The sequence below is a fragment of the Shewanella sp. SR1 genome, assembly GCF_020447145.1.
Classification (GTDB): domain Bacteria; phylum Pseudomonadota; class Gammaproteobacteria; order Enterobacterales; family Shewanellaceae; genus Shewanella; species Shewanella baltica.
Genome location: NZ_JAJAEF010000023.1, coordinates 1 through 57,671 on the forward strand (window position 1 = coordinate 1; position 57,671 = coordinate 57,671).

General features: G+C 47.9%; 43 protein-coding genes and 3 pseudogenes (1 of these 46 running past the window's edge). 21 read left to right on the top strand and 25 right to left on the bottom strand.

Annotation, left to right across the window (positions count from 1 at the left end):
• Window positions 1-188: 188 nt before the first annotated feature.
• From ilvA to ilvC, 5 genes are all read right to left on the bottom strand, one after another.
• Window positions 189-1,784, bottom strand: coding sequence for a threonine ammonia-lyase, biosynthetic (ilvA, locus tag KV201_RS17740; RefSeq protein ID WP_226060079.1), 1,596 nt, complete (start codon window positions 1,782-1,784; stop codon window positions 189-191).
• Window position 1,785: 1 nt separating this feature from the next.
• Entirely contained in the window at window positions 1,786-3,660 is a 1,875-nt protein-coding gene (ilvD, locus tag KV201_RS17745) for a dihydroxy-acid dehydratase (protein ID WP_012090432.1), read from the bottom strand.
• Between the two features lie 194 nt (window positions 3,661-3,854).
• Complete coding sequence (ilvM, locus tag KV201_RS17750) at window positions 3,855-4,112, bottom strand: acetolactate synthase 2 small subunit (RefSeq protein ID WP_006083459.1); 258 nt, start codon at window positions 4,110-4,112, stop codon at window positions 3,855-3,857.
• The gene (gene ilvG / locus KV201_RS17755; RefSeq protein ID WP_011848075.1) at window positions 4,109-5,782 is read right to left on the bottom strand and encodes an acetolactate synthase 2 catalytic subunit; all 1,674 of its coding nucleotides are present in this window, start codon (window positions 5,780-5,782) and stop codon (window positions 4,109-4,111) included. The genes ilvM and ilvG overlap by 4 nt, the downstream gene beginning before the upstream one ends.
• Before the next feature lie 749 nt (window positions 5,783-6,531).
• Window positions 6,532-8,010 carry a ketol-acid reductoisomerase gene (ilvC, locus tag KV201_RS17760; RefSeq protein WP_011848076.1) on the bottom strand — a complete coding sequence of 493 codons (1,479 nt, stop codon included), beginning with the start codon at window positions 8,008-8,010 and terminating at the stop codon, window positions 6,532-6,534.
• Window positions 8,011-8,270: 260 nt separating this feature from the next.
• Between ilvC and ilvY the strand changes: the two genes are divergently transcribed.
• Complete coding sequence (gene ilvY / locus KV201_RS17765) at window positions 8,271-9,143, top strand: HTH-type transcriptional activator IlvY (RefSeq protein WP_006083462.1); 873 nt, start codon at window positions 8,271-8,273, stop codon at window positions 9,141-9,143.
• A gap of 142 nt (window positions 9,144-9,285) precedes the next feature.
• Here the strand turns inward: ilvY and KV201_RS17770 are convergent, their stop codons facing one another.
• The 4 genes from KV201_RS17770 to KV201_RS17785 all read right to left on the bottom strand — a co-directional run bounded on the left by KV201_RS17770 (window position 9,286) and on the right by KV201_RS17785 (window position 16,106).
• Window positions 9,286-10,602 (bottom strand): hemolysin family protein, encoded by a 1,317-nt coding sequence (locus KV201_RS17770; RefSeq protein ID WP_006084442.1) that lies wholly within the window; start codon window positions 10,600-10,602, stop codon window positions 9,286-9,288.
• 904 nt (window positions 10,603-11,506) lie between these two features.
• Window positions 11,507-13,291 carry a GGDEF domain-containing protein gene (locus tag KV201_RS17775; protein ID WP_226060109.1) on the bottom strand — a complete coding sequence of 595 codons (1,785 nt, stop codon included), beginning with the start codon at window positions 13,289-13,291 and terminating at the stop codon, window positions 11,507-11,509.
• Between the two features lie 45 nt (window positions 13,292-13,336).
• Window positions 13,337-14,365 carry an ABC transporter substrate-binding protein gene (locus KV201_RS17780; RefSeq protein WP_226060080.1) on the bottom strand — a complete coding sequence of 343 codons (1,029 nt, stop codon included), beginning with the start codon at window positions 14,363-14,365 and terminating at the stop codon, window positions 13,337-13,339.
• Window positions 14,366-14,987: 622 nt separating this feature from the next.
• Window positions 14,988-16,106 carry a DUF1963 domain-containing protein gene (locus KV201_RS17785; protein WP_071940613.1) on the bottom strand — a complete coding sequence of 373 codons (1,119 nt, stop codon included), beginning with the start codon at window positions 16,104-16,106 and terminating at the stop codon, window positions 14,988-14,990.
• A 213-nt stretch (window positions 16,107-16,319) separates the two neighbouring features.
• Here KV201_RS17785 and KV201_RS17790 point away from each other — a divergent pair, with 213 nt between their 5' ends.
• From KV201_RS17790 to KV201_RS17800, 3 genes are all read left to right on the top strand, one after another.
• Window positions 16,320-17,846, top strand: a complete 1,527-nt coding sequence (locus KV201_RS17790) for a YifB family Mg chelatase-like AAA ATPase (protein ID WP_226060081.1) — start codon at window positions 16,320-16,322, stop codon at window positions 17,844-17,846.
• Window positions 17,847-17,955: 109 nt separating this feature from the next.
• A complete protein-coding gene (locus KV201_RS17795) occupies window positions 17,956-18,858 on the top strand; it encodes an acyltransferase (protein WP_226060082.1) in 903 nt (300 codons plus the stop codon).
• 7 nt (window positions 18,859-18,865) lie between these two features.
• Window positions 18,866-19,810 carry an acyltransferase gene (locus KV201_RS17800; RefSeq protein WP_226060083.1) on the top strand — a complete coding sequence of 315 codons (945 nt, stop codon included), beginning with the start codon at window positions 18,866-18,868 and terminating at the stop codon, window positions 19,808-19,810.
• 18 nt (window positions 19,811-19,828) lie between these two features.
• Here the strand turns inward: KV201_RS17800 and KV201_RS17805 are convergent, their stop codons facing one another.
• Window positions 19,829-20,323, bottom strand: coding sequence for a DUF523 domain-containing protein (locus KV201_RS17805; RefSeq protein ID WP_226060084.1), 495 nt, complete (start codon window positions 20,321-20,323; stop codon window positions 19,829-19,831).
• Window positions 20,324-20,623: 300 nt separating this feature from the next.
• Between KV201_RS17805 and KV201_RS17810 the strand changes: the two genes are divergently transcribed.
• The 7 genes from KV201_RS17810 (at window position 20,624) to KV201_RS17840 (ending at window position 33,635) form a co-directional block, all read left to right on the top strand.
• Window positions 20,624-21,391, top strand: a complete 768-nt coding sequence (locus tag KV201_RS17810) for a GntR family transcriptional regulator (protein WP_012090443.1) — start codon at window positions 20,624-20,626, stop codon at window positions 21,389-21,391.
• 57 nt (window positions 21,392-21,448) lie between these two features.
• Window positions 21,449-22,327, top strand: coding sequence for a methylisocitrate lyase (gene prpB / locus KV201_RS17815; protein WP_071940617.1), 879 nt, complete (start codon window positions 21,449-21,451; stop codon window positions 22,325-22,327).
• Between the two features lie 275 nt (window positions 22,328-22,602).
• A complete protein-coding gene (gene prpC / locus KV201_RS17820; protein WP_011848086.1) occupies window positions 22,603-23,730 on the top strand; it encodes a 2-methylcitrate synthase in 1,128 nt (375 codons plus the stop codon).
• 81 nt (window positions 23,731-23,811) lie between these two features.
• Window positions 23,812-26,415, top strand: a complete 2,604-nt coding sequence (gene acnD / locus KV201_RS17825; protein WP_226060085.1) for a Fe/S-dependent 2-methylisocitrate dehydratase AcnD — start codon at window positions 23,812-23,814, stop codon at window positions 26,413-26,415.
• Window positions 26,416-26,559: 144 nt separating this feature from the next.
• Window positions 26,560-27,783 carry a 2-methylaconitate cis-trans isomerase PrpF gene (gene prpF, locus KV201_RS17830; protein WP_226060086.1) on the top strand — a complete coding sequence of 408 codons (1,224 nt, stop codon included), beginning with the start codon at window positions 26,560-26,562 and terminating at the stop codon, window positions 27,781-27,783.
• Between the two features lie 55 nt (window positions 27,784-27,838).
• The gene (locus tag KV201_RS17835; RefSeq protein ID WP_226060087.1) at window positions 27,839-28,693 is read left to right on the top strand and encodes an oxaloacetate decarboxylase; all 855 of its coding nucleotides are present in this window, start codon (window positions 27,839-27,841) and stop codon (window positions 28,691-28,693) included.
• Between the two features lie 415 nt (window positions 28,694-29,108).
• Complete coding sequence (locus KV201_RS17840; protein WP_226060088.1) at window positions 29,109-33,635, top strand: EAL domain-containing protein; 4,527 nt, start codon at window positions 29,109-29,111, stop codon at window positions 33,633-33,635.
• An 85-nt stretch (window positions 33,636-33,720) separates the two neighbouring features.
• Here KV201_RS17840 and KV201_RS17845 read toward each other — a convergent pair whose 3' ends face one another.
• The gene (locus KV201_RS17845) at window positions 33,721-34,812 is read right to left on the bottom strand and encodes a branched-chain amino acid aminotransferase (protein ID WP_106649153.1); all 1,092 of its coding nucleotides are present in this window, start codon (window positions 34,810-34,812) and stop codon (window positions 33,721-33,723) included.
• Between the two features lie 553 nt (window positions 34,813-35,365).
• Here KV201_RS17845 and KV201_RS17850 point away from each other — a divergent pair.
• Together KV201_RS17850 and KV201_RS17855 are read left to right on the top strand one after the other, a co-directional pair.
• Window positions 35,366-35,638: a Rho-binding antiterminator gene (locus KV201_RS17850; protein WP_226060089.1), complete on the top strand. Its 273-nt coding sequence runs from the start codon at window positions 35,366-35,368 to the stop codon at window positions 35,636-35,638.
• A 12-nt stretch (window positions 35,639-35,650) separates the two neighbouring features.
• Entirely contained in the window at window positions 35,651-35,992 is a 342-nt protein-coding gene (locus KV201_RS17855; protein ID WP_226060090.1) for a hypothetical protein, read from the top strand.
• A 138-nt stretch (window positions 35,993-36,130) separates the two neighbouring features.
• On the opposite strand, the gene KV201_RS17860 is transcribed toward KV201_RS17855, so the two are convergent.
• Both KV201_RS17860 and KV201_RS17865 read right to left on the bottom strand, forming a co-directional pair.
• Window positions 36,131-36,484 (bottom strand): RidA family protein, encoded by a 354-nt coding sequence (locus KV201_RS17860; protein WP_063884647.1) that lies wholly within the window; start codon window positions 36,482-36,484, stop codon window positions 36,131-36,133.
• Between the two features lie 80 nt (window positions 36,485-36,564).
• Complete coding sequence (locus tag KV201_RS17865; protein WP_226060091.1) at window positions 36,565-38,058, bottom strand: Na+/H+ antiporter NhaC family protein; 1,494 nt, start codon at window positions 38,056-38,058, stop codon at window positions 36,565-36,567.
• A gap of 179 nt (window positions 38,059-38,237) precedes the next feature.
• Between KV201_RS17865 and KV201_RS17870 the strand changes: the two genes are divergently transcribed.
• Complete coding sequence (locus tag KV201_RS17870; RefSeq protein WP_006083484.1) at window positions 38,238-38,459, top strand: cell division protein ZapB; 222 nt, start codon at window positions 38,238-38,240, stop codon at window positions 38,457-38,459.
• Here KV201_RS17870 and KV201_RS17875 read toward each other — a convergent pair.
• The 7 genes from KV201_RS17875 to KV201_RS17905 all read right to left on the bottom strand — a co-directional run bounded on the left by KV201_RS17875 (window position 38,456) and on the right by KV201_RS17905 (window position 44,054).
• A complete protein-coding gene (locus KV201_RS17875) occupies window positions 38,456-38,668 on the bottom strand; it encodes a DUF1107 domain-containing protein (protein ID WP_106649149.1) in 213 nt (70 codons plus the stop codon). The genes KV201_RS17870 and KV201_RS17875 overlap by 4 nt on opposite strands.
• Window positions 38,669-39,175: 507 nt before the next feature.
• The gene (locus KV201_RS17880) at window positions 39,176-39,784 is read right to left on the bottom strand and encodes a thiol:disulfide interchange protein DsbA/DsbL (RefSeq protein ID WP_106649147.1); all 609 of its coding nucleotides are present in this window, start codon (window positions 39,782-39,784) and stop codon (window positions 39,176-39,178) included.
• 130 nt (window positions 39,785-39,914) lie between these two features.
• The gene (locus KV201_RS17885) at window positions 39,915-40,937 is read right to left on the bottom strand and encodes a serine/threonine protein kinase (protein ID WP_006083490.1); all 1,023 of its coding nucleotides are present in this window, start codon (window positions 40,935-40,937) and stop codon (window positions 39,915-39,917) included.
• A 2-nt stretch (window positions 40,938-40,939) separates the two neighbouring features.
• A complete protein-coding gene (locus KV201_RS17890) occupies window positions 40,940-41,272 on the bottom strand; it encodes a DUF3630 family protein (protein ID WP_006083491.1) in 333 nt (110 codons plus the stop codon).
• A 13-nt stretch (window positions 41,273-41,285) separates the two neighbouring features.
• Window positions 41,286-42,740, bottom strand: coding sequence for a YdiU family protein (locus KV201_RS17895; RefSeq protein WP_226060092.1), 1,455 nt, complete (start codon window positions 42,738-42,740; stop codon window positions 41,286-41,288).
• A gap of 9 nt (window positions 42,741-42,749) precedes the next feature.
• Complete coding sequence (locus KV201_RS17900; RefSeq protein ID WP_226060093.1) at window positions 42,750-43,061, bottom strand: hypothetical protein; 312 nt, start codon at window positions 43,059-43,061, stop codon at window positions 42,750-42,752.
• A gap of 144 nt (window positions 43,062-43,205) precedes the next feature.
• Complete coding sequence (locus KV201_RS17905; RefSeq protein WP_226060094.1) at window positions 43,206-44,054, bottom strand: hypothetical protein; 849 nt, start codon at window positions 44,052-44,054, stop codon at window positions 43,206-43,208.
• A 274-nt stretch (window positions 44,055-44,328) separates the two neighbouring features.
• Here KV201_RS17905 and KV201_RS17910 point away from each other — a divergent pair, with 274 nt between their 5' ends.
• From KV201_RS17910 to KV201_RS17925, 4 genes are all read left to right on the top strand, one after another.
• Entirely contained in the window at window positions 44,329-44,688 is a 360-nt protein-coding gene (locus KV201_RS17910) for a DsrE/DsrF/TusD sulfur relay family protein (protein ID WP_006084469.1), read from the top strand.
• A gap of 146 nt (window positions 44,689-44,834) precedes the next feature.
• Window positions 44,835-45,233, top strand: coding sequence for a nitrous oxide-stimulated promoter family protein (locus KV201_RS17915; protein WP_226060095.1), 399 nt, complete (start codon window positions 44,835-44,837; stop codon window positions 45,231-45,233).
• 57 nt (window positions 45,234-45,290) lie between these two features.
• On the top strand, window positions 45,291-46,205 hold the full coding sequence (locus tag KV201_RS17920; RefSeq protein ID WP_226060096.1) for a hypothetical protein: 915 nt from the start codon (window positions 45,291-45,293) through the stop codon (window positions 46,203-46,205).
• A gap of 152 nt (window positions 46,206-46,357) precedes the next feature.
• Window positions 46,358-46,942 carry a YSC84-related protein gene (locus KV201_RS17925; RefSeq protein ID WP_226060097.1) on the top strand — a complete coding sequence of 195 codons (585 nt, stop codon included), beginning with the start codon at window positions 46,358-46,360 and terminating at the stop codon, window positions 46,940-46,942.
• Between the two features lie 549 nt (window positions 46,943-47,491).
• Here the strand turns inward: KV201_RS17925 and KV201_RS17930 are convergent.
• The 3 genes and pseudogenes from KV201_RS17930 to KV201_RS17940 all read right to left on the bottom strand — a co-directional run bounded on the left by KV201_RS17930 (window position 47,492) and on the right by KV201_RS17940 (window position 50,745).
• A pseudogene (locus KV201_RS17930) lies at window positions 47,492-48,025 on the bottom strand (nucleotidyl transferase AbiEii/AbiGii toxin family protein).
• A gap of 124 nt (window positions 48,026-48,149) precedes the next feature.
• Window positions 48,150-48,791 carry a DUF6088 family protein gene (locus tag KV201_RS17935; protein WP_226060098.1) on the bottom strand — a complete coding sequence of 214 codons (642 nt, stop codon included), beginning with the start codon at window positions 48,789-48,791 and terminating at the stop codon, window positions 48,150-48,152.
• An 862-nt stretch (window positions 48,792-49,653) separates the two neighbouring features.
• Window positions 49,654-50,745 carry a methyl-accepting chemotaxis protein gene (locus tag KV201_RS17940; protein ID WP_031858080.1) on the bottom strand — a complete coding sequence of 364 codons (1,092 nt, stop codon included), beginning with the start codon at window positions 50,743-50,745 and terminating at the stop codon, window positions 49,654-49,656.
• Window positions 50,746-51,300: 555 nt separating this feature from the next.
• Between KV201_RS17940 and KV201_RS17945 the strand changes: the two are divergent.
• Window positions 51,301-53,286 (top strand): annotated as a pseudogene (locus KV201_RS17945) (Tn3-like element Tn3 family transposase); the annotation flags it as partial.
• A 30-nt stretch (window positions 53,287-53,316) separates the two neighbouring features.
• Window positions 53,317-53,721: pseudogene (gene katB / locus KV201_RS17950) on the top strand (catalase KatB); the annotation flags it as partial.
• 149 nt (window positions 53,722-53,870) lie between these two features.
• Here the strand turns inward: katB and norW are convergent.
• Together norW and norV are read right to left on the bottom strand one after the other, a co-directional pair.
• A complete protein-coding gene (norW, locus tag KV201_RS17955) occupies window positions 53,871-55,037 on the bottom strand; it encodes an NADH:flavorubredoxin reductase NorW (RefSeq protein ID WP_226060099.1) in 1,167 nt (388 codons plus the stop codon).
• Window positions 55,030-56,538, bottom strand: a complete 1,509-nt coding sequence (norV, locus tag KV201_RS17960; RefSeq protein ID WP_115406196.1) for an anaerobic nitric oxide reductase flavorubredoxin — start codon at window positions 56,536-56,538, stop codon at window positions 55,030-55,032. Before norV ends, norW begins: the two co-directional genes overlap by 8 nt.
• Before the next feature lie 181 nt (window positions 56,539-56,719).
• On the opposite strand from norV, the gene norR reads away from it, so the two are divergent.
• Window positions 56,720-57,671 carry the 5' portion of a nitric oxide reductase transcriptional regulator NorR gene (norR, locus tag KV201_RS17965; protein ID WP_226060100.1) on the top strand. It continues 698 nt past the right edge of the window, so only the first 952 of its 1,650 coding nucleotides appear in the window; the start codon lies at window positions 56,720-56,722; its stop codon lies beyond the right edge, outside the window.

Below are 57,671 nucleotides of genomic sequence, written 5' to 3' on the forward strand. Positions count from 1 at the left end.
GGCGAGTGCTTCTGAGAGTTGCATAAAAAAATCCGATGACATGAGGTCATCGGATTTTGATCTTTTCAGCGAGATCGTCAAGCGATCTGTCTTAACTGATCGGCATTACGCATGTGCGCCCCTCCTTTAGCCTAACTTTGCCTAACATGTCATCGCGTCGATCTAAGCTACGTGCATCACCGCAAACCCTATAAGACTTTGCTGCCGTTACCCGCATTTAAAAACAGCTGATAGGCAGGACTTTGGGTTTCCTCTTGATAGACGAAACCCAACTCAGTTAAAAAATGTTGGAACGGCAAAGCATCACTCGCGGGTACTTCAAATCCCGCCAGCACTCGGCCAAAGGCCGCGCCGTGGTTGCGATAATGGAACAGACTAATGTTCCATTTGCTCTGCAAGGTGGTTAAAAACTTCAGCAGCGCACCGGGATGCTCAGGAAACTCGAAGCTAAACAAACGCTCCTCTAAAGGCTCAGGTGGATGACCGCCGACCATGTAGCGCACATGCAATTTCGCGGTTTCATCACCGGATAAATCCTGCACTTCAAAATCGTTAGCCTCTAAGGTAGCGATGATTTGTTCAAGTTCGCCTTGGCCTCGGCTTAAGCGAATGCCGGCAAACACCACGGCCAGATCGCGACTACTGAAACGATAGTTAAACTCTGTCATTACCCGCTTATCGAGTAACTCACAGAACTTTAAGAAACTTCCCGGACGTTCAGGGACTTTCACTGCCAGTACTGCTTCTTTTTGCTCACCGAGTTCGCAGCGTTCCGACACATAACGCAGACTGTGGAAATTTACATTCGCGCCACTCAAAATCGCGGCGACTTTCTCGCCTTTACCGCTGTCGCCACTGGCATTGGCGCTGACATATTTTTTAAGCCCAGCCAAGGACAAAGCCCCAGCGGGTTCAGCAATCGCACGGGTATCTTCGAAGATATCTTTCACCGCAGCGCAGATTTCATCCGAGGTCACAGTGACCACTTCATCGACATACAGTTTGGCGACTCGAAATGGCTCAGTGCCAATACGCTTCACCGCCACACCGTCGGCAAATAAACCGACTTGTGCCAGTGTCACCGGCTCGCCCGCTTCCATCGCCGCCTTTAAACAGGCGGCATCTTCAGGCTCGACGCCGATAATTTTCACCTGCGGCATCACCGCCTTGTAATAGGCTGCGATACCCGCAATTAAACCGCCGCCGCCCACGGGCACAAATACCACTTCGAGATCGCGCTGCTGCTGCAACATCTCTTGGGCGATAGTGCCTTGGCCTGCGATCACCGCTTCATCATCAAAGGGCGCGATATAGACTCGGCCCTCTTCTTTGGCCATCGCCATCGCAAACCCATTAGCTTGATCGAAGGCTTGGCCGTGCAATACCACGTTGCCACCTAAACGGCGCACCGCATCGACTTTAATATCGGGCGTCGTCTCAGGCATCACAATCACAGCATCCACACCGCGACTCGCCGCCGACATCGCCACCCCCTGAGCATGATTGCCTGCCGAAGCACACACCACACCGCGCTGACATTCTTCTTTCGTCAGCTGGGCGATACGGTTATAGGCACCGCGTAACTTGAAGGAATGCACTGGCTGCATATCTTCGCGCTTCAAAAATACCTGACAACCTAAACGCGCCGATAACTTGTTCATGCTTGAAAGCGGCGTCACTTTCGCTATGTCATACACAGATGACAACAGGATTTTTTGCAGATAGCTTTGTGCCAACTGAAAATGTGCTAAATCCGTCCGAGCTTGCGATGCAAGTGGCAACATATTAGTCCTCCAGTTTACTGCGATCGCGCACCGCGCCCTTGTCGGCACTGGTGGCAAGCATGGCGTAGGCCTTAAGCGCGAGTGATACATAACGCTGGCGACCAATAGGTTTCCACGCCATTGGGCCAAGACTGTGCATTTTTTCGCGGCGAGCATTGAGTTCAACATCACTTACTGCCAGCTTGATGCTGCGCTTTGGAATATCAATTTCGATGCGATCGCCATTTTCAATCAAGGCGATTGTGCCGCCCGCTGCCGCTTCGGGTGAAACGTGGCCAATCGATAAGCCTGAAGTGCCACCGGAGAAACGACCGTCGGTGATCAGCGCACAGGCTTTACCTAAGCCGCGTGATTTTAAGTAACTGGTTGGGTACAACATTTCTTGCATACCCGGGCCGCCTTTCGGGCCTTCATAACGGATAACAACCACATCACCCGCCACCACTTCGCCGCCTAAGATACCCGCCACGGCGTCATCTTGGCTTTCATAGACGCGCGCCGAGCCAATAAAGGTCAGATTCGATTCATCCACGCCCGCCGTTTTAACGATACAACCGTTCTCGGCCACGTTGCCCGACAATACGGCAAGCCCGCCCTCTTGGCTGAAAGCAAACTCGCGGCTACGGATACAACCTTCTTGTCTATCGTTATCCAGTGACGGCCAGCGACAATCTTGGCTAAAGGCTTTAGTGGTCGGAATGCCCGCAGGTCCCGCCATAAAGAAGTGTTTTACTTTTTCATCTTGCGTCTGCATCACATCGTACTGGGCCAATACCGATTTCAAGGTACCGCTGCCCGGCGTGCCGTCATTATCGGCCGCCACATGGAACACATCGGTATGCAGTAATCCAGCTCTGTCGAGCTCGCCCAAAATCCCCATCACGCCGCCGGCGCGGTGCACATCTTCCATATGGTATTTAGGCGTCGATGGCGCAACCTTACAAAGGTGCGGCACAAGGCGCGACATACGGTCGATATCCGCCATGGTAAAATCAACATCGGCTTCCTGCGCGGCGGCCAATAAATGCAATACAGTGTTAGATGAACCGCCCATTGCGATATCTAAAGTCATGGCATTTTCGAAGGCTTTGAAGTTCGCGATATTACGTGGCAATGCTGATTCATCATCTTGATGATAATAACGTTTTGCTAGCGCCATCACGCGGCGACCCGCTTCTAAAAATAGCTCGCGGCGATCGGCGTGGGTTGCCAACATAGAACCGTTACCCGGCAGCGATAATCCTAGAGCTTCGGTTAAACAGTTCATTGAGTTGGCGGTAAACATGCCCGAGCAAGAGCCGCAGGTTGGGCACGCGCTACGCTCAATTTTGGCACTGTCTTCATCGCTCACGTTCGAGTCGGCGCCCGCCACCATAGCATCGACTAAATCGAGTTTGATGAGCTTATCCGACAGCTTAGTTTTACCCGCTTCCATCGGTCCGCCAGAGACAAATACGACGGGAATATTGAGGCGCAGCGCCGCCATCAACATGCCGGGAGTGATCTTGTCGCAATTGGAGATACACACTAAGGCATCGGCGCAGTGGGCGTTAACCATGTATTCCACACTGTCGGCGATAAGCTCACGCGATGGCAGACTGTAAAGCATGCCGCCGTGGCCCATGGCGATACCGTCATCGACGGCAATGGTATTGAATTCTTTTGCGATACCGCCCGCTTCTTCAATGGCGCTCGCGACGAGTGAGCCCATATCTTTTAAGTGCACGTGGCCCGGTACAAACTGAGTAAAGGAGTTAGCAATGGCGATAATTGGCTTACCAAAATCATTGTCTTTCACCCCTGTGGCGCGCCATAACGCACGTGCACCCGCCATATTGCGGCCTTCGGTACTGGTAGCTGATCGTAACTTTGGCATTGACTGTATCCTTTATCTCAAATCGAAAATCGTATTCTTAATTCACATGGCGAATGCTGCACTTACCGCATTCCCCTCAATATCTGGCACTAAATAGTATTTGGCACTAACTCAACTATTTGGCACTCTTACTCTCGGGCACTATACAAATAGTCGCCCCAACATCAGGGACTAAAATGAACCCAAGCAAGGCCTTAAGCATTCGCCGTTTGTTGTAAGCTCAGCGGTAACAATACCTTACATTGGGTCACATCAATCAGTTTATTCAGCTGATTACTTAGCAGTTCGATGGCACGTTCGCTATCGACCTCCATATCCAGTGACAGGCTCGCATCGTCATTCATGCGCATCTGCATTTGGGTAATCGTAAAGCCACGATGGCGAGTCACGCGTAAAACACGCTCAAGCACTTCGGGGCGTTGTTGAACCGTTAATTCCAGAGAGTGGATCATGTTTGTTTCTCCATTTCGTCCATCATATCGCTGTTTGATGCGCCGGGGGGCACCAGTGGCCAAACGTTAAAAGCATCGTCGATTGCAACGTGTAACAAATACGGGCCCTTAGCCGCTAACATTTCGGTTAAGGCTTCTTCCACTTCGTCGGAAGAGAAAATCGTGCGGCCGGGGATATCAAAGGCGGAGGCCAATAAAACAAAATCTGGGTTATCGGATAAATCCGTTTCGCTGTAGCGCTCTTCAAAGAATAGCTGTTGCCACTGTTTCACCATGCCAAGCTTTTGGTTATCAACCAGCACGATTTTCACTGGCAGCTTGCGGCGTTTGATGGTGGTCAGTTCCTGCACATTCATCATGAAAGAACCATCGCCAGACACAGTAACTACAGTGGCATCGGGACGGGCCACTTGCGCACCAATCGCGGCGGGTAAGCCAAAGCCCATAGTGCCTAAGCCCGCGCTGGACAGATGATCTTCTGGACGGCGGAACCACATATGCTGGGCCACCCACATTTGGTGCTGACCCACATCGCAGCACACTACGCTGTCTTCGGGTAATTTATTGGCTAAGCGGCGCAGCAGCGCAGGCGCATAGATCAAACTGCCGGGGTGTTGATAATCCCATTGATGCTTACGGGATAAATGCTCCACCTCGGCCTGCCAAGGCGTGATGTTCATCGACATGGCTAAGGCAGGTAAGATTTGGCGTAAGTCACCAGCGATTGCCACCTCAGGCATACGCAATTTACCCAGTTCGGCGGCGTCGATGTCTAAATGGATCACTTTGGCCTTGTCGGCAAAGCTCGCTAAACGGCCGGTGACTCGGTCGTCGAAACGGGCACCCACCACGATCAGCAAATCGCAATCCTGTACCGCTAAGTTAGCTGCCTTGCCGCCATGCATGCCTAACATGCCTAAGTAGCCGGATGTGCCGTGGGCGATACTACCCAGCCCTTTCAAGGTTGCGACCGAAGGTATGCCCGTCACTTTGATAAACTCACGCAGTTGATCGACCGCGCCCGCCATGCCCACACCACCGCCGACATACAACATAGGCTGTTTAGCCTCAGCCAACAGTGCACGGGCAGCGTCGATATCACTCATCTCGGCTTGGGGTTCGTTCATCACGGCCAGCAAAGGTGTGCGATATTCCAATTGGGCGATTTGGATATCCTTCGGGATATCGACCAGCACAGGGCCAGGGCGACCAGATGCAGCGATTTCGAAGGCTTGATACAAGGTTGGGATCAGGTCGTTGACGTCTGTCACCATGAAACTGTGCTTAGTGCAGCTCAGTGACATGCCCAGCACGTCGATTTCTTGAAAAGCGTCGGTGCCGATTACGGCGGTAGAGACTTGGCCTGTGATGGCCACCATAGGCACAGAATCTAACAGCGCGTCGGCTAAGGAAGTGATCAGGTTAGTCGCACCAGGGCCTGAAGTCGCAAAGCACACGCCAGTTTTACCGCTGGCTCTTGCGTATCCTACGGCGGCAAAGGCGGCGCCTTGTTCGTGACGGCTGAGCAGATGTTCGACAGGGCTTCCATAGAGGGCATCGTATATTGGCATAATGGCACCACCTGGGTAACCAAACACTGTGGTGACTCCATGTGCTGCTAACACTTTAATTACCGCGTCTGCGCCTCTGATCATCTGCCCTGGTTCCATATTCTCTCTCGCTACGTTAGTCCTGAATTGCCGAAAATCGACGCTAATTTTTTACTCTTTCGAAGCTTAGGACCTTGCTCTAGGCCCTGAAACGAAGAACCCCCCGGTCCTTTCGGAGCGGGGGGTTCTTTCGAAACTTCTAACCTTTTAGGTCTATCAGTTCGCCATGCGCCGCCCCCGCTGTGATTTAATAATCACGACGGTAATAATCACGAGAATGAGCTTGGCAGCTTGGTTAAACATCAATATGGATTCCTAATCGGTGTTTCTAAAATTGGGATATTGCATGAAAGTTAGTTTCGCTTTGGACTTTGCCCTACCGCGAGCTATTAGCTTTACCATAAAGCGACAGCCAAACACAATAAAAAATATCTTTTGTCAAAAAAATTCAGCTTCCCTGCCGAGACAATGCAAAACAACAAAGTAAAACGTTAACTGTTGATCCTCAGTCGGCGCGATTCACCTACCGCAGGATTCATTCACTGAACGCGCATTTACCATCGAACGCTCACTGAAGATTCACTCACTAACTCTTCACTCACTAACTATGTCGTTTTTGCCCGCTCGACAACCCACTGAACAGGAAAAAATTTGTTTCTCACTACACTGATTTATCACAAAGCTGATTCATCACTAAGCAAACTCAAGATGCACGTTTCAGTCTCTGAGGCTGCTTGGGAACTGAGCTGAGACCCAAGTCCTTTGAGTCTCAACCCTCTCCCCCAATGTTGGGCTTAATTAACGATCAATTAAGCCTCAACAATGCTCTTCATATCAGTCATGTAACCGCGAAGTTCAGCACCAACATATTCCACCGCCGTTTCACGAATCGCTTCGTTAACTGCGATGAGCGTTAGGTTGTCGACACCGGTTGCGCTGTCTTTCAGGCCTGCACCTAAATACTCAGATGACATGGCATTAACGTAATCGCGCAGCATAGGTACGGCGGCGTGATTGAACAGGTAGCAACCGTATTCGGCGGTATCTGAAATCACTACGTTCATTTCGTACAAACGCTTACGGGCAATCGTGTTAGCGATCAGTGGAGTTTCATGCAGTGACTCGTAATAAGCCGACTCTTCCACGATACCCGCAGACACCATAGTGTCGAACGCCAGTTCCACACCTGCTTTGATCATAGCGACAAGGAAAATACCTTTGTCGAAATAGGTTTGTTCGTCGATATGCTCGCTCGATACGGGTGCATTTTCGAAACCTGTTTCGCCAGTTTCCGCTCTCCAACGCAGTAAGTTCGCATCATCGTTCGCCCAATCTTCCATCATAGTGCGAGAGAATTCGCCGCTGATGATGTCATCCATGTGTTTTTCAAATAATGGCTGGAGGATTTCTTTTAAATCTTCTGCAATTTCAAATGCTTTAATCTTGGCTGGATTAGACAAACGGTCCATCATGTTAGTGATGCCGCCGTGTTTCAGCGCTTCAGTGACCGTTTCCCAACCTTGCTGGATAAGCTTGGCCGCATAGCCTGGCTCAACGCCATCGGCGATCATTTTCTCGTAACCTAAGATGGCGCCCGTCTGCAACATACCGCACAGAATGGTTTGCTCGCCCATTAGATCTGACTTCACTTCGGCGATGAAAGACGACAGTAGAACACCGGCTCTGTCGCCACCCGTTGCGCTAGCGTAGGCTTTAGCAATCTCTAAGCCGTCACCGTCTGGATCGTTTTCTGGATGAACCGCTATAAGGGTAGGTACACCAAAACCACGTTTGTATTCTTCACGCACTTCAGTGCCTGGGCACTTAGGCGCAACCATCACCACAGTGATATCGGGACGAACTTGCATGCCCTCTTCAACGATGTTGAAGCCGTGTGAGTAAGACAAGGTAGAACCTTGCTTCATCAGTGGCATAACCGCGTTAACCACGTTGGAATGCTGTTTGTCCGGCGTCAGGTTAAGTACCAGATCCGCCGCAGGGATTAATTCTTCAAACGTACCGACACGGAAACCGTTGTCGGTCGCTTTCTGCCATGAGGCACGTTTCTGTTCAATCGCTTCAGGACGCAGGGCAAAAGAGATATTCAGACCCGAATCACGCATGTTCAAGCCCTGGTTAAGACCTTGAGCACCACAACCTAAAATAACAATATTCCAATCTTTGATGTAGTTACAGCCGTCGCTAAACTCAGAACGATCCATGAAACGACATTGGCCAAGCTGTGCTAATTGTTGACGTAAATTCAGAGAGTTAAAATAGTTAGCCATCTGATATACCACCTATAAGTCAGAAATTTTGGACGCAACCAAACTAACATAATGTTACGGCTTGGTTGTGATTGAAATCACTATAACCCATGCTTATCATTGCTTAAAATGATATATTCGGAACTTCATATTGCATTATGCGCAACGTCAACTGCAATCATGGATCAGTAACACTAACAGTAACATCGGCGCCAATATGCGGTCCCCAATCACGCAGTCACTCAAGCCAAGGCTCAAGCTCAGACTAAACAGGATAAGTCATGGATATTCGTACCCTCAAATTGTACCTGCACTTATGTGACAGTTTGCACTTCGCCAAGACAGCGGAACAGATGCATGTGAGCCCATCGACCTTAAGCCGAGCCCTGCAAAGATTAGAAGAAGAAGTGAACGCTAAGCTATTAGAGCGGGATAATCGCAGCGTGACCTTAACCCACGCGGGACACGAGTTTAAGCGGTTCGCCGAGCAGACTTTGAACCATTGGAGCACACTCAAGCACAGTATCGATCTTAAGCAGGATGTGCTGCGCGGTCGATTGAATCTGTATTGCTCGGTCACCGCCGCCTATAGCCATTTACCAGGTTTATTGGATTTATTCCGCCAAGAACATCCCTTCGTCGAAATCGCCTTAACCACGGGAGATGCGGCGAACGCGCTGGCCGAAGTGCAACAGAATCGCGCCGATATCGCCATCGCCGCCCTGCCCGATCCGTTTCCCAGCAGCTTACACTTTGCCAAAATCGACGATGTGCCGCTGTCGATCATCGCCCCAACTATCCGATGCGCGGTGCAGCAGCAAATTTCCCAAACGCCCATCGATTGGTCGAGCGTGCCCTTTATTATTCCCGACCACGGGCCCGGACGTCGCCGCGCCGATAACTGGTTCAAACAAATGGGCATCAGCCCTAATATTTACGCCCAAGTATCGGGCCAAGAAGCGATAGCCTCTATGGTAGCGTTAGGCTGCGGTGTGAGCATGAGCCCAGAGGTGGTAATCAATAACAGCCCAGTGCGGGATCGCATTCAACTGCTCTCGTCGCCGGTTGCGATTCCGCCGTTCGAGTTAGGTTGCTGCTGCAAAGTAAAACGGCTCGACGATCCCATCGTTAATGCGTTTTTGGATGTGATTTAAGCGGTACAAGTTAATACAAAAGAAATTTGTGCGTGGCGGGTATCGAAGGGGCACTAACAGTGAAACGACTCTCCAAGGCTAAACACTTAGCCCAAGAGAGTCACTTATTCGAGAATAGCTTTATCAACACAAGATGACAGGATTACACATCTGGCGAGTTGAGCTTATCGATAGGATCGATGCGGGTAACCAATAGCTGATCGACCTTGTAAGAATCGATATCGACCACCTCAAATTTATAGCCCGCATAGTTCACGAAATCGGTACGCTTAGGGATTTTACGCAGCATATACATCATAAAACCGGCAATGGTTTCGTAGTTCTGATTATGCGGGAATTCTTCGATGCCGAAGGCGCGCATCACGTCAGTAATCGGCGTTACACCATCAACCAACCAAGAGTTGCTATCACGGGCGATGATCTGCTCTTCGCTCTCGTGCAATGACCAAGCACCCATTACCGCGCGCTGCAAATCGTTGGTCGTAACAATCCCGACCACTAAGGCATATTCGTTCATGACCACGGCAAAATCGGCGCGGCTATTCTTAAAGTATTCCATTGCCTCAGATAGGCTCAAAGTATCAGGAATAATCAGCGAAGTGTGGACTAAGTTACTGCCTTTTAAGGTAATATTCTCACCGTTAATCACTCGGATCAGCAGCTCTTTTGCATCCACAAAACCTTTGATCATATCTAACTGACCATCGCAGACGAGGAACTTGGTATGGGGATCTTCAGAAATCTTACGCTTGATATCTTCTTCGCTATCTTGCAGTAAAAAGTACACTAAGCTTTCGCGGGCCGTCATAGCAGAAGTCACAGAAACGGTTTGCATTTCAAACACATTTTCCATCATCTGTTGATCACCGCGATCTAATACCCCTGCTTCGGCGCCCGCGTTCATCACGGCATAAATGTCGTCAGAGGTGATGGCATCGTTACGCACGGTTGGGATTTGCAGCAGTTTAAAGATGCCGCTCGCCATGCCATTGAAAAACCACACTAATGGACGCAGTAGCACGATACAGAAAGACATAGGCCCAACAACGGCCAACGCGACAGGCTCAGGCATCGCCATGGCAATGCGTTTTGGCATCAAATCGGCCACAAGAATAAAGGCACTGGTGACGACAATAAAGGATAAAACAAAGCTCATTTGGCTCAACCAAGGATCGGTCAGCAAAGGCGACAGTAACTCATAGAAATAAGGCCGAAATGCCGACTCACCGACGATACCGCCCATGATGGCAACGGCATTAAGACCGATTTGTACCACAGTAAAAAAGCTGCCGGGAACGGCTTGTAACTGCAGCACTTTTTCTGCACGGGCATCGCCCTCATCGGCCAACTGACGTAAACGGATTTTACGTGAAGCGGCAAGTGCAATTTCTGACATAGAGAAGAAACAACTCGCGCCGATTAGGCACAAAATAATCATCACGTTATCAAAGAGACTCATGTAACACCTTTCATTTAACACTGGACTAACTAGGACCAACCCGCGCTTTATTGCTCGCGTGTCAGCTGAATTCATTTTATTTGGGCGCAGTTTGCTTTGTCTTGCTTAATCTAAAAACCGTTCAACGCGACTGCGCCAGCCACTTGCTACCCTAAGATAAAAAAGCGCTTAAATTGCTCGCTTTAGGGTGTTCTCAGTATATCTGCAAATTCACGGCTTAGGCGTGACTCGACTCTCGCAGCCAGCGAATAGTGCAAATACGCTTGCATCATTTAAGTGACGTTTTGTGTCGAAGAGACTGAATATCCAGCATTTAATTATTTTATTCGACTCGACATCATTAAGATATCTAAGTGCGGCGGCTTTGATATTGAGCTGCTAGAACGTACATTTAAGCCAATGGAATTGACTATGCAATCGTGGCTTTCGCTTAGTTGCGTTACGAGAAATACGTCCAGAATGGCAGCATGGATGTCACTTAGAGTGCATCGCTAAATCGACTATGGGCGACAGATTATATCTCATCTGCCGCCTAATATTACCTCACCTTGAGATAATTTTTATCTTAACGGCGGATCAACAGCACAGTTTCATATAAATGTTATCAGTTAGTTAGCACGATTGGAGGCTGTCTGTGACATAACGAAACTCAGCTGACAGGGCCTAAATGTCACCGGATTTATATAAGTGAGAGAGGATAACTGAGTAGAGATGGCTGAGTGGTAATGGCTTAATGGTGTGAATTAGACATAGCTTATGTATAAGCTTAGGCATGGATACAGGGCAATTAGACGCTTGGAAATCAATCACAAAGCGCAGAGATAAGCTATTGATGGAGCAAAACTCAGCTTGTGCCCAACCGCGAAAGACTGCGATAGGCACAAGCCTGCCTCGACCCTAGCCATTAAATCACTTCAACCTCGACCCTATTACGCCCTTTATCCTTAGCGCGATAGAGGCAAACATCGGCGCGGCGTAACACGTCGGCCATCTTAAGCCCCGAAACCTTATCTAATGGCAAAAACACGCAGCCAATACTGATGGTCACCACAGCCAAGGGAGAAGCTTGATGGGGAATATTGAGTTGCTCGACGAGATAACACAACTGCGTGGCAATAGCCGTTAACTGTGCCGGCGTGACGTGCTCAACAACTAAGGCAAACTCTTCGCCACCGATGCGCGCCAATAAAGCATTGTGCGGCAGGATATCGCACTGCGCTAAGGCATCCGCCACGCGTTTAAGCACTACATCGCCTTCGAGATGACCGTAAGTGTCATTGTAGGATTTGAAATAATCGACGTCCAACATAAACAGTCCCGCAGGAGTATCCGCTTGCAGCACGGCTTCTAATCTTTCGGTAAAGGGGCGTCTATTGGCTAAGCCCGTTAACTCATCGGTTTCGGCCATTTCTTTCAATTGAGTATTGGCAGAAACCAGCGCTTGTTGCAGCACTATCATCTGCCGCTCTTTCTGCTCGCGCAGCAGTAACTCGTTCAATGCGGAGGCAAACTGAGTCAGCATATTCTTTTTCTGGGCGTTCCAATTCAAGGGCCGCGACACCGTCGACAGCGAGAGTAAACCCAATAACTCTCCGGCATTTTTAATCGCAAAGGCAGCAATAGAGCAAATGCCCACGGATTTCATCACCTCATATTCCTGCGGTGAGAATACGTTTAACGCCTCAAGATCCTCAATCACTAAAGTCGATTCTGTTTCGAATTTTTTAGCAAGCTGAGTAATATTGTCCACCGAAATCCCTTGGACCTTGTTAGCATGTAACTCGCTGGTCCAAAAACTGCGGTAATAGGCATGCTGTTGATGAAATTCGAGAATACTCACCCTTTCAACATCAAACAACTGAACTATTTTGCGGCACACCTCAGCTAAGGTTTTATCCACATTGCAGGTATCTATGCTTAAAAATTGCAACGAAATCTCTGCCAGCAACTGATTCGACTGCGACTGCCAGTCCAGTTCTTTGGTCCGCTCTTTCACTAAATCCGACAACAAATGCTGCTGTTGCTGTAACGCGCGTTGATGACGTTTATTGATAGCGAGGTCGTTGCGTATCCTTTGATACATGGCCTTAAGCGACAATGCCACATGGGCAATCTCGTCAGGACTGGCGGTCACCGTCTCGGGCACAGATAACTTCTTTAGCGATTTTAGATTGATTTTATTAGTAAAATCTTCCAATGCTGACAATCTATCCGTCACCATGAGTCGCACTAAGGTCAAGATCAAATAGATCATCAGCAGGGTCTTTAAGCCATTGCCGAGCACAATAAAAATCAACTGCCGCCACAGCTCGTAGTAAAGCTGGTTGGTGTCTAAGCCTACGGTTAAAGTTGCGATCAGCTGATCTTGATAAGTCACAGGATAATGAAACAGGGTTTGCGACTCGTCATCGGTTAACAGCGGTTTACCCAGCTGCATAGTGACGCCGTCGATACTGTCTAAATGCACACTCGACACTAACGGCATCATCCCTAAACCAGAGAGCAAATCAGATAGCAGGCTACGGTCGACGTCCCACAGCGACTTCGCCACACTCGGCAAAATAGATTCTGAATATTCGCGGATATCCGACGTGGCATTGTCGATACTATCCTGATAGTTCCAAATCAACTGCACCAGCATAGTTAACACAGCAAAAAATGAGCTCACCCCGATAATGGTCAGCGTCATCTTATGACTAATAGAATGATTTCGATGCTTCATGTACACCCGTTATTACGCCTTGAAGGGCAACTTATTCAAAATCTGAGACTGGAAAATCTGTGGCCAATCCCGAGCAACTAACATTTGATAAAATGCCGAATCAGGCAGTAAAACGCCGAACAAGGTGACATTGTCATAGGGAATATAGTGCTTATGCTGCTGATAATATTTCAACTCAACCAAAGCTAACGCGCCAGCCATAAAGTGCCCACCGCCAATAATGCTCACAGCGTGTTGGCGGCAAAGCTGTAAAATCTCGGGTGACGTATTGATCGTACTGACAAATACATCCTTACCCGACACTAAGCCTTTTTCCTTCAATGCTTTAAGCACTCCAATCGCCATACGATCACTGGCGGTCCAAATCACATTCAGATCGGGATAACGATTCAGCAGAGTTAACGCTTGACCATAAGCCACAGCGTCGCTCCACTGGCCATAAACCGTTTGAGTCAGAGTGGCATTAGGCTGCATAAAGAAATAATCACTGGCACCTTGGGTACGTAGCACTGAAGCAGGCGTCGATTTATCGCCCGAAATCAACAAAACTTTAGCTGGCTTACCTTCTAAGTCGTCCATTAAACCTTTAGCGGTCGCCGAACCGATTGCGTAATTATCGGGAATAATGGCGGGTAACAGATATTCTTGCCAATGGGGATCTTGCAGTAGCGCATCACGCTCGCCGATGGAAATATCATTTAAAATCAATTGCACGTAGATAGGATGTGGAGAAAGCGCTTGCAGCATTTTTATCGCGGATTGTTTTTCATTAACCAGAATAACGTAATTGGGCAGTACCTTTGCGGAAGCTAACAACTCATCGAGTTGGGTGATCATCTTGAAATGATTGCGATCGGAATGAATGATTTCGAGCTTAATATCGAGTGTCGTCGATGCCTCCAACATCAATTGGTCGACGTCCCCCCAAAAACTGTCATCGGCAGCCCCCGGATTAAAAAATACAACATCGAGTTTTGCCCAAGCCGCCCCACCAAAACCCGCAGTACAGATAAACACACACGCTAACATCCACGAACGCATAGGCGAGTTCTCCTCGACCATGTTCCCTCAAATGTCATCCTTCACAAGAGGTCACTTTATTATTATCGATTCACAACCTTGTTACCGCATCGCCGCCCAAAATGTTGCTAAAACCAGCAGCAGATGTTTCGATTAAACCACAAAATGATACAAAGTATACTTTATATGCTGACTATTTATTCCGACACCCCGTCGGTATAAGGAAATCACGTGGATCAGTAGCAGAATGTTTATGAGTCATTGCAGACTATCTTATGGGTCAGTCTTACGGCCTAACGACCGAGGTGAATCAAGATTGGGGGATTTGAACCATGATTTTCATTGGAGGGTAAACCAAATGAGACAGCTCAACGATGCCCTCATATAATTGCATAGGTTGACCAACCTCCATTAACTGATTGAAATAATTAAATATAACTATCAATCGCTTAATCTATTCAGTCGTAATCATTTCTCCCAGAATCAATCCTTTATAACTCATATTCACTCAAAGGCACGAAATTGTGCGACTCTTCTTTTAATCGGTCGCAACATACATCTTCAATAGTCTCGATGTACTCCAAGTGCTGTGTAGCCCGCATCGCCAAACAAAATGGTTGGTTATAGCCAGCCTTTCAATGCGCTAATAATCATATATGCAGTAAATGCGATCGAATTTGCCTAGCGCTAAATCCGCTTGGTGGATAATAAAATTCAACTGCATGGAGTGCTCACTATAGACGACTTTGAGCAGCACCAGATAATCTTCGGCATTGCCGCCTAATTCAGCTGCGGCGTGTAGCTCGGGGGCTTTATAGCGGCTATCGCCATGGCCATTAATGCTGGCGATACCATTGTAATACGGCAGCGGCTGCTCGGGGACGAGCAATGCCTGCAAGTTGGATGACTGCCAGTCGGGTAGCGCTGACCATTGTGCTTGAGTGAGAATCTGACCGGGGATTAACCCGTGTTTATTCATTTTCATCAGATCAAAGAAATAGAGCTGATCTTGCCACTCTGGTGCCAATTCATCTTCCGCAACCTCTAGGGCCTCCAGCACCATAGCTTGTTGCGGTTCTGGTAGCGCTTGTAAACGTGCCTTGGCTAACTTTAATAAATGCGGGTTGTCACTATTAACCATGTCAGTGGCTATCATCTTAATGCTGGCAATCCCCTGAAGTTGATAAGCCGCCTCATACTCATAGTTTGCACATACCGCATCGTCGAACTTAAGTTCGGCAATCGCTTTCCCAGAGTTCAGTTGCTGACCCTCTGCGACATAATAGACATGGCCGCGAAGCATTTCCGAGAATCGCCAGCGCTCCAAAAAGAACAACAATCGCCCCTCTCGAGGCAAATAAGATTGAAATGCCTTCAGTTCGCTACAATTGATTTGTGCAATAAATTGCATAGGCACACGGAAGGCTTGCGCAGCCTCGTCCCAATCCGAATCTTGCGACCAACAATAATGCTCCTCGATATACTCGCGAGTGTGGTCGAATTCCTCAGCGTAAGCATCCAGCATCTCCTCCCTTCCGACCAAAGTCACTGGGTAATCCATGCCGACAGGCAAATCAGGCAATCCACCCAGTCGGCTGTTACCTAACTGGGCATAGTCTTCGATTGCACTGGGATAGAGATCGACACTACTGCGAATAAACGTCGATAACGTATGGGCAAGATGCGGGTCTTTAAACTGCACCAGCTTTTGCTCGAGCAGCTGCTGACGAATGGGGGAATTTTCTGCTAACAACATATCCATATTGACCTCAGGACTCCAATGTTTGCTTTTTATCATTTCTATCAACTATTTGCTATCGTCCAATATGGCAATTTGCCAAAGCTATCACGGGAACGGTAAAGCCAGAGTCAGCAGCTTACTGATGAGGCGAATGACCAAGTTAATCGAAAACCCCTAACGTCAATTACTGCTACACTCAAATTCTGCGCGAAATGACCACAAAAGGATTTGTTTATGGCGATTGCCTGCGTCAATACCCGAGCCAGTTGTGGGGTCGAAGCTCCCCAAGTCACAGTTGAAGTGCATCTGAGTAACGGCTTACCGGCATTTAATCTAGTGGGATTACCCGAAGCGTCGGTGAAAGAAGCCCGCGAGCGGGTGCGCAGCGCGCTGATTAATGCAGGATTCGAGTTTCCGATGCGGCGGATAACCGTTAACCTCGCGCCAGCAGATTTACCTAAACAAGGTGGCCGCTACGATTTACCCATAGCCGTGGGCATATTGGCCGCCTCGGAACAAATCCCTGCTAATAGTTTAAAAAATCTTGAGTTTGTCGGTGAGTTGGCACTGTCTGGGCACATACGTTATTGCCAAGGATTATTACCCGCGATTATCGCCGCTAAGCGCCAAGACCATACCTTGATATTGCCGCTGGATAATCGCCACGATGCCGAGTTAGTCGGCTATCCTAATGTGTTGTTTGGCTCGCACTTGCAGAGTCTGGCCGCTTATTTACAGGGGCAAAACCAACTGCCGACGTTAGCGCCGCAATTAGAATGGATAAGCCAAGAGACGCCTGAGTCCCGTACTTGCCTGAGCGATGTGATTGGCCAATATCAGGCCAAGCAAGCACTCGAAATTGCCGCGGCGGGAAACCATAACCTCCTGATGCTTGGCCCGCCAGGTACGGGCAAAACCATGCTTGCCAGCCGAATGATGGCGCTATTACCTGCGCTTAATTATGAGGAAGCATTAGAAGTGGCGGCGATTCATTCCGTTGCCGGACTCGACATAAAGCCGCAGCATTTTTTGCAGCGACCCTTTCGATCGCCGCACCACACGAGTTCGTCGATATCCCTCGTGGGCGGTGGCAGTATCCCAAAACCAGGGGAAATCTCCCTCGCCCACCGTGGCGTGCTGTTTTTAGATGAAGTCGCCGAATTTCCTCGAAAAGTCTTAGATTGTCTGCGCGAGCCGATGGAAACCGGCGAAGTGGTGATTTCCCGCGCCGCCGCAAAGCTGACATTTTTGAGTCGCTTCCAATTGATCGCGGCAATGAATCCCAGCCCGAGCGGTGATATTGATAGCCAACACAGATCGAGCCCAGAACAAATTCAGCGTTATCTTTCGCGGCTTTCTGGCCCGTTTCTCGACCGCTTCGATTTAACCATTGAAGTCCCCAAACTCCCCGCAGGAACCTTGACTCAAGCCGCGCCGCAAACAGAAACCAGCCAAGATATCGCCAAGCGAGTGAAACGAGCGCGTGAGCTGCAACTCGCCCGCGCTGGCGTGCTCAATAGCGAACTCACAGGGAAACAATTGAAACGCTTTAGTGGGATCAGTGACGCTGATTTAGTGTTTTTAGAACAAAGCGTGGTAAAGCTTGGCCTCTCGGTTCGCAGCTTTCATCGCATACAAAGAGTGGCACGCACTATTGCCGATCTTGAACAAGTGCCCAACACAGAGCGTCGCCATATTGCCCAAGCACTGGGTTATCGCGCTATGGATAGATTACTCGCACGCTTATCCCAGCAATATTGAGTTTTCGCGGGAACAAATGTTAACAAATGCACCGACCAGCAGTGCCTAAGATTGAGCCAAACGCCGACACCGAGTAACATAGGCCTCCAATTTTTGTCAGGGGGCTCGGATGGGAACGCTGTTTTCACAGATAAAAGGCTGTATCGCATTTTTAGGCTACGTTATAAATACCGTCTTTTGGACTATCCCAATCGTGTTGATCAGTTTTATAAAACTGATACCTATCAGTCCATTAAGGACTGCGACGAGCCATGTGCTCGACTTTTGTGCCAGCGCTTGGATCAGCGTCAATGGTGTGATTGAGCGCTGCTTGCATCCGGTTAAGATAGAACTGAGTGGTGACACCGACTTTTCCACTAAAGAGTGGTATATGGTGATTGCCAATCACCAGTCTTGGGTGGATATCCTGATCCTGCAGCGGGTTTTTAACCGAAAGATCCCTTTCTTGAAGTTTTTCCTCAAGCAAGAACTGATTTTTGTGCCGATTTTAGGCTTAGCTTGGTGGGCGCTCGATTTTCCTTTTATGCGCCGTTACAGCACGGCAGAGTTGCGTAAAAATCCTAAGCTAAAGGGCAAAGACATTGAAATTACGCGTAAAGCCTGTGCTAAGTTCAAGGCGAAACCGGTAAGTGTGATGAACTTTGTCGAAGGCACGCGCTTCAGCAAAGCTAAACATCAAAAGCAGAACTCACAGTTCCAACATTTGTTAAAACCCAAAGCGGGCGGCATGGCCTTCGCGCTATCAGCCATGGGCGAACAGATCCACAAGCTAGTCGATGTCTCCATTTACTACCCAGACACAGTGCCAAGCTATTGGGACTACCTGACAGGCAAGTTGCCAAGCGTTAAAGTACATATCAAGGTTTCTGATATTGATCCTGCGATGCGCGGCGATTATATGAATGACCGCGATTTTAAAATTAGCTTCCAAGAACAGTTGAATCAAATCTGGTTAACTAAAGATCAAGTGTTAAGCCAACTTGCTAGCCAAGCGAATAAAGAACAAAGGTAACACCATTATGTTGAATTTCTTGCCCGGGCCAGTGTTGTTTATAATCAGTTTGAGTCTACTGATTATTAATACCTTAGTGTGGAGTTCGCTTATCAGCCTTGGCGGATTAGTGAAAATCGTAATGCCTACGCAAGGTACACGTAATGCAGTGTCCACCGTCATGAATCGTTTTATGTGGGCGTGGGCCTGCTGCAACGGTGGCATTCTATATTTGATCGCTAAAATTGAGTGGGACGTCGAAGGCCTAGAAGGACTCGATAAAAACAGCTGGTACTTGCTGATCAGCAACCATCTCAGTGGCTTCGATATCGCCGCGCAAACTTATGTGTTACGCAACCATATTCCTATGTTGAAGTTCTTCCTCAAAAAAGAACTCATCTATGTGCCGATTATGGGACTGGGTTGTTGGGCGCTGGATATGCCATTTATGAACAGAACCAGCCCAGCAAAACTCAAGAAGAATCCAAAGCTTAAGGGCAAAGATTTAGCGACCACACGCCGCGCCTGTGAAAAATTTAAAAATATGCCTACGTCAATCATTAACTATGTTGAAGGCAGCCGGTTTACCCGTGATAAGCATCAACGCCAAAACTCGCCTTATCAACATTTGTTACGTCCTAAAGCAGGTGGAATCGCTTTTACCCTATCGGCCATGGGTGAGCAATTTACTAACCTGCTGGATATGACAATTGTCTACCCAGATGCGCCTGACGATATTCTGTTTGGGGTGATGAACGGCAAGGTCAGCAAGATTATCGTGCGGATCAACGCCCTGCCCGTACCTCAAGTCGATCCAACGCGTTATTTCTCTGAGTCTGAGTATCGCGTCGAGTTCCAACGCTGGTTAAACCAAGTGTGGGCGGAAAAAGATCAACAAATCGATGCTTTACTGCAAACGAATCAAAATGTCGCGGATAGCGCCGACAGCGCCAATCACACTCAAGCGAGCTAGATCTGCTCTAGTTCTTTTCTAACTTTGCTCTAGTTCTGCAACCAGTGCCGCTGCAGCGGATAGCTCAAATTCATTGAATACGGTTATCCCTGCGGCGCTGAGTTTTTCAGCCGTTAATCCCTGTCCCGCGATTAATTGCTTCGCAAATTGACCATCGTAAATCTGCTTATTACCACAGGATGGACTGCGGGCTTTTAGGATCGCCACTTTAATCCCTTCTTGCTGCGCCAGCTTTAGGGCGAGATCGGCTCCCAGACTAAAAGCGTGGGTCACATCCTCACCCTGAGCGGTTAAGATACGCTGTCCAACCCGCTCAGCTGGCGATCTGGGTGTTGGCAAACCGCCTGCACATTCGGGACAAATCGCCACAATCCGCCCTTGCTCAAGCCACGTCTGTACAAGTTCGCTCTCCATCAAGTTATGACCACCGTCGTAGCGCACCGCTTGCCCGAGTAAACAACTGCTCACTAACACTTTTTCCACTGTCACCTCCAAGCGTGTCATTCCGCCCATAGCATAACGCGAAGGACAAACATGCAAAATGCATTTGGACGATTTCCCCCAAAGCCATCAACACCTGCAACAAGAACGGACGGCAAAAACCACTTCATTGTTGACAATTTAATATTTAAAAATTCATAAGCTAAAATATTAAAAACGAACAAATTGAAATAAAACCATAAAAATCATAACAATAAATAAAAAGCAATTAGAATGTAGACTTACGTCTAAGTAAACACATTGTTGACAATCCACTGAGAGAGGGCTATTTTTTACCCATTGTCGACAATCCTATTAATAGTGATGCGCTCTATGTTGAAGCAAGACACGACGTTCGTTTCTGATGACACACATGTTTCCCACCTGCATAAGGTCAAATCGACCTCGGCAGATAAAACGTCGACCACACTCGCCGATCAAATTTTGGTGCAGATCCAAACCAGCATCATCAAGGGCGAGCTGCCTGCGGGCAGTAAAATTAACGAGCAAGCGCTGGCCGAAAAATACGGTATCAGCCGCGGCCCGACCCGCGAAGCCCTGCAAACCTTAGAAAGACAACGCTTAGTAGTGCGCGCACCCCATGTTGGCGCCCGCGTAGCACAACTGACAGTTAGCGAACTTAACGATTTATATCAACTGCGTAGCGTGCTTGAAGGCATGGCCTGCGAACTTGCCGCCAGTCGTATCACCCCTGAGCAATTAGCCAAGTTAGAAGATTTACTCGCAACGCAAGATGCGGCGCTCGCTAAGGGTGATACCTACTTCCAAGAGGAAGGCGATGTCGATTTTCACTACCAAATTATTCAAGCCAGCGGTAACAAGCATCTGCAGGAAACCTTAGTCGGCGGCCTGTATCACCTGCTGCGCATGTACCGCTACCAATGCACCAATAAAAATCGCCCCGTTAAAGCCATTGCCGAACACAGACGCATAGTCGAAGCCATTGCCCAGCGCGATGGAGAACTCGCCAGTTTGCTGATGCGCCGCCATATCGAACAGGGGCGTAAAAATACCGAATTACGCTTAATTGAATTGCAAGCCAATGCAGCCGCCAAAGAAACCTTAGCCAACATCAGCTAAGTTTATACGGCTCAATATGCCCACTTCCCATAAATGGAAAAGGATAAGGACAAGACCATGACCCAAAGCGCAGGATTACGTTTTCGCCAAGCTCTTGCTAAGGCTAAACCGTTACAAATCGTTGGCACCACCAATGCCTATTTTGCCTTGATGGCAGAGCAAACTGGCTTCCAAGCCTTGTATCTTTCGGGCGCTGGCGTTGCCAATGCTTCCTACGGTTTGCCTGACTTAGGTATGACCTCAATGAACGACGTGCTGATCGATGCAGGTCGTATCACCTCAGCCACACAAGTGCCTTTATTGGTCGATATCGATACTGGCTGGGGCGGCGCATTCAACATTGCTCGCACCATCAAAGAATTCGAAAAAGTTGGCGTCGCCGCTGTGCACATGGAAGACCAAGTGTCGCAAAAGCGTTGCGGCCACAGACCTAACAAAGCGGTGGTGAGCATTGAAGAAATGGTCGATCGCATTAAAGCAGCCGTCGATGCCCGTACCGATCCTAACTTTGTGATCATGGCGCGTACCGATGCGGTTGCCGTTGAAGGCTTAGAAGCAGGTATCGAACGCGCGCAAGCTTATATTGCCGCCGGTGCCGACATGATCTTCGCCGAAGCTTTAACTGAGCTAGACCAATATCGCCACTTTAAAGCGCAAGTCAAAGCACCGATTTTGGCCAACATGACTGAATTTGGTCAAACCCAATTGTTCAATAAAGAAGAACTCGCCGAGGCGGGCGCCGACATGGTGCTTTATCCACTCGGTACTTTCCGTGCAGCCAACCAAGCGGCACTGAACGTCATGCAAGCGCTGATGAATGATGGTCATCAACGCAACGTGCTCGACACTATGCAGACCCGTAAAGACTTGTATAAGTACTTGGGCTACCACGCCTTTGAAGACAAGTTAGATCAACTGTTTAGCCAAGATAAATAGCTAAGCAAGCGAGAAAGCAAAATACACAAGACCATGGATTGTCAGTAGAAGCGCAAGCTCATGTTGTTACTGAAACCCAGACGCTTTGCCCCAAGCAGCAAGGCGTCACCGAAAAGCTGCAACCCTACAGGGTTTGGCGTTAATGCAGATTTAACGTTAAACAAGTTACATAAAAAGTGCAGCCTTAACCAATAAATGTCGGCGAATGAACACTCAAAAATAAGTGCATTCATCCACCAGCAATAACCACACAGAGTTAACGGAAGGGAAGGATTATGTCAGAAGCTAAAAAACTAAGCGGTGCAGGATTACGTGGCCAGAGCGCAGGCGAAACGGCATTGAGCACAGTGGGCGTGTCAGGCAGCGGCCTCACGTACCGCGGTTATGATGTGAAAGATCTCGGTGAAAATGCCACCTTCGAAGAAGTCGCCTATCTCATTCTTTACGGCGAGCTGCCCACTCAAGCCCAGCTTGATGCCTACAAAACCAAACTCAAAGGCCTTCGCGGTCTGCCGCAAGCCTTAAAAGAAGTATTAGAGCGCATTCCTGCCGAGACTCATCCAATGGATGTAATGCGTACTGGCTGCTCTATGCTAGGTAACTTAGAAGCCGAACACAGCTTTGCCGAACAGAGTGAAATCACCGACCGCCTATTGGCTGCATTCCCATCGATCATCTGTTACTGGTATCGCTTTAGTCACGATGGCGTGCGTATCGACACTGAAACCGATGACGATCAAATTGGCGCGCACTTCCTGCATTTATTACACGGTAAAGCGCCGTCGGCACTGCATGCTAAAGTAATGGACGTATCGTTAATTCTTTATGCAGAACATGAATTTAACGCATCAACCTTTACTGCTCGCGTCTGTGCTTCAACCCTGTCAGACATGCATTCGTGCGTCACTGGCGCCATTGGTTCACTGCGCGGCCCGCTGCATGGCGGCGCGAACGAAGCGGCGATGGAACTGATCCAAGACATGAAAGATGAAGCCGATGCGCGCGACATCTTAATGGGTAAACTGGAGCGTAAAGATAAGATCATGGGCTTCGGCCATGCGATTTACCGCGACAGCGATCCACGTAATGCCATCATCAAAGAATGGTCAGAAAAACTAGCTGCCGCCAACGGTGACGACCGTCTATACCGCGTATCGGTTGCCTGTGAAGCCCTGATGTGGGAACAGAAAAAACTCTTCTGTAATGCAGATTTCTTCCACGCCAGCGCATACCACTACATGGACATTCCGACTAAGTTGTTCACACCAATCTTCGTATGTTCACGGGTAACAGGCTGGGCAGCGCACGTGATGGAGCAACGATCGAACAACCGCATCATCCGCCCAAGTGCCGATTATGTGGGCGTGGCCCCACGCAAAGTCGTCCCCATTGCCAACCGTTAAGCCAAGCTAACGACTCTTGGCGCGAGACTGCTATTAATAGACAGTCTCGCGCCAACTTCATTTTCCGAAATGGATGATGTTATGAACACTGCTATGAATACCCAATATCGCAAGCCCTTACCCGGCACTAAGCTTGATTATTTCGACACCCGCGAAGCCATAGAAGCTATCGCTCCGGGCTCTTACGCCAAGCTACCTTATACCTCGCGCGTGCTGGCTGAAAACTTAGTCCGTCGCTGCGATCCGGCCGTTTTGACCGACTCGCTAAAACAGATTATCGAATCTAAGCAAGAACTGGATTTCCCTTGGTTTCCTGCACGCGTGGTCTGCCACGACATATTGGGGCAAACCGCCTTAGTTGACCTTGCAGGCCTGCGTGATGCGATTGCCGCTAAAGGTGGCGATCCCGCTAAAGTAAACCCTGTTGTACCAACACAACTCATTGTTGATCACTCGCTCGCCGTTGAGTTTGGTGGTTTTGATAAAGACGCCTTTGCTAAAAACCGCGCTATCGAAGACAGACGCAACGAAGACAGATTCCACTTTATTGATTGGACGCAAAAAGCCTTTAAAAACATTGATGTTATCCCTCAGGGTAACGGCATCATGCACCAAATTAACTTAGAGCGTATGTCGCCTGTGGTGCATGCTCGCAATGGCGTGGCCTTCCCCGATACTCTAGTTGGCACCGACAGCCACACGCCACACGTTGATGCTCTGGGCGTTATCGCCATTGGTGTCGGCGGGCTAGAAGCCGAAAGCGTGATGCTGGGACGCGCATCTTATATGCGTCTGCCGGACATTATCGGTGTCGAGCTCACAGGCAGACCGCAGCCTGGCATTACGGCCACTGACATAGTATTAGCCTTGACCGAATTTTTACGCGCACAAAAAGTCGTCTCCTCTTACTTAGAGTTCTTCGGTGAAGGCGCAGCGGCGCTGACATTAGGCGATCGCGCCACGATTTCAAACATGACGCCTGAATTTGGCGCAACCGCAGCTATGTTCTACATCGACCAGCAAACCCTTGATTATTTGACCTTAACGGGCCGCGAAGCCGAGCAAGTTAAGCTGGTTGAAACCTATGCTAAAACCGCAGGTTTGTGGGCCGACAGCTTGACTGAAGTGCACTATCCACGGGTACTGCGTTTTGATTTATCCTCGGTGGTGCGTACCATTGCAGGGCCATCAAACCCACATGCACGGGTGCCAACATCAGAATTAGCTGAGCGCGGAATTAGCGGCGTAGTCGAAAACGAGCCCGGCTTAATGCCCGATGGCGCAGTGATTATCGCAGCGATTACCAGCTGTACTAACACCAGTAACCCGCGCAACGTGATTGCCGCAGGTCTGATTGCCCGCAACGCCAACGCCAAAGGCTTAAGTCGCAAACCTTGGGTCAAAACCTCACTCGCTCCCGGATCAAAAGCCGTGCAGTTGTATTTGGAAGAAGCCAAGTTATTACCTGAGCTTGAACAACTCGGTTTTGGCATTGTTGGTTTTGCCTGCACGACGTGTAACGGTATGAGCGGCGCGCTGGATCCTGTGATTCAAAAAGAAGTGATCGACCGCGACTTGTACGCCACCGCGGTGTTATCGGGTAACCGTAACTTTGATGGCCGTATTCATCCCTATGCTAAACAAGCCTTTTTGGCCTCGCCACCATTGGTCGTCGCCTACGCAATTGCCGGCACTATACGTTTCGATATCGAAAAGGATGTGCTGGGATTAGATCATGATGGTAAACCAGTCAAACTTATCGACATTTGGCCATCGGATGAAGAAATCGATGCCGTGATTGCGACCAGTGTTAAACCTGAGCAGTTCCGCAAAGTGTACGAGCCTATGTTCGATTTAGCCGTCGATTACGGCGAGCAAATCAGCCCGCTGTACGATTGGCGTCCGCAATCTACTTATATTCGTCGCCCACCTTATTGGGAAGGCGCATTGGCTGGTGAGCGCGCGTTAAAAGGCATGCGACCTTTAGCGGTACTGGGTGACAACATCACCACCGACCATTTATCACCGTCGAACGCCATTATGCTCGACAGCGCCGCGGGCGAATACCTGCACAAAATGGGCTTGCCGGAGGAAGACTTTAACTCCTACGCCACCCACAGGGGCGATCACTTAACCGCCCAACGCGCAACCTTTGCCAATCCCAAGCTTAAAAACGAGATGGCAATCGTTGACGGTAAAGTGCAACAAGGTTCACTAACGCGTATCGAGCCGGAAGGCCAAGTGACCCGCATGTGGGAAGCGATTGAAACCTATATGGAACGTAAGCAGCCACTGATCATCATAGCGGGCGCAGACTATGGTCAAGGATCGTCGCGCGACTGGGCAGCCAAAGGCGTGCGTTTAGCGGGCGTTGAGGCCATTGTTGCCGAAGGTTTCGAGCGCATTCATCGCACTAACTTAGTGGGTATGGGCGTGTTGCCGCTGGAATTTAAAGCCGGCGACAACCGCGCGACTTACGCCATCGACGGCACCGAAGTGTTCGATGTCCTCGGCACGCCAGCGCCACGAGCAGATTTGACCGTCGTCATCACCCGTAAAAACGGTGAGCGCATCGAAGTGCCAGTAACCTGTCGTCTCGATACCGCCGAAGAAGTCTCGATCTATGAAGCAGGCGGCGTATTGCAACGCTTCGCGCAGGACTTTCTCGAATCGAATCAGGCTTAAATCGAATCTTGTTTGAGTCAAGCCAGAGTCGGCACTTGAATCGACGCTTAGATATTAGTTAGCTAAACCGAGCGCCAATAACTTCCCCAATTAAGTTACTGGCGCTCATTTGGATTCCATTGGGAGTCCTTTTGGAGTCAATTTATGAATGCTTCAACACCCCACGCGCCACAAATCAAAATCGCTGCGACCTATATGCGCGGCGGCACCAGCAAGGGCGTGTTTTTCCGGCTGCAGGATTTGCCTAAAGCCGCACAAGTTGCCGGCCCTGCCCGTGATGCCTTGTTACTGCGAGTGATTGGTAGCCCAGACGCTTACGGCAAACAAATCGATGGCATGGGCGGCGCCACCTCAAGCACCAGTAAAACCGTGATCCTGTCCCCTAGCACCCAAACCGATCACGATGTCGATTACCTGTTCGGCCAAGTGGCCATCGATAAACCATTTGTCGATTGGAGTGGTAACTGCGGCAACTTAACCGCCGCCGTCGGCGCCTTTGCCATCAGCAATGGCTTAATTGATACGGCCCGCATTCCACAAAATGGCATCTGCACTGTGCGTATTTGGCAAGCCAACATAGGCAAAACCATTATCGCCCATGTACCCATCACTAAGGGTGAAGTGCAAGAAACCGGTGATTTTGAGCTCGATGGTGTGACCTTTCCCGCCGCCGAAGTGCAAATCGAATTTATGAACCCGGCTGCGGACGAGGATGCCAATTCTAACGGAGGGAGTAGCAGCATGTTCCCGACGGGCAATGTTGTTGATGCGCTAGAAGTGCCGGGTATTGGCAGCTTTAAGGCCACTATGATTAACGCTGGCATTCCCACCATTTTTATCAATGCTGAGGACTTAGGCTACACAGGCACTGAGCTGCAGGATGATATTAATAGCGACGCTGCGGCACTGGCAAAATTTGAAACCATTCGCGCCTATGGCGCAGTCCGTATGGGATTGATTTCACATATAGATGAAGCCGCATCACGCCAGCATACCCCTAAAATTGCCATTGTCGCCAAACCACAGACCTATGTGTCCTCGAGCGGAAAATCGGTGGCTGCAGAGGATATCGACCTACTGGTGCGTGCCCTGTCTATGGGTAAGTTGCACCACGCCATGATGGGCACGGCGGCAGTGGCAATTGGCACGGCAGCAGCCATTCCCGGCACCTTAGTCAACTTAGCCGCAGGCGGCGACACTCAGGGCAAAATGGATGCGGTACGCTTTGGTCATCCCTCTGGCACGCTGCGTGTTGGGGCCGAGGCGTCAATGGTCAACGGCGAATGGACAGTTGTTAAAGCCATTATGAGCCGCAGCGCCCGCGTGCTAATGGAAGGTTTTGTGCGAGTACCGAGCGAGAGTTTCTAATCGTTTATCTGGTTTTAGATTCAATCGCTAAAGGCGCGCAAGGAAGAGGATTCAAATGAAAAAAACAACGGCATTACGACAAATGCTCAGTGGTAGCGATATTCACGTCGCCCCCGGTGTTTACGATGGTATGACCGCACGTTTAGCTGAACAAACGGGTTTTAAGCTGATTTATGCCAGTGGCGGCGCGATTGCGAGAAGTTGTGGTTTCCCCGATATAGGCATGCTGAGCTTTAGCGAAGTGTTGCATCGACTCGAGCAAATGGTCGAAGTGACCCAAGTCCCCATCATTGCGGATGCGGATACTGGATTTGGTAATGCCATCAACGTGAGTCGCACAGTGAAAGCCTTTGAGCGAGCCGGTGTCGCAGCATTGCACTTGGAAGATCAAACCTTTCCAAAGCGTTGCGGCCATCTGAATGATAAATCTTTGGTGAGTACCCAAGAAATGGTGCACAAGATCCATGTCGCCAAGGACAGCCAAACTGATCCAGATTTTATCTTAATTGCCCGCACTGATGCGATCGCCGTTGAAGGATTCGACGCTGCAATGGAACGCTCACATGCGTATTTAGCGGCAGGTGCCGACGTGATCTTTGTCGAAGCACCCGAAACCGTTGAGCAAATTGAATTGATCGCTAAGCATATTAAGCAGCCTAAGCTCATCAATATGTTCCACAGTGGTAAAACACCGCTGCTGTCGAAGGACAGACTGCAAGCATTGGGATACAAGTTCATTATTATTCCCTCAGACTTACAGCGAGCGACTATCCATGCTTGTCAGCACACCTTACGCACCATTCTTGAGCAGGGTGACAGTGGCAGTATTGCCGAACAGATGGTGTCGTTTGCAGAGCGTGAACGGATCATAAATACACAAGCGTATTTGGATCTTGACCTCGGCTATTGACGTAACTGAGTCAATGCAAGTTTAACCCTGCCATCTAATCGCTAACACAGTTCAACCAAAGACCTTGCTTCTCCCCCTTCCGGCAAGGTCTTTTTCTATTCGCCCTCGTGATTTTAGTGACCCCACGCACTGATTTTCACCGTATTTGTCGCAGCATCATATGTTGGCCTACCTTAAACAGTGCTAAGATTCTTAAGCTTAAACACGGGAAAAAAAGCTCGTCATAACCAGCACAAAGACACTAAAACAGCATATTTGAGCTATCGCATGATCGATGACTGAATCGCGCCCATCGATTTTGGTTGTTTTTAAACCAAGTCAGCAATTTAAGCTAAAGTTTTTACAACAAAATGGCATTTAAGGTCTAGGATAAGAACTAAACTAAATAGAAATCTAATCAGGATGGGTCCGTTTTTTGGTAGGGGAAAATTTGAGTCAACTAATCCACAAGCTAGTGCTAGGCGCGCTTTGTATCCTAAGTTTGTGGGGGATCTCGTGCAATGGATTAGCGCAACCATTGAGCGCGGCTTTCACACAGCTTAAATTTGAACATATTCGCAGTGAAGATGGTCTCGACCAGAATACGATTACCAGCCTGTTTATGGACAGTGCTGGCATGTTGTGGATTGGTACTCAAGATGGTTTGCATGCCTACAACGGTCATAACTTCACCATTTTTACCCACTCTCCCAACGATCCTAGCAGTATTTCTGATAGTTATATCTCTGACATTATTCAAGATTCCGAAGGCTATATTTGGGTTTCCACGTTCAGCCAAGGGGTCAATCGACTCGATTTGAGTACAGGGACCTTTGAGCATTTTGGCCAAGAACAAGGTTTGACCGATCCCCGCACCACCAAACTCAGCATAGTGGGTAATACACTCTGGATTGGTACTAAAGCAGGACTATTTTCCCTATCGACTAAAACCAAACGCATTACCCAGGTCAGTTTAGGTAATAGCGTCGAGCCCTATATCACTAGCTTAGCCAATGTTGAAAACACTTACCTGCTGGCAGGTACCCAAGATAGCGGCACCTTTGCCGTCAGTGCAAATACCATCACTCGCTTAAACGTGCCGCAAAATGTCACGGCCTATCAAATTAAAGCGAACTCGGCCTATTCGATCAGCTTAGCGCTCGGTGGACAGCTATGGCACTACAACTTAGCCTCGCAACAGGGCGAAATCCTTTGGCAGACCGACGATAACGTGCCTTATATCAAGGATTTTATCCAAACTGAACAGGGTGATTTTTGGGTCGTCGGGCCTGAAGCGGGTCTTATTCAACTGGAGAGAAACAACAAAGCATTTAATGCGACTTACCACAGGTATGATCCTAAGCGCACCAACAGTATCAGTGAAAACAACATACTGAGTTTGCTGCAAGATCCCTTTGGTAATTTATGGTTAGGCGCCAGTTATTCGGGCTTAGATAAAATAAATACCCGCCGCCAGTATTTTCAGCATATTTTCGAATACACCCCAGATCTGTCGCAACAGAGTAACAATATTCGCACCTTGTTCCGCAGTAAAGATGATGCCCTCTGGATAGGTACTGAAGGCGCTGGGCTTAAGCGCATGTTAACGAACGGGCAATATGAGCACTTTACGGAGAGATTTGCGAACGCCTTAGGGATGCATCAACGCAATTTAAATCTCACCCTGCGAGATATTGATCAAGACAAAGCAGGCGTGCTCTGGTTTGCGACTAACTATGGACTCGGCCGGTTGTCGCCAGAGGGAGAATTCCAATTACTCAAGGTCACTGCAAGTACGGACCAAGGCTCTGAAGCCAATTATATTCGTAATCTAGAAATTGATGATCAAGGCCATCTCTGGGTAGCAACGACTCACGCCCTCTATCGCAAGGCTATAGATAACGATGAGTTTACTTTTATCTCATTGGCGAATATTGACCATTTCTCTCCAGCACAAAACCAACTTTTAATCCTAAGAGCACATAAAGATACGCTATGGATTGGTACACTCGATGGTTTGTTGAAACTGGACATGCAGACGGGTATAGGGAAATCTTACTTCCATCAAGCTGCTAATAAGAAAAGCTTAATCAATAACCGTGTCCGCGATATTTTAGTGACTCAGGCGGGCGAGGTGTGGTTCGCCACCCATGGTGGCATCAGTATATTACCTTCTCAAGATGCCAATGCAGGCTTTACCCATTACACCCGCGATCAGGGATTACCAAGCGATACTATCTACGCCTTATTAGAAGACCAACAACATAATATTTGGTTTAGCAGTAATGCGGGCATAGGCAAACTAAATCCTAAAACCAATCGTGTCATCATATTCAACGAGCAAGAGGGATTACAGGCGCTGGAGTTTAACGGTGGTGTAAAACTGCAAGACAGCGATGGCGATCTCTGGTTTGGTGGCATTAATGGTATCAATCGTTTTAATCCCAAGTTGATTCCGGATCAACGACCCGATGTTAAAGTCGCGCTCACAGGCTATAGCATTGCGGGAAAAGACCATACGATTCTCGACTTAAGTCATCCTCCTAGCATAGTGATGGACTATAGCGATCAGCTGATCAGTTTTGAGGTGACCTCATTGGATTTCAGCTACACAGGTAAAAATCGTTTTAGCTATTATCTTGAAGGATTTGATAACGAATGGCATGAGCTACCCACAGGCAATGAAATCACCTTCACTAACATCAATCCTGGTCATTACCGATTGCATGTTCGCCATGGCCTACAATACAACTCAGCAGGTGCCTATGCACTGCTTGTCGATCTGAATGTACAAGCCCCCTTCTATCGCACTCAGTTCGCCTACGCCCTTTATTTCTTACTCACATTAGGCTTGCTGGTTTGGATTATTCGCTGGCGTAAAAAGAAACGTCACATACAAAGTGAATTTGAAACCAGTATCCGCGCCTCTGAGGAGCGACTAAAGCTGGCACTGTGGGCATCTGGCGATGGCATGTGGGACTGGAACATACCCGAAAATCGAGTCTATCGTACCAATATGGATGCTTCGATTCCCCATTGGAATAGCAGCAATATTGCCCATGAGAGCATGCACACAGAAGACAGAGAGAGATTCAAACTTGAGCTAAACGAGCATCTTCAAGGCCGCTCACCTTTCTTCGAAGCCGAGTACCGTGTCGAACGCTCACCGGGTAATTGGGTATGGATTTTAGATCGTGGCAAAGTGGTTGAAAAAGATAGTTTAGATAATCCGATCCGCATGACAGGGACTAACCGTAACATCACCTCTCGTAAGCTGATTGAGAACGAGTTGGTCTTGTCCTCACAAGTGCTCAACAGCATGAATGAAGCCGTTGTAGTAGCGGGCCTAGACTATCGCATTCGCTCGGTAAACCCTGCATTTTGCACGATAACAGGTTACACAGAACGCCAAATCAGCGACAGACATTTTACTCACTTAGCCTTTGGCCGCCAACAGCGTGAATTGTTCAATACCATTGAACAGCAGCTGCTGCGTCATAAACATTGGGTTGGGGAACTGTGGATCCGCAATAAACAACGGCAGGCAATTCTAGTCTGGCTAGAGATCAACCAAGTTATCGACATTAAAGGTGAAACCAGCCACTTCGTTGCGGTATTTACCGACATTACAGAGCGAAAAAAAGCCGAAGAAGATCTGCGTTTCCTCGCCAGTTTCGACACGTTAACTGGCCTACCCAACCGAACCTTGTTCCAAGACAGGCTTAATCACGCGATAACCCAAGCGCATAGAGCGAACAATATCGTCGCCTTACTGTTTTTAGATCTCGACCGCTTTAAACATATTAACGACTCCATGGGTCACCATGTCGGCGATTTACTGCTCAAAGCCGTTGCCAGAAGACTGCAAAATGCAGTGCGCGATGGCGATACGGTTGCACGCTTAGGCGGTGACGAATTTACCATTATTTTAGAAGGAGTGGCCAAAACCAAAGCCGCTACTTTGATCTCAGAAAAAGTGCTCAGAGCATTCCAAACGCCCTTTTTATTGGACGATAAAACGCTGACCATTTCGACCTCTATCGGTATCAGTCTCTATCCAAACGATGCCGACAACGCCGACTCGCTGATTAAATTTGCCGATACTGCCATGTACCACGCAAAATCATCAGGCAGGAATAACTTCCAGTTTTACACCTCTAAGTTAAATGAAATTGCCACACGCCATGTGCAACTCGAAAGTGGGTTAAAACAGGCGATTCAGCGCAACGAGTTGAGCTTAGTTTATCAGCCTAAGTTCTGTTTAAAAGATGGCTCGCTGACTGGGATAGAAGCGCTTTTACGTTGGCATCACACTGAACTTGGCCCCATCTCCCCCGTCGAGTTTATTCCGCTGGCGGAAGAAACCGGCATAATCACTCAAATTGGTCATTGGGTGATCAATCAAGCCTGCCAGCAATTAGCCGAATGGAATAGCTTAGGATTCAACGGTATCACTGTCGCCGTTAACCTATCGGCTCGCCAACTTAAGGCCGATATTATCTCCACTATAGAAGTTGCCTTGGCAGTATCAGGTCTCCCGGCACAATCCCTTGAGCTTGAACTGACAGAGTCGATGATCATGGGCAATCCGCAGGAGTCAGTCAGTATTCTATCTAAACTAAAGGCCCTAGGCTTGACCATAGCGGTGGATGATTTTGGGACGGGTTATTCGAGCCTAAGTTATCTCAAACGCTTCCCGATAGACACGCTGAAAATCGATCGAGAGTTCGTCAGAGACATCACCAATGATCCTGACGATGCGGCCATCACCAGCGCCATTATTGCCCTCGCTCACAGCTTAGACCTGAACGTTGTCGCCGAAGGCGTAGAGACCCAAGAACAGCTCAACTTCTTGGCGATGCAGGGTTGCGATCAAGTACAAGGTTTCTTACTCAGTAAACCCTTAAGTGCCGAGGACTTTTTAACTTTGCTCAAAAATCAATCTAAGCCACAGCCGATTTGATTTGAGGCGAAGCCTACAAATGTCATCGTCAAAATCAGCCAATAAAAAAGGCTCCTAGGAGCCTTTAATCATCACCACAACATCCTTACTTTGCTAAACGTTCAACACGCTTAACCCAGCCTTCAGGACCTTGAATGTGGCCCTTTTGGATTTCGGTATACAGTTTGTAGATGCGCTGAATATGCTCGCCCACTTCACCATTACCAACTGTGACTATGTGGCCATCTTCAAAAATGTAGGAGCCCACGGCTGAAACCACGGCTGCCGTACCAAAACCACCCGCCTCGATAATTTCACCCGATTCGATATCGGCGATAAATTGATCAAGCATGACAGTCTCTTGGCGCACTTCACATCCGAGCATCTCACCCAATTCCATGATGGATTGCGAGGTGATCGACTTAAGAATGGTATCTGTGAAGGTAGGAATAATCACAGTGCCATCTTTTAAGATGTGGAAATGGTTCATCGCGCCCGCTTCTTCAATCTGTTGATTGGTCGAGTCGAGATATAACACTTGCGATGCACCAAAGGCTGCCGCGGCTTTACCCGCACGCAACGAAGCCGCATAGTTACCCGCCGCTTTTGATGCGCCAGTGCCACCCGATACCGCACGATGGAAAGTCTTGCTGATCAGTAAGCGTATGCCTTTGTTCACGCCAGCGGCGTAATAAGCACCACTTGGGCTTAATACCACACAGAAGGTATAACGCGTGCTAGGGCTCACAGAGAGACGGTCTTCGGTCGCAAAAATAAAGGGGCGAATATACAGACACGCACCTTCCTGCATCGGGAACCACAGACGATCGACATCGATCAACGCATTGATCGCATCCATCTGCACTTGTTCATCGATGTTAGGAATACAGACGATATCGGCGGAGCGATTCATCCGCTCGGCATTCTTATTAATACGGAAAGTATAAATCTCGCCATCTTCATGCATAAAGGCTTTAGCGCCTTCGAAGATCGACTGGCCATAATGCAACGCCATTGCACCCGGTGCCATTTCAAATGGACCATAGGGAACGATGCGTGGATCGCACCATTGCCCATCATGATAATCCATCAAAAACATATGATCGGTTCTGAGGCTACCAAAGCCCACATTCCCCTCGGGCTTGAATTGCTCAGTACGGCGCTCGGACGCAGGTTTTAAATTGTAAGTTATTTCCATCGCATACCACCTTGATTACTGAACAAGCAGACTAGGGAGCGACAGGAATAAAGTCAAGAGGGGCGCGCATATCTATACCCAAACAATCTGAAGATGCAGGATTCAGCGGTTGATGTTAACGGAATGGTAACGCACTTTAGGCAAGGCCCTTTATTGCTCCTGCATAAATGGCATTCACGCCATCCATGGCGATTGCGGTTATTTGCGGACCTAGTGGGCTAAGTTAAAAATAACCAACACAGCATAAAGTGCATTAAAACCCGCCGGGACGGAGCGCCTAGGGAACTCCACTTCCGTGTTGCATCAATTCAAAAGGTGACCGACATTCTGTCATTGATGCGCCTTGAATTGAAGCACCCTAGGCGCTCTGAAACTCGTATCTTCAGGTAGCTTGGGTATAAAGGTCTAAGCAATAAAAAACTCGCTAACATGCTTGGCTCAGCCTTTCACACTGCCTTAGATACAAGATAAAACAATCCGCATTGGGTCACACATAATGCCAATGGCAAGTATTTTTGCCACAATGGGGTCGAACTCCCGATGAGATAAACCTATGTCTGACTATAAGATGATCCCCTGTGAGCACTACGATTACCTCGAACTTGCCTGCCTGCGCGGTTATCAACTCAAGATTGAGTTGATTGATGGCACGCAGTGCCAAGGTCAAGCCATCACCACGCAGACCAGAGCCAACAAAACTGAGTGGCTTGTTATCCAGCAGCAACAAAATAAACAATCCCTTAGGCTCGACCATATCGTCGCTATCACGCCTGTCGATGTGCATGCTGAATTTGGCAGGATGCAGATTGCCACTAAACAAGGTTAGCGAGAACAACACATGGCAAAGATAATGTTAGCGGTTGAAATCGGTCACTGGACCGGTGGGCATAATGGCCAATATCCCCAGCTGATTGAGTTTGATACGGCGCATCTTAATAGACCCTTTCAGGTCAGCGATGGTTGGGGGCATGGTTTAGGTGGCGCGGCTTACTCACTCGCACAATTTGTCGCCACACCTTATTACCTAAAGCTCAAAACCGAGGCTCCTTGGGCGTTTGCCATTATCGAACAGGGCTTAGCGCTACAGAATATTGATGCGATCGCCGCGGCACTCTCAATCCAATATGTGGATCATCCCCCGCTTGTGCCTGCACATTTAATGGAATACTTACTAGTTTAAAGCTGAAGGGTTTCGTTAGAAGAGAGTGAACGTGCTGAATAATGCAGGTTTAGATAGCGAGGTGTATTGCGGAAAAGCTTCACCGAGTCATGACACTCGGTGACAGGATTCTAAACTGGACGAAAAATAGCTCCGCGCTTAAACAGCGACCGCCGCTATTACAGACACTTCAACCAAATATTCCGGCTCAGCAATAGCAGCTTGCACGCAAGCGCGGGCTGGCGCATGGCCTTTAGGCACCCAAGCATCCCATACGGCATTCATCGCATCGTAATCACCCATGTCTTTCAGATAGATAGTCGCTGACAATACATGCTCACGCGAACTCCCCGCCTGCGCCAACAAGGTATCGACTTCTTCAAGCATAGTGACGGTTTGCTCAGTGATATCTTGATACTTATCCTTCGCCACTTGGCCACACAGATACACAGTACCTTGGTGAATGACTATGCTGCTCATGCGGGTGCCAACGTCTAAACGGGTAATGCTCATATTGATCATCTCTTAAATCAGTACATTGAAATAAAGGGTTCAGCTCAAACCGAATAGGCCATTTTAACGATAAACAGGCGTTATGTCTGCGGTACTAACTTAGGCCAAGGCGAATAGAAGCGCGCCATCAAGGCAAATAAACCGAGACCACAGCTCACCAAGGCCAACCACACTAACGGCGTCGCCACGTCTAAATTCACTAATTGGAATCCAATCAGGGCCGAACACGCCGCGATTAACGCAAAGGGCAACTGAGTCACCACGTGGTCATGGGGAGCGCAACCTGAACTGGTCGCACTGAGCACGCTGGTATCTGAAATGGGCGAGCAGTGATCGCCAAAAACTGACCCCGCCATCACAGCGCTCAATACTGGTAACAACAGATGAGGATCTAAATTATGGGCAATCTCAGCGCCAATCGGGATCATAATCGCAAATGTGCCCCAGCTTGACCCCGTCGCAAAAGCCATTATCGCGCAGAGTAAAAACATTCCCGCCACCAGCAAGTGTGGAGAAAGATAAGATTTAGCCCAAGCGGCCAACAATTTCGCCACGCCAAGATCTTGGATCACAGCGCCAATCATCCAAGTACAGAGCAAAATCGCAATGGCGAAAGCGATTATACGCACACCGTGGCTCAAGTCCCCCACTAACGCCGTTAAACGTCGCCCAGACAAGCTCAACATAATCAGTGTGACCAAGGTCGCCAACAAACAAGCGTCGCGCATAGAGGCACCAATATCAGCCTTAGCCAGCCAGAGCGACACATCCCAAGACGAGACCTGCTGAGCCCCCGACCACAAAGTTAATCCCACCGAAGCCAATAACAGCGTCAGCATAGGAATAGCGAGCAGCCAAGGATTTCCCCTAGCCTCGACCGCATTTGAGGATTTGGCCTCTATAGGGGCAACAAAAGAGCGAAACCCCACACCATACCAAGCGACAAGCACGGATAAACCTAAGGTCACTATGGCGTAAAAATTAAATAAAGCCACATCGATAAAGGCTTCCAGCGGTGACACGGGCAAAAAGCTGATCCCCGCAATCAGAGCCATCACATAGGGGCCCCAGCTGGAGAAAGGCAATAGCGCACACAGAGGTGAAGCGTTGGAATCGACCAAATAGGCGAGCTGCTCATGACGAATGCCATAGCGCTGGCTCAATGGCTGACAAACATGGCCGACGGCAAGGCAACTGAAAATTCCATCGATAAACACTAACCAACCGAGGAAAACGACGCCCAGACGCGCCTGACGTTCAGTGCGGATACGGCTATAAAGCCAATCACCAAACTGACCCACGGCGCCACCACGTGCTAATAACTGCGTCATGCTGCCTAGCAGCAACATGGCCAATAGCACATTGAGGTGCCACGCTTGCCAAGCACCTTGGGCATAGAATTGTTTAACGCCGATATCAAGCAAATACCGCCCAGTTTGCAGTGGATCAAATTGGGCGATCAATAGTGCGCCAGAGACGATGCCGACGCCTAACGCCACCAGTGTACGACGTAAAAACAGGGCTAAGGTTAAGGTCAACAGTAGCGGGAGTATGGCGAGCAGACTAGGCGACATGGACCATTCCGATAAAAAATAAAACCAAGAATACTAACGAGTTAATAACAAATGCAAAAAAACTTAATTTAGAACCCAGTAATAGGGTGTTTTTTGACCAAACGACAAGAATCGCTATTCCTTAAGTTCTAGGCACTGCTAGAATCACAGTCCCATCCAGAAACCATAGGACTCTCCAGATGAGCCTTGAATTACTGTCCAAACTGGAAACCAAAATCCAGGCTGCACTCGAAACGATCGAGCTTCTAAAAATGGAGCTTGAAGAAGAGAAGCAAAAAGCGTCTACGCTGAGTGAGCACAATCAACAATTGAATGCGCAAAACCAGCAACTACAAGAAGAACTCACTTCTTGGAACGAAAAAGTGACTGGCCTTGTTGGCTTGTTAAACAGCGAAATCTAAACAGCCTTTGTTTGATGATGCTGCGCTTCGATCAGTTCGTTCAATTCTAAAATAGCCTGCTTCACTTTTGGCAGGCTTTTTCTTGGCAGCAAAAACCGTCCCTTCTCAAATTCCAATCGTCCTAAGTCTTTAACCCAAATAACACCAGTGAGAAAAATACGCGCATGCTTAACGATAAGCTTAGGTGCGTAGACAGGAAAAACTCTCATATGACCACCTACAAGCATTCTTGTTGTTATTGATTACAGTTGTTTGACAGAAGCTTTACCACTTGAGTTTCATCGTTAGCGTGCTTTTTTTCATAATTTATTGCCAAAAACAGTTAATCATCTGATTTAGTTAACTTATCAATTTGCCACGCTGTAACCCAAATAAACAAAACGCCATAATAATGTCGCTTGCCATTTTTTTGACGCTCTGCTAAATTAACAGCGTTACTCAGGGTAAAAATGAGTCCTCTGGCTCAAGTCCGTACTTTCTTTTACAAGAAGTACGGTTTTTTTTGCCTATTTTTTGCCTCGTCTTTATTCAATAAGTTCAATCGACTAACCTCTATAGTCGCCTACTGTGTGCCCTATAACACCAGCCTCTGCTCGTTTCGCCTTACCGTTGTTCTTTGCCGCAATAAAAAAGGAGCCTTAAGGCTCCCTTTAAAACGCTGTACGTGCAGTATTATCAACCGCTCACATGACAGCGGTGTGATAAGGTCATCCGAACTATTTTTTTGCTAAGTAGAAAGCGATATCTAACAGTTCGTCGTAGGATTTAATCGCGCCAGTCTCAACACGATACTTACCGTTAACGACAAGAGCAGGTACGCCTGTCAGCTTAGCGTTTTCAGTATCACGCTTCATTTTCGCCATTTGCGCCTTCACCATGAAAGATTCTGCCGCCGCATCGAAGGTTTTACCATCGACACCGTTAGCCACGAAAAGGGCACGAATATCGGCAAGGCTAGTGAAGTGTTCTTTTTTCTCATGAATGGCAGAAAATAACGCCGCATCCATTTTTTCATCGACATTTAACTGATGTGCAACAGCAAATGCGCGTGACATTTCAACGCCCATTTCTTTACCAATAAAATCAACGTGTGCTTGGTTAAACGCTACGCCTTCAGGCTTTTCGGCGAGAATTTTTGGCACTACTGTTTTAGAGAAATTAAAGCAGTGTGGGCAATAGAAAGAGAAAAACTCAGTGATCTCTGGCTTAGCGGTTGCTGGGCCATCGTTAATCACTGTGTAATGCACACCTTCTTGGTATTCCACAGCCGATACAGCCAGTGGCGCCAGTAATAAAGCCGCGGCCATAAGTAATACTTTTTTCATGCAAATTCCTTAAATCATTTTTGATAAATTGGCTGGAGACTAACATATTCCATTTTTTGAGTGTAACTCAAGCTTAAGAGTTCAATCTAATGTCACAAGATACGTCTGTGACATCATATTTTGCTCAATACTAATAAGGCACTAGGCTCAGTGGTGGCTCGCCAAGGGCAAAAAGTTGCTCCTTAAATGCCAAGATCTGCTGTTCCCAATACTTTTCATCCCCAAACCACGGGAAGTTCATCGGGAAAGCAGGATCGTCCCAGCGACGACCAATCCACGCGTTGTAGTGCACCATACGCAGCGCCCGCAGCGGTTCAATCAAAGCTAACTGCCTTGTATCAAACTCACAAAACTCTTCATAGGCTTCGAGTAATATCTCGAGCTGCATCAACTGCTGCGCTCTATCACCCGTTAACATCATCCATAAATCTTGAATCGCCGGCCCCATGCGAGCATCGTCTAAATCGACGAATCCGGGACCGTCTGGCGTCCACAAAATATTGCCTGGGTGTAAATCGCCATGCAAACGAATGGCCGCAAAATCTTGGCGATCCCAAATCGCATTCGCCTTAGCCAACACTTGCTCAACGACAGTAAAAAACGGCAAGCGTAGGCTGTTAGGCACTAGATTAGATTGCTTTAACCATGCGAGCGGCTCGGCGCCTAGAATCTGCGGATTCAGCGGTTCACGTTCAGCAAATACAGTTTGCGCCGCGTACTGATGTATACGACCTATGAATCGGCCAACTAATTCCAGCTGTTCTAAATTATCGACTTCAAAGGCGCGACCACCCAAAGAAGGAAACAGGGTAAATCGATAGCCTTGGTACTTGTGTAACGTATGACCTTCGATGATCACAGGCACGGCAATCGGGATATCTTCTGCCGCGAGTGCGAGCGCATAATCATGTTCCTCTTGGATCTGCGCGTCGCTCCAACGGTCGGGACGATAGAATTTCACCACATAACGCAGCCCTTCATCGCTGCGGAACTGATACACGCGGTTCTCGTAGCTGTTTAGCGCGAGCAAGCCTGTTTCCGGGTACACGCCCAGACTTTCGATCGCATCTAAGATCAAATCCGGCGTTAGGGCTTGAAAATGGAACTCAGCGCCGCTAGAACTCGTGGTCGGTGGCGTCATATTCTGACTCATATTCAGTTCACTCTTAGGTGAGGTTGTAGCAAAGTGGCTAAGTATTCCAGCACCTCAAAATCGGCTTCTCGTTCGGTCGAGAGCCAGCAAATGTTGCCGTAAAACTCATAATTGAGCCATAACTGGCTGCCTTCAAATTCTAATAACCATTGATGCCTGTCGGCGCCCCACTGACGCTCGCGCACAGTGCAATCGAGCGCCGCGGCTAAAGGTTCGGCAAAGTCGGCGAAACGATCAAAATCGATATCCGCACTGACCGCTAAACTTAAGGCACTTCTATCTAAGCTTATGGTATCTAAGCTAATGGCTTTTAGGTGCGTGCTTGGTAATTTCATGCTTGTTATCCAATCAACTACTACATGACATGATCAAACCTTGGCCCCAGTCCGGTGGACGCTTGGCCAAGTCTTCATGTTCTGCGTGTTCAGCAAAGGGCTGAGTTAAGATTTTTTGCAGCAAATGCAGCGGCGCAAGATTACCCTCTTCTACCGCGATTATCGCCTCTTGGGCTAAATAGTTACGCAAAATATATTTGGGATTCACACTATTGCGCTCAGTTTGCCACGCAGGGATATCAGCCACCGCGCCCAATCGCTGTTGATAGGCTTGATACCAAGCATCAAACTGGCTGACATCGATAAAGTCATCCCGCAGCGCACTGTGTTTGCTGGTCGGATCTAACTTACCTAATTGACGCCAAGTCTGAGTGTAATCAAGCTGATTTTTCTCCATCAGCACAGTAAATCGACCTATGAGGTCGAGATCCTGCTTGTCCTGCTCTACCGACGAAGCATCAACTGCTGATAGACCTAGTTTTGCCCGCATCAAGCGCAAATAAGGCTGCACTAGCGCCTCTTGGTATTGATTAAGAATGGCAATTAAGTCATCGGATGGGATCACAGGTGTGAGCGCCTGCGCTAAGCGTTGCAAGTTCCACAAACCGACACCCGGCTGTTGACCAAAGGCATAACGACCTTCGGGATCCGAATGATTACAGATAAAGTCTTCTTGGAACGTATCGAGGAACGCAAAGGGGCCGAAGTCAAAACTGTCACCCAGAATCGACATATTGTCTGTGTTCATCACGCCATGGGCAAAACCGACCGCCTGCCAGTGGGAAATCATCTTGGCGGTATCTTGCACTACCTGTAAAAACCACGCTTTATAGCCTGCGGCATCACAACTCAAATGGGGATAATGCTGAGTAATAGTGAAGTTGAGTAATTGGATCAGTTTATCGGCGCGGCCGCGCTCACTGTGGCAGAAAAACTCGAAATGACCGAAACGAATATGGCTACGGGCTAAACGCACGGTAATGGCGGCGGTTTCTTGGCTCTCACGCCATACGGGTAGGTCAGAGCCAATCACGGCCAAAGCGCGAGTCGTCGGCACATGTAAATGATGCAACGCCTCAGAGACTAAAAACTCACGCACGGCAGAGCGCATCACAGCGCGGCCATCACCATGGCGCGAGTATGGCGTAGGACCGCCACCCTTTAGCGCCACATCCCATGCACCATTAGGCCCCATCGCTTCGCCGAGAATGATCGACCGTCCATCCCCTAAACGCGGTGTATAGCCACCAAATTGGTGGCCGCTATACACTTGGGCATAGTAAGTCGCGCCATCGACGGCGGCATTGCCAGAGAGTCCCAGCAATAACTCATCGGTAGGCTGAGTTAAGCCGATTAATTGCGCAGCATCGTCGCTCCAGGCAAGCCAATGGGGATGACTGATACCCTGGGGATAGACTTGGGAATAAAACTCAGGCAGCTGAGTAAAAAAATCCTGTTTGAACTTCATCTTGTCCACCTATTGGCTCATGGTCTTGCAAACCAGCACCGACTTATCGTCGAACTCGCATAGGTGCCCACATTGATAAGATCCAAGGCCAAAGCCACTCACGCCAGAGCTGCTTAGACGCTGCATGCCGTGGGCCTTGCTCTGGCATTGCGCTAGAGTGTCGTAGTAGCCATTAATATCCTCAGCCTGCAAAGGCGTCACCGGAATGGCACTCACATCGGGATAATAAAATAGAGTCCATTCTGGGGTTTTAGTACAGCCACTGAGTAGCAATAATCCAAGCCCGAATAAGACATTCGGTAAGGCATAGCTTAGTTTCATTTTTCCCCTATCAAGCCCATAAAAAAAGCGAACCTTAGTTCGCCTTTTGCGCATTCAGTTAGCAGGGATTCTACACTGCTTAGACGAGGGAAATAACCGCTTTTCGTTTAAGGATTTACCCGCTAAGCGCTCCCATCCAAAGTGTTAAGCCGTGGCGGCTTTAGCCTGTGCTTTCTCAATCCGATTTATCCGGCCCTCAAAGCCAGTGACAGTGCCATCGCTCAGCCCAAGCGCTAATGCTTTACGACAAATGACAATAGCGGCATCGAAGGCTTGGGTATCATTCAGCAAGGTGGCTAAATGCAAGAAACCGGAAGATTTGAGCTCAGTATCTTTGCCTTGCTCGGCGCTAGCCGCTTGGAACAGTGCGACATACTCTTCAGCTAACTGAGCGCCATAGTTAAGATAATCCGCCGATTTACGCTGCTTGTAGCACTCTGCGACCATATTTTGCAGCGCGGTATAGCGAGCACTGGCTGATGTCGCCCCTTGATACTCTTCAAAAGCTCGAACTAAGGTTACATTCGCCCAAGCCCCTGGTGCACCGACCTCTGAACGCGTGCTCGATGCTGGCTCTGCTTCCGTCTTAACATCACCTTCGGTGTCAGCTTGTTCATCTGTTGGCGTGGTGCCTAAGATGATCACCGCCTCTTCATTATGGGCCGCAGGAATATCGACTTCGATGATATCTGTGTCTAGCGCCACCGAAATGTTCGCAGGGTCGTCAGTCTCACGGGGCATTAATTCCGCTTCCACTTCGATGACGGGCTCAACTTCCACCACGCGAGTGTCCTCAGCCTGCTCAACTGGCTCAGGCTCTACTCGCTCGGGCTCAGCAGCGGAGGAAATTGGTACTTCTTCGGTAGGAACAACAGGTTTTACCGTGGTCGATTTAGGCTTCATCGCCTCTTGTTCTTCTTTCGCTAATCGCTGCGCGCGAAGGAATAAAAACACCCCGACAGCAATCAGTATAAATACGACTAAGATCTTCATTCTTGTTCACCTTTGATGGCCGCTTCTCATCAGAAGCCGTGTCAATTGGTTTGCCAACGTCCATTAGGACAGTGTCCATGGCAACCGAGTCTAGCTAAAAATTGAGCAGAGATTAACCGCTATTAAAGTCCATTGTGTCGGTGCAAATCAAGTATTTATGCCTTTTTATACGATCTTGCGCTCAAATAGTTATAGTCAATTGCGCTAGACTGACGCAACCGTATCGCCTTATCACCCCAATCGCCCAGTTTACGACAAATATAAGGAAAACCTGATGCAAAGTATTCTTATCGTGGCTCACGCCAGCCCTTACGGGACAGAAAAGCTATTTAACAGCTTACGCATCGCATTAGCACTGAAGGATCAGGACGAACAAGTGGTCGATCTCAAACTCTTCCTCATGTCAGATGCCGTGTTTGGCGCGCTCAAAAATCAAACCACACCCGACTTAAGCTACAACCTACAACAGATGTTTGAAATTCTCTCGGCGCAGCAAGTGCCAATCCTGCTTTGTAAGACCTGTGCTCAAGCGCGAGGCGTTACCGCGGAAATGATCATCGAAGGCGCGCACATAGGTACGCTGCAAGATTTAACCCGCTGGACATTAGCTGCCGACAAAGTGATGCATATCTAAGGTTGACTTGTAAGTGCGACATTGAGGATGAAGGATTATTTAAAGCCCTATTTTGTGCGCACCTTCATAAATTGGCGCTTTCGTTTTGTCAGCGCCAATTTCACTGCCTATGATGGGATATCCGAGTAACAAGCTAAGGTATTCCAATGGGCACAGCCACACTACTTACGGGCAAACTCCTGTACGAACACCAGACCATTGCCGCAATGGTGGCGATTTATTGCAAAGCGAAACACCAAGGCCAAGACGCGACGGGCCGGTGTGCAGATTGCATTGAATTATTGGATTATGCCGCAACGCGCCTAGATCGCTGCCCCTACGGACAAAGCAAACCCACCTGCAATAAATGCCCAGTACATTGCTACAAACCAGCGCAAAAACAAATCGTCAAAGAGATCATGATCTTCTCCGGTCCTAGGATGCTGTTACCGCATCCCATTCGTGCAATCAAACACTTACTCGCGGAACGCATTCCCGTTCCCAGCGTTGTGCCCGAGGCGGCTTCAAATCGTCATCAGCGCATAGCAAGCCAGCAGAAAAACTAACGGCGATACTTTTACCGAGCCGATTTCCCTGATATAACAGGGCTCGAGGTATCGCATATGAACGATTTTAATACTTTTTTCGCTCAAGCTTACTGGTGGTTGTCGTTATTCGGAGGCGCACATTGCCTCGCGTTAGCTATTTATATTCGCTACTTTTATCACCCAGACGGTAACCAAAAACTCCTCGCCGCGTTCTTAAGTCTCATCGCCCTGTACTTCCTAACGGGTTTATTGAACCGCGATAACAGTCCAATTCCGATCCATATTCTATTCAACCTGATTAACCCTATCTATTTTTTGCTTATGCCTTTGCTCTATCTCTATTGCAAACGCAGTTTAGTTCCGACCCATAAACCGCTAGGATTTTCAAAACATTACTGGCCGTCGGCATTCACCTTAGTTTTCGCCATTTTAGATATCGCCCTAAGATTAAGCGCGCATCCCAACGGGGAGTGGCAACCTGTAACCCAGATGCTGAAGGAAATTAGCATTAGCCAATGGGGCGCCATACTGCCCGCACTGCTATCAATACAAACCTGTTGTTACTTTATCGCGCTGTGGGTGCTGTTTCGTCGGCATAAACGCAATCAAAGTGATGCAACATTAACCCAAGAGGCACTCGGTACCATTCGGTTTCGGTGGCTGATAGGTTTGACTTTAGCCATGTTGTTGAACTGGTTGATCCGCGTGTTTGTGGTGATTTTGCCCTTCTATCTTGGTGATAACTTATCGTTGCTATCCCATGCGTTGCCAAGACTCACCTTACTACTGAGCATGTATATGTTGGCCGTATACGGCCTGAAACAAATCACCCGCTCTGCCTACCTAAAAGGTCGCCTGGCTAAACCCCAATCACAGCCACGACCGATCGTGATTGAAAACGTGCTCACCCCTGAGGAGTATGAATTCTTGCATCAAATTCAGCAGGACGACACAGAAAAACCCCAAGCTTCTTCACCACCTAAGAACTAATTGGCGAAACCACACTCCAATAATCACCATCAATATCACTCCAACCATTGAGTCGAACACTGAACCTAAGCTGACACAGGAGTCACTTTGGGCTGTCATTTGTGTCGATAAAGGCTAGTCTGGAGCAACTGAAGACTTGAAGAGGCGTTACCATGAAATCATTTTTAACTGCCATTGCGGCATCGACATGCCTTATCGTGAGCCTATTTGCGGCGCCCACTGCACATGCGGATGAAAGCTATGATCAGGCGGTAGTCAATTTCCAAAAAGCGAAAGAAACCAGTAAGTTTTTCGACACAGCCTATGGCTATGCGTTATTCCCAACTGTGGGTAAAGGCGGCATAGGCATTGGCGCAGCCTATGGCAAGGGCCGAGTCTATCAAGGCGGTGTTTATATGGGTGATTCGAGCCTGACTCAATTATCCATCGGTTTTCAATTAGGTGGCCAAGCCTACAGCGAGATCATCTTCTTTAAAGATGCTAAATCCTATGAAGCCTTCACGAGCGGCAGTTTCGAGTTTGATGCCCAAGCCTCGGCGGTTGCCATCAACATGGGCGCAAGTGCTCAAGCGGGAACCACAGGCAACTCAGCAGGCGCGGGCCAATCGGGTGGCAATCGCTCGGCAAGTGGCTCGTACATTAACGGCATGGCGGTATTTACCGCAGCGAAAGGCGGTTTGATGTTTGAAGCAGCCCTTGCGGGTCAAGCCTTTAGCTTCGAGCCTAGAGCTAACTAATACGAACCATTAAACGGTTAACTCAAACGGCGAGCCTTAGTGCTCGCCGTTTTTTGTTAGATATGCTCTAACCTATGGTTCAAAAGTGCGCACGACACTACTGTCGCTGAAACCATACCATGACATAGCAGAGTGCCTAAGAACAACTACTTAGCTAAATCATATACCCATACATTGACATAAAATCTACCCATAGTCTGACAAATAAGAAATCCCAAAATAACTCTAGTGATAAGTGTAATTTTACTACGAATATCCATATAAACCTTTGCAAACTTACAATGGGGCATAAGGGATTTAGAAATGGCAGCGTACCTATGTGAGCGCTGCCATTTTGGTAAGAGACTTTATTACTCTCCCACAGCCAGCGGGCTTGTTTCATAGTGATGACATCGTCCATAGCTTGCTGAGAGTCGTAAGGATCAGCAAATTGTGCCGTCAAAATGCAATCAACATCGTACCATTGGCGGGCTAGCCGCGCAGGGTCGGATCATGTTCTTGGGTTGAGAACTGATACAGAGCGGTGAGCTTTTCCCAAAGAATGTACTCCTAGTGGTAGACCATAACCGTCGCTTTAGGTAAGCCCAGGGACTCAAGACCAGGGATGTTAGCGATATAAGTCTCAACTTGGATTCCTTTGGTTGGTTTGCCACGGTTGCGACCACCGAACTCCAACAGAATATGGTCGAGTTGATAATCATTACCGCTCAGGGTGGTTCGAGGGAAATGAATGTCAATTTTCTCACCTGAAGCTCTATCATCTTTGTCCAACTCAAATTCAGCATACAGGCCTTCGATTTTGTACACAGCAAGACGTTGGTTTAACCTGTCGAGTAGATCAGCTGTCCAGCCTCGCAGCTTTTCACCTTGTTGTTTACGAAACTTGCTAGCTTGGCTTTTATTAGCGATACTCGCTTGCTAGGCTGCTGCTTGCTCTTCAGTAAGCCCTGAGAGATCCGCTCAATGGATCGAAAGGTCTATATCTTCAGAGAAACGATTAATCGCATTCCAACACTTGCTGAGCGCGGTACCGCCCTTAAACGCAACGGAACAATCACCCAACAGCTTTTCATCAAAGAGCAAGCAAAGGATCTCTGTGACCCAAACATCTTTTTCTAAATAACAAGCTGGAAGTCCATGTGGATGTTGCAGGGAAGCAGCGTTAAACAGGGCGGTGAGTTCGGCGTGTTGCTTTTGGGCTTATTTATCAAAAATATTCATGGGCTTTTTGTAGCTCGGATGCACTTTCAAGGGCGGCCCGCCAGTTAGTCATTTCGGGGATAGACGCAACTTTTTGCAGTACATTGCAGGCTTCAACTGGCGTCAGTTTGAGTCGTTTAATGGCAGTCAAGATTTCGTGTACTGGTGCGTGTTTTGCCGATTCTGAGATAGCCAGTAAGCCACGAAACAATTCTCCTTCGGGCCTTTCAGGCCAGCGGAGTTTCGCTTCACTCGTGTGTTTGACTGTCGCGACTTGATTTCCAATTCTGAACTCGCGACTAGGGCCGGTCGTCCATAGGATCGTTTTCATTGGTGCTTGGGTTTGCAGGCCAAGTCGATAGGCTGACTGTAAGCTCTGAGGCGCGATTTTATAATGGTGGGTCTTGGCCCAAGCTCTTGCCACGGCTTCAGCTTCCGCTGCAAAAGTGATATTGGGTAGTCCAGCAATGCGGACAGGCCGGCTATATATTCCTTTAGCAACGCGTTCAACGGTGCCTTCCTTAGCAAGTCGGCTAAATGCTTTTTGCACAGACGTCACCGAGCCTAAAGAATAAAAATTCTCTATGGTGAACGGTGTGCCTTTTTTAAGCCGTGAAACACGTTTAGCAACAAGCTGTGCGACTGACATATAACCTTACCAAGCTGGCGCCTATGGTGTGATGTGAGATAATTCTACATCATACTGCAAAAGGCTTTCGATGAAAAATTCGCCAGGATGATATTAGGTGACTATCGTCGCGTCAAAGCACCTTTTAGTGCAGTGCTTGTTCTGGCTTGTAATGCTAATAAACGAGTAAATGGAAGGAATAGGTATTCCGTGCCTACGACAAGGCTGCGCCCTTGAATACGGTGACTGTACAGACTTTGGCAAATCGACTAACTCTGCTCGGTTGTAGGAAAGGAATAAAGTTTCATACTAAACTGTCAATTAACCCTGCTCCAACCGTTTAAGATTAAACGTTACCAAAAATAAAGATTCATACTAATTGCGACTACTAAGTCTGAAATGAGCTACAACCGAGTATTAAAGTATCATCCTCGTTGTAGCTCACTTCGGGACATGGCTAATCCAAAGGACTTGCTACCGAGGACTTTCGTAAGGTCCAGCTACCATCTTTATTATCAATCCAGTCAATGACATCGCCATCTTGCCATTTTAGGTCAACAAGATATGCATCAGGTATTCTGAAAAAGCCTCTCCATCTTCGGTTCTTTCAATTTCGACTTTCATTATTTCCCTCTTGGGTAAAGTGCTAGTACCTTTAGATACTTTGTCGTATTAGTAAAATTTGATCAACTGACACGTTGTAAGTGGAGTCGCTGATAGGCCTTATAAATCGAAAATGGACAAAACCTTGCCAGTGCCTTTTCTAAATTAGAAAACCATCAATAACTACAGGTATGGCAAATTTACTTGTGAAGTGCTAGTGCGGTGAGTAGCATCGCGCTAGCAAAAGTATTGGGTTAGGTTAGGTGCGCACTAAGTGCCGTTACGTTAAATCACCAATAATCTCATTCATTAAATTGTCAATTTGTTCCACTACTTGTTCGCTGGCGTCTTCCATGGCGTTAATTGCAGTCACCATGCCTGCCATGTTGTCAGATTTGGCTTGACTCATTGCTTCACGTCCACCGTCATGCACGCCTTTGTGTGGTTCTTCAAGCAATGCATAGCTTCTTAAGTGGCTGTAAGCCTTGCCATCGCCGCGGTAGTACCACTGCCCCAAGCGACACTCAGAGTGGCTATTAACGGTTTCACCGAACAAGCCTTTTTGTAGGAGACGATAGATATTGTTCTTCCAAATGGCGTGGTCGAGTTTGACCGTATCCAAGAAAGCGCGTGTGGAAGCAACATGGATTACCTGTTGCATGTGTTCCGATTTCACGACCACTTCGTTGACAATAGAACCAATCTGCGCAGAAGAGGCAGACACTTCCTCAGCACAAGTTTGGTTTTTATCAATCGAGGTTTTAATCGCGTTCACTTGCGTTAGTACTTGGTTTACCAAAGAATCAATCTGCTCACTGGCTTCGCTGGCTTTGCCTGCAAGGTTTCTTACCTCATCTGCCACCACGGCAAATCCGCGGCCTGCTTCACCAGCTCGTGCTGCTTCAATCGCTGCATTTAATGCCAACAAATTCGTTTGATCAGAAATCTCTTGAATAGTCGATACAAGAAGGGAAATAGAAATGGCAGTTTTATCTAATATTTTAACAGATTCAATGCTTTGTGAGGCTTCCGTACTGATCTTCACGGCTCGGTTATCAAGACGAGCAAGAGCTTGATGAGTCTGCTTAAACATTTCATCTAGTTGTTGCAGCTCTTGGTTTTCATGCGCCATAGATTGCGCATTCTCCACCATCTCTGTTCGAATGGTTTGGAGCATATCTCCACCTTTCAAACTGTTCGACAACAACTCATCACTATAGTGGTGTTCCTGTTGAGCGGAGCGAACAAGCTGCTGAACCTCTTGGAGCTGATTTTCCAGAGCGGCAACGTCAGTTTGGTACTTCTGTTTGAGGTCTGCTAATTCTTGCTTTAGCAGCTCATTTTCTGATTTGATTCGTTTTAATCCAAACATTTAATACGACCTCGTTAATTTATGCAGCACTACAGCTTTGTTGTATGAACATATCGATTTCTAATCCGAAACCTAATCATTCTCCACTAAATGATGTACAACACCTAACAATCTGTAGCTACAGATTGTTAGGTGTCGATTATTCCTATTATGTAAAATCTGTGGGTTTCCTATCAGAAACAGCCCTTAAAGCACGTCAAACGCTTTTAGCTAAGATTTTAGACGCTTAATCAAGCGATACAATTCCATACTGTCTTAAAAGTTTATAACGATTTCAGAGCGATTTATAATGCAAAAATCAGCGTGTTCATTTGGGGCAAGAATAGCACAATGCCCCCCATTTTTCGTACTTTGTGAGTTTTGGGTGTCAGATTAGTTATATTTGGTCAAAATTCACTCAATCGATAGCGTGGTTTTTTTGGCGAAACCAATAATGGGGCAAAAATGTGCTAACTCTTAATCCGCACATTCACCAAAAGAGCCAAAAAATATCAAACTATTATATAAATGATCAAACATTATTAAGAATTATCAAACTATTATATAAACGCACAGCTGAAAGAAGAAACACCGGACGAATCGATTCGTGCTGAGGTGTTCAGCTACATCCCCAGGCAAAAGCTGGCTGAAATCATCACGCTTGTCCGTGAAATTGCCCGGCCCTCAGACGATAATTTTCATGAAGAAATGGTGGAGCAGTACGGGCGCGTTCGTCGTTTCCTGCCCCATCTGCTGAATACCGTTAAATTTTCATCCGCACCTGCCGGGGTTACCACTCTGAATGCCTGTGACTACCTCAGCCGGGAGTTCAGCTCACGGCGGCAGTTTTTTGACGACGCACCAACGGAAATTATCAGTCGGTCATGGAAACGGCTGGTGATTAACAAGGAAAAACATATCACCCGCAGGGGATACACGCTCTGCTTTCTCAGTAAACTGCAGGATAGTCTGAGGCGGAGGGATGTCTACGTTACCGGCAGTAACCAGTGGGGAGATCCCCGAGCAAGATTACTACAGGGTGCTGACTGGCAGGCAAACCGGATTAAGGTTTATCGTTCTCTGGGACACCCGACAGACCCGCAGGAAGCAATAAAATCTCTGGGTCATCAGCTTGATAGTCGTTACAGACAGGTTGCTGCACGTCTTGGCGAAAATGAGGCTGTCGAACTCGATGTTTCTGGCCCGAAGCCCCGGTTGACAATTTCTCCCCTCGCCAGTCTTGATGAGCCGGACAGTCTGAAACGACTGAGCAAAATGATCAGTGATCTGCTCCCTCCGGTGGATTTAACGGAGTTGCTGCTCGAAATTAACGCCCATACCGGATTTGCTGATGAGTTTTTCCATGCTAGTGAAGCCAGTGCCAGAGTTGATGATCTGCCCGTCAGCATCAGCGCCGTGCTGATGGCTGAAGCCTGCAATATCGGTCTGGAACCACTGATCAGATCAAATGTTCCTGCACTGACCCGACACCGGCTGAACTGGACAAAAGCGAACTATCTGCGGGCTGAAACTATCACCAGCGCTAATGCCAGACTGGTTGATTTTCAGGCAACGCTGCCACTGGCACAGATATGGGGTGGCGGAGAAGTGGCATCTGCAGATGGAATGCGCTTTGTTACGCCAGTCAGAACAATCAATGCCGGACCGAACCGCAAATACTTTGGTAATAACAGAGGGATCACCTGGTACAACTTTGTGTCCGATCAGTATTCCGGCTTTCATGGCATCGTTATACCGGGGACGCTGAGGGACTCTATCTTTGTGCTGGAAGGCCTTCTGGAACAGGAGACCGGGCTGAATCCAACCGAAATTATGACCGATACAGCAGGTACCAGCGAACTTGTCTTTGGCCTTTTCTGGCTGCTGGGATACCAGTTTTCTCCACGCCTGGCTGATGCCGGTGCTTCGGTTTTCTGGCGAATGGACCATGATGCCAACTATGGCGTGCTGAATGATATTGCCAGAGGGCAATCAGATCCCCGAAAAATAGTCCTTCAGTGGGACGAAATGATCCGGACCGCTGGCTCCCTGAAACTGGGCAAAGTACAGGCTTCAGTGCTGGTCCGTTCATTGCTGAAAAGTGAACGTCCTTCCGGACTGACTCAGGCAATCATTGAAGTGGGGCGCATCAACAAAACGCTGTATCTGCTTAATTATATTGATGATGAAGATTACCGCCGGCGCATTCTGACCCAGCTTAATCGGGGAGAAAGCCGCCATGCCGTTGCCAGAGCCATCTGTCACGGTCAAAAAGGTGAGATAAGAAAACGATATACCGACGGTCAGGAAGATCAACTGGGCGCACTGGGGCTGGTCACTAACGCCGTCGTGTTATGGAACACTATGTATATGCAGGCAGCCCTGGATCATCTCCGGGCGCAAGGTGAAACACTGAATGATGAAGATATCGCACGCCTCTCCCCGCTTTGCCACGGACATATCAATATGCTCGGCCATTATTCCTTCACGCTGGCTGAACTGGTGACCAAAGGACATCTGAGACCATTAAAAGAGGCGTCAGAGGTAGAAAACGTTGCTTAACGTGAGTTTTCGTTCCACTGAGCGTCAGACCCCGTAAACTGCCCACACGCAGCTAAGGCAAATCATCATCAACGTGGCGGTGCTATGGCAGGTACACAATGCCCGTTTAGCCACAGTCAAACCGGTGGTGATGCTAGTCCCAACTATGGCCCAAACAGCAGCCCATCGGCCTTAGTGGAACCGGTTAACTTTACTGAGCCACCACTTCGATTAGAAGGTGAGGCTGCGCGTTATAGTCGTTATAACCAAGACGATTATACTCAGGCGGGTAATTTGTATCGCATCTTTAGTGAAGATGAGAAAGCACGTTTAGTAGCGACTATTTCAGGTTCACTGTGTCAGGCGAGTTTAGATGTGCAGCAACGCATGGTAGGGCATTTCACCCAAGCCGATGCTGATTACGGCCAACGTATAAAGCAAGCGTTAGGTTTATAGAGTATTAGTCATACTTATATAATGGCTTAAATGAAAAAACCGAGGTGATAATCACTCTCGGTTTTTTACCTTTAAATAGCGTTCATTCAATGATTAATAGGCAAGTAACGTCTAAATCAATGTCAAATTAGGTAATGCCAACGCCATCATTAAGCTGCAGCGAGCACAGTATTAGGGCTATTGAGTTGCTTTAATAATCCAAAAGCTTGTTTCATTTTATCTTCTGTTACGATAAATCCGAGTAATATTTCATCTGCATCTAATGCTTTAATACAGGTGCCTTGGGCATCAATATCGACTCGCCAGCGGTGAACGTTACTAACCGTAATACCGCCTAATTGCATCGGTAATAAGGGGGTTTTAACTTTAACGAGCATCGCAGGGAAATTCACCGCAGTGGCTTGATTTAACAAGGTGCTTGCCAGTGCGTTGGCACTCAGTAATGCTGGTTGCAAATAGGCCATGCTTTGACCATTGATGTGAGCACAGTCTCCTAGTGCATAAATATCGCTATCACTTGTTTGTAAGTACTCATTAACTATGATGCCTTTATTGACCTCAAGACCCGCATTTTGCGCAAGTTGGCTGTTAGGTATTAGGCCAGCTGCGCAGATCACCGCATCACAAGTAAAGTGCAGGTCGTTATCGAGACTTACAGCAATACTGCTATCTTGGTGTTGCAGTTGACTTACCCGAGTTTGTAATTGCACGGTTACCCCTTGCTTGGCTAACACCGCAGCAAGTTTTTGGCTTAGCATTTCAGGCAATAAGTTTGCCATTAGGCTTGCCTGCGGGTCGACTAAAAAGACCTGTTTACCCGCAGTCGCTAGATCCATTGCTAACTCAACTCCGACTAACCCCGCGCCGATAACGAGTACTTTTGCTGCACTACGTATATTGGCTTGGCAGGCTTGATACTCGCTTAAGCTGTTAAATGTATGAATAGCATTAATGGCATCGCCACTCATTTTAGGAATAAAAGGCCGTGCGCCTGTAGCGAGCACTAACTTCTCATAGGCGACTTCGCGGCCCTGAGTGCAAAAGACCACTTTGCGATCTTTGTCTATGTGAGTGACCTCACTGTGATTGAGCAAATCAATTTGTTGTTCTTTAGCAAACTCTGCGGCTGTTAATTTAATCAGATCTGCCGCCATTTGCTGGCGACTAAATACATGGCTTAAATCTGGTTTATGGTATTCATCACCTGAGTCAGCGGTAATTAAGGTAATAGCCTGCTCAGTGTTTAATCGGCGTAGCGTTTTCACTAATTGATACGCCGCAAAACCACTACCAATAATGACGATAGGTCTAGGCATGGTTCACCTCACTTTTCTTTACCGCAAAGACGCTTTTACCAAGGCCACATTCAGGGCAGAGGAAGTCATCAGCCACTTGTGCCCAAGGTGTACCAGCCGCGACATCTTGATTGGGCTCACCGTCTTTAGGATCGTAAACCCATTGGCAAACAGTACAAATCATAGATTGTGCATCATCCACTACAAGGCTTGCATTTTTTGCTGGCGCTGGCGTAATGGCAGGTGCTGCGTTTTGATTAACGGCTTGACTAGGTTTAGACATAACCTGATTGATAATCGAACGACTATTTGCGCTGTCGAGTGGGCGCAATGCCCATTCTTTGGCAATACGTTGTCCGTGTTGACGGCATTCTTGCATCGCGTCACGATCAGGGCGCCATTTAACTTTTAAGCCGACAGAGGTTTCAAATCCAGCATCCATTAAACGGGTATGAATTCTATCGACAGCGCCACCATTCCAGCCATAACTACCGAAAGCTGCGGCTTTTTTATTACGAAAGCGTAAGCCAGTGATTTCTTCTAACATAGCGGCAATTTTAGGCATCATCACGTTATTCATAGTGGATGAGCCCACCAAAATACCTTTAGATCTAAATGCTTGTGCTAGGATTTCATTTTTGTCATGGCGGGCAACGTTATATACTTTTACTGCAACATTTGGGTCAACATCATGAATACCTTGGGCAATGCCATCTGCCATCATGCGGGTGTTGTTTGACATAGAATCGTAGAAAATAGTGATGCGGTCTTCTTGATAAGCATCAGCCCAAGCCAAATACTGATGAATAATTTGCGCAGGATTGTCGCGCCACACAATACCGTGGGCTGTCGCAATCATATCTACTGGTAAATTAAAGCTTAATACTTCGTGAATTTTAGCGGTTACTAGGCTGCTAAATGGCGTTAAAATATTGGCATAGTAACGTAGACATTGTTCCATCAATTCATTTTGGTCGACTTCATCGTTGAAAAGACGCTCATCACAATAATGTTGACCAAAGGCATCATTACTAAACAAAACCGCATCCTCAGTCAGATACGTCATCATGCTATCAGGCCAATGCAGCATTGGCGCTTCAATAAAAATCAGTTGCTTACCATTACCAACATCGAGACTGTCGCCAGTTTTAACAGTAATGAAATTCCATTCTGGATGGTGATGGTGACCTACGATAGAGTCGACAGCATTTTCAGTGCAATAAATCGGTGTATTAGGGATTTTGGCCATGAGAGCCGTTAGCGCGCCGGAGTGATCTTCTTCGGCATGATTCATCACAATATAATCGATATCGTTTAAATCAATTTCAGCTTCAAGGTTTTGTAAGAATTGCTGACTAAAGCGATGATCAACCGTATCAATTAGCACGGTTTTTTCTTCGCGGATCAGATAACTGTTATAGCTCGTGCCTTTGGTGATTTTATATTCAGTACCATGAAAATCTTGAACTTCCCAATCGCGTTGACCAACCCAGTGGATATTGTTTTTTACATGAATTGTCATAAATACACCTATTAGATAAGAAAGATACGTTAGAGGATCAGTATGTTATAGCCGCGGCTTAACTCTCTGCTTCCCTTAAGATTGCACTTCTTATGCCAAATCCGTAACTAATTGAAATATATCCATTATATATTTAAATGCAAATGTCAGTGTCATTATGACCATTGATCGCGGTATCATAATGACAGTATTTATTGTCATTATGATACCGCGAGTCTTTAATATGTATGTTCAAGCCGATCTCACCCAATTAGCATTAGATTTAACGATTGGTCTTTCAGCCGAGGATAGATTCGAGCGCTTGCTCGCTGTTGTAAGGCGCCGGGTTAATTGTGACGCAGCAGCCTTACTGGTTTTTAAGGATCAGCAATTTATTCCGTTGGCGATTGATGGCCTATTTACTGAGGTGTTAGGGCGGCGGTTTAAGATTAGTGAACACCCAAGATTAGAGGCCATTGCTCGTGCGGGTGATGTTGTACGTTTCCCTTCTGATAGCCAACTACCTGACCCATATGATGGATTAATCCCTAATCATAGCGATAACTTACAGGTGCATGCGTGTATTGGCTTACCGTTAATCGCCCATGATCGCTTGATTGGTGCATTAACTATCGACGGTTTTAATCCACAGCAGTTTGATAGTTTTAGTGATAGCGAACTGCGAGTGATCAGTGCACTTGCCGCGGCCAGCTTAAATACGGCTTTGTTAATGCAAAAGCTAGAATCCCAAGTCGTGGAGGTATCAAGCGGCACTGAAGTGTTAAATCGTCTTGCTAGTCAGCAGGAGATTATTGGGCAATCGACTGAGATCCAATCGTTAAAACAACAGATTAGCGCGGTAGCCAATACTGATTTATCGGTTTTAATCACAGGTGAAACTGGAGTAGGTAAAGAGCTAGTCGCAGCGGCGATACATAATCAATCGACGCGAGCCGATAAGCCCCTTATTTACTTAAACTGTGCAGCACTGCCTGAGTCCGTTGCCGAAAGTGAACTCTTCGGTCATGTCAAAGGCGCGTTTACTGGCGCCATTAGCCACAGACAAGGCAAGTTTGAATTAGCCAATAATGGCACTTTATTTTTAGATGAAATTGGCGAATTACCCCTAAGCTTACAAGCTAAACTATTGAGAG

Bases quoted from the DNA above. Each gene is read 5' to 3' on its own strand.
- ilvA (WP_226060079.1), bottom strand. From the start codon at position 1,784: ATGTTGCCACTTGCATCGCAAGCTCGGACGGATTTAGCACATTTTCAG.
- ilvD (WP_012090432.1), bottom strand. From the start codon at position 3,660: ATGCCAAAGTTACGATCAGCTACCAGTACCGAAGGCCGCAATATGGCG.
- ilvM (WP_006083459.1), bottom strand. From the start codon at position 4,112: ATGATCCACTCTCTGGAATTAACGGTTCAACAACGCCCCGAAGTGCTT.
- ilvG (WP_011848075.1), bottom strand. From the start codon at position 5,782: ATGGAACCAGGGCAGATGATCAGAGGCGCAGACGCGGTAATTAAAGTG.
- ilvC (WP_011848076.1), bottom strand. From the start codon at position 8,010: ATGGCTAACTATTTTAACTCTCTGAATTTACGTCAACAATTAGCACAG.
- ilvY (WP_006083462.1), top strand. From the start codon at position 8,271: ATGGATATTCGTACCCTCAAATTGTACCTGCACTTATGTGACAGTTTG.
- KV201_RS17770 (WP_006084442.1), bottom strand. From the start codon at position 10,602: ATGAGTCTCTTTGATAACGTGATGATTATTTTGTGCCTAATCGGCGCG.
- KV201_RS17775 (WP_226060109.1), bottom strand. From the start codon at position 13,291: ATGACGCTGACCATTATCGGGGTGAGCTCATTTTTTGCTGTGTTAACT.
- KV201_RS17780 (WP_226060080.1), bottom strand. From the start codon at position 14,365: ATGCGTTCGTGGATGTTAGCGTGTGTGTTTATCTGTACTGCGGGTTTT.
- KV201_RS17785 (WP_071940613.1), bottom strand. From the start codon at position 16,106: ATGGATATGTTGTTAGCAGAAAATTCCCCCATTCGTCAGCAGCTGCTC.
- KV201_RS17790 (WP_226060081.1), top strand. From the start codon at position 16,320: ATGGCGATTGCCTGCGTCAATACCCGAGCCAGTTGTGGGGTCGAAGCT.
- KV201_RS17795 (WP_226060082.1), top strand. From the start codon at position 17,956: ATGGGAACGCTGTTTTCACAGATAAAAGGCTGTATCGCATTTTTAGGC.
- KV201_RS17800 (WP_226060083.1), top strand. From the start codon at position 18,866: ATGTTGAATTTCTTGCCCGGGCCAGTGTTGTTTATAATCAGTTTGAGT.
- KV201_RS17805 (WP_226060084.1), bottom strand. From the start codon at position 20,323: ATGGGCGGAATGACACGCTTGGAGGTGACAGTGGAAAAAGTGTTAGTG.
- KV201_RS17810 (WP_012090443.1), top strand. From the start codon at position 20,624: ATGTTGAAGCAAGACACGACGTTCGTTTCTGATGACACACATGTTTCC.
- prpB (WP_071940617.1), top strand. From the start codon at position 21,449: ATGACCCAAAGCGCAGGATTACGTTTTCGCCAAGCTCTTGCTAAGGCT.
- prpC (WP_011848086.1), top strand. From the start codon at position 22,603: ATGTCAGAAGCTAAAAAACTAAGCGGTGCAGGATTACGTGGCCAGAGC.
- acnD (WP_226060085.1), top strand. From the start codon at position 23,812: ATGAACACTGCTATGAATACCCAATATCGCAAGCCCTTACCCGGCACT.
- prpF (WP_226060086.1), top strand. From the start codon at position 26,560: ATGAATGCTTCAACACCCCACGCGCCACAAATCAAAATCGCTGCGACC.
- KV201_RS17835 (WP_226060087.1), top strand. From the start codon at position 27,839: ATGAAAAAAACAACGGCATTACGACAAATGCTCAGTGGTAGCGATATT.
- KV201_RS17845 (WP_106649153.1), bottom strand. From the start codon at position 34,812: ATGGAAATAACTTACAATTTAAAACCTGCGTCCGAGCGCCGTACTGAG.
- KV201_RS17850 (WP_226060089.1), top strand. From the start codon at position 35,366: ATGTCTGACTATAAGATGATCCCCTGTGAGCACTACGATTACCTCGAA.
- KV201_RS17855 (WP_226060090.1), top strand. From the start codon at position 35,651: ATGGCAAAGATAATGTTAGCGGTTGAAATCGGTCACTGGACCGGTGGG.
- KV201_RS17860 (WP_063884647.1), bottom strand. From the start codon at position 36,484: ATGAGCATTACCCGTTTAGACGTTGGCACCCGCATGAGCAGCATAGTC.
- KV201_RS17865 (WP_226060091.1), bottom strand. From the start codon at position 38,058: ATGTCGCCTAGTCTGCTCGCCATACTCCCGCTACTGTTGACCTTAACC.
- KV201_RS17870 (WP_006083484.1), top strand. From the start codon at position 38,238: ATGAGCCTTGAATTACTGTCCAAACTGGAAACCAAAATCCAGGCTGCA.
- KV201_RS17875 (WP_106649149.1), bottom strand. From the start codon at position 38,668: ATGAGAGTTTTTCCTGTCTACGCACCTAAGCTTATCGTTAAGCATGCG.
- KV201_RS17880 (WP_106649147.1), bottom strand. From the start codon at position 39,784: ATGAAAAAAGTATTACTTATGGCCGCGGCTTTATTACTGGCGCCACTG.
- KV201_RS17885 (WP_006083490.1), bottom strand. From the start codon at position 40,937: ATGAGTCAGAATATGACGCCACCGACCACGAGTTCTAGCGGCGCTGAG.
- KV201_RS17890 (WP_006083491.1), bottom strand. From the start codon at position 41,272: ATGAAATTACCAAGCACGCACCTAAAAGCCATTAGCTTAGATACCATA.
- KV201_RS17895 (WP_226060092.1), bottom strand. From the start codon at position 42,740: ATGAAGTTCAAACAGGATTTTTTTACTCAGCTGCCTGAGTTTTATTCC.
- KV201_RS17900 (WP_226060093.1), bottom strand. From the start codon at position 43,061: ATGAAACTAAGCTATGCCTTACCGAATGTCTTATTCGGGCTTGGATTA.
- KV201_RS17905 (WP_226060094.1), bottom strand. From the start codon at position 44,054: ATGAAGATCTTAGTCGTATTTATACTGATTGCTGTCGGGGTGTTTTTA.
- KV201_RS17910 (WP_006084469.1), top strand. From the start codon at position 44,329: ATGCAAAGTATTCTTATCGTGGCTCACGCCAGCCCTTACGGGACAGAA.
- KV201_RS17915 (WP_226060095.1), top strand. From the start codon at position 44,835: ATGGGCACAGCCACACTACTTACGGGCAAACTCCTGTACGAACACCAG.
- KV201_RS17920 (WP_226060096.1), top strand. From the start codon at position 45,291: ATGAACGATTTTAATACTTTTTTCGCTCAAGCTTACTGGTGGTTGTCG.
- KV201_RS17925 (WP_226060097.1), top strand. From the start codon at position 46,358: ATGAAATCATTTTTAACTGCCATTGCGGCATCGACATGCCTTATCGTG.
- KV201_RS17935 (WP_226060098.1), bottom strand. From the start codon at position 48,791: ATGTCAGTCGCACAGCTTGTTGCTAAACGTGTTTCACGGCTTAAAAAA.
- KV201_RS17940 (WP_031858080.1), bottom strand. From the start codon at position 50,745: ATGTTTGGATTAAAACGAATCAAATCAGAAAATGAGCTGCTAAAGCAA.
- norW (WP_226060099.1), bottom strand. From the start codon at position 55,037: ATGCCTAGACCTATCGTCATTATTGGTAGTGGTTTTGCGGCGTATCAA.
- norV (WP_115406196.1), bottom strand. From the start codon at position 56,538: ATGACAATTCATGTAAAAAACAATATCCACTGGGTTGGTCAACGCGAT.